Origin of the sequence: Streptomyces sp. NPDC005574 (assembly GCF_040605435.1) — a bacterium.
Lineage (GTDB): Bacteria > Actinomycetota > Actinomycetes > Streptomycetales > Streptomycetaceae > Streptomyces.
Genome location: NZ_JBEXCW010000032.1, coordinates 1 through 57,671, shown reverse-complemented (window position 1 = coordinate 57,671; position 57,671 = coordinate 1). Strand labels below are relative to the sequence as shown.

General features: G+C 72.5%; 49 protein-coding genes and 1 pseudogene (1 of these 50 running past the window's edge). 30 read left to right on the top strand and 20 right to left on the bottom strand.

Features of this window, described 5'->3' with window-relative positions; genetic code table 11:
* Positions 1–1,120, top strand: the 3' portion of a protein-coding gene (locus ABZT03_RS21630) for an MFS transporter (RefSeq protein WP_356041631.1). It extends 344 nt beyond the left edge of the window; the window shows 1,120 of its 1,464 coding nt (coding positions 345–1,464); its start codon lies beyond the left edge, outside the window; the stop codon is at positions 1,118–1,120.
* Between the two features lie 208 nt (positions 1,121–1,328).
* Here the strand turns inward: ABZT03_RS21630 and ABZT03_RS21625 are convergent.
* Both ABZT03_RS21625 and ABZT03_RS21620 read right to left on the bottom strand, forming a co-directional pair.
* A pseudogene (locus tag ABZT03_RS21625) lies at positions 1,329–1,716 on the bottom strand (VOC family protein).
* Positions 1,717–1,744: 28 nt separating this feature from the next.
* Positions 1,745–2,380: a TIGR03085 family metal-binding protein gene (locus ABZT03_RS21620; protein WP_356041629.1), complete on the bottom strand. Its 636-nt coding sequence runs from the start codon at positions 2,378–2,380 to the stop codon at positions 1,745–1,747.
* 139 nt (positions 2,381–2,519) lie between these two features.
* Here ABZT03_RS21620 and hisI point away from each other — a divergent pair, with 139 nt between their 5' ends.
* From hisI to lgt, 11 genes are all read left to right on the top strand, one after another.
* The gene (hisI, locus tag ABZT03_RS21615) at positions 2,520–2,912 is read left to right on the top strand and encodes a phosphoribosyl-AMP cyclohydrolase (protein ID WP_356041627.1); all 393 of its coding nucleotides are present in this window, start codon (positions 2,520–2,522) and stop codon (positions 2,910–2,912) included.
* Between the two features lie 11 nt (positions 2,913–2,923).
* Positions 2,924–4,402, top strand: coding sequence for an anthranilate synthase component I (locus tag ABZT03_RS21610; protein WP_356041625.1), 1,479 nt, complete (start codon positions 2,924–2,926; stop codon positions 4,400–4,402).
* Between the two features lie 75 nt (positions 4,403–4,477).
* Positions 4,478–5,116, top strand: a complete 639-nt coding sequence (locus tag ABZT03_RS21605) for a TIGR02234 family membrane protein (protein ID WP_356041623.1) — start codon at positions 4,478–4,480, stop codon at positions 5,114–5,116.
* Between the two features lie 103 nt (positions 5,117–5,219).
* A complete protein-coding gene (locus ABZT03_RS21600) occupies positions 5,220–5,471 on the top strand; it encodes an HGxxPAAW family protein (protein WP_356041622.1) in 252 nt (83 codons plus the stop codon).
* 197 nt (positions 5,472–5,668) lie between these two features.
* Complete coding sequence (locus tag ABZT03_RS21595) at positions 5,669–6,061, top strand: DUF2752 domain-containing protein (protein WP_356041682.1); 393 nt, start codon at positions 5,669–5,671, stop codon at positions 6,059–6,061.
* Positions 6,062–6,239: 178 nt separating this feature from the next.
* Entirely contained in the window at positions 6,240–7,049 is an 810-nt protein-coding gene (gene trpC, locus ABZT03_RS21590) for an indole-3-glycerol phosphate synthase TrpC (RefSeq protein ID WP_356041620.1), read from the top strand.
* A 3-nt stretch (positions 7,050–7,052) separates the two neighbouring features.
* On the top strand, positions 7,053–7,418 hold the full coding sequence (locus ABZT03_RS21585; RefSeq protein ID WP_356041618.1) for a tryptophan synthase subunit(beta): 366 nt from the start codon (positions 7,053–7,055) through the stop codon (positions 7,416–7,418).
* Positions 7,419–7,473: 55 nt separating this feature from the next.
* On the top strand, positions 7,474–8,760 hold the full coding sequence (trpB, locus tag ABZT03_RS21580) for a tryptophan synthase subunit beta (protein WP_356041616.1): 1,287 nt from the start codon (positions 7,474–7,476) through the stop codon (positions 8,758–8,760).
* Positions 8,757–9,575 (top strand): tryptophan synthase subunit alpha, encoded by an 819-nt coding sequence (gene trpA / locus ABZT03_RS21575; protein WP_356041615.1) that lies wholly within the window; start codon positions 8,757–8,759, stop codon positions 9,573–9,575. Before trpB ends, trpA begins: the two co-directional genes overlap by 4 nt.
* 95 nt (positions 9,576–9,670) lie before the next feature.
* Positions 9,671–10,447, top strand: a complete 777-nt coding sequence (locus ABZT03_RS21570) for a thioredoxin domain-containing protein (RefSeq protein ID WP_356041613.1) — start codon at positions 9,671–9,673, stop codon at positions 10,445–10,447.
* An 84-nt stretch (positions 10,448–10,531) separates the two neighbouring features.
* Positions 10,532–11,611 (top strand): prolipoprotein diacylglyceryl transferase, encoded by a 1,080-nt coding sequence (gene lgt / locus ABZT03_RS21565; RefSeq protein WP_356041611.1) that lies wholly within the window; start codon positions 10,532–10,534, stop codon positions 11,609–11,611.
* An 81-nt stretch (positions 11,612–11,692) separates the two neighbouring features.
* Here the strand turns inward: lgt and ABZT03_RS21560 are convergent, their stop codons facing one another.
* The 6 genes from ABZT03_RS21560 to ABZT03_RS21535 are packed head-to-tail and all read right to left on the bottom strand — an operon-like array spanning position 11,693 to position 18,702.
* Complete coding sequence (locus tag ABZT03_RS21560) at positions 11,693–12,523, bottom strand: CoA ester lyase (RefSeq protein WP_356041610.1); 831 nt, start codon at positions 12,521–12,523, stop codon at positions 11,693–11,695.
* A gap of 40 nt (positions 12,524–12,563) precedes the next feature.
* Positions 12,564–13,769, bottom strand: a complete 1,206-nt coding sequence (locus tag ABZT03_RS21555) for a CoA transferase (protein WP_356041609.1) — start codon at positions 13,767–13,769, stop codon at positions 12,564–12,566.
* Between the two features lie 58 nt (positions 13,770–13,827).
* On the bottom strand, positions 13,828–15,207 hold the full coding sequence (locus tag ABZT03_RS21550; RefSeq protein WP_356041607.1) for an ADP-ribosylglycohydrolase family protein: 1,380 nt from the start codon (positions 15,205–15,207) through the stop codon (positions 13,828–13,830).
* Positions 15,195–16,400: an ADP-ribosylglycohydrolase family protein gene (locus ABZT03_RS21545; protein WP_356041606.1), complete on the bottom strand. Its 1,206-nt coding sequence runs from the start codon at positions 16,398–16,400 to the stop codon at positions 15,195–15,197. The genes ABZT03_RS21550 and ABZT03_RS21545 overlap by 13 nt, the downstream gene beginning before the upstream one ends.
* A gap of 8 nt (positions 16,401–16,408) precedes the next feature.
* Positions 16,409–17,524, bottom strand: coding sequence for an ADP-ribosylglycohydrolase family protein (locus ABZT03_RS21540; RefSeq protein ID WP_356041604.1), 1,116 nt, complete (start codon positions 17,522–17,524; stop codon positions 16,409–16,411).
* Positions 17,521–18,702, bottom strand: a complete 1,182-nt coding sequence (locus tag ABZT03_RS21535; RefSeq protein ID WP_356041603.1) for an ADP-ribosylglycohydrolase family protein — start codon at positions 18,700–18,702, stop codon at positions 17,521–17,523. Before ABZT03_RS21535 ends, ABZT03_RS21540 begins: the two co-directional genes overlap by 4 nt.
* Positions 18,703–18,984: 282 nt before the next feature.
* Here ABZT03_RS21535 and ABZT03_RS21530 point away from each other — a divergent pair, with 282 nt between their 5' ends.
* The 3 genes from ABZT03_RS21530 to ABZT03_RS21520 all read left to right on the top strand — a co-directional run bounded on the left by ABZT03_RS21530 (position 18,985) and on the right by ABZT03_RS21520 (position 26,153).
* Positions 18,985–19,716 (top strand): VIT1/CCC1 transporter family protein, encoded by a 732-nt coding sequence (locus tag ABZT03_RS21530; RefSeq protein ID WP_356041602.1) that lies wholly within the window; start codon positions 18,985–18,987, stop codon positions 19,714–19,716.
* A gap of 367 nt (positions 19,717–20,083) precedes the next feature.
* Positions 20,084–24,697: a glutamate synthase large subunit gene (gene gltB, locus ABZT03_RS21525; RefSeq protein ID WP_356041600.1), complete on the top strand. Its 4,614-nt coding sequence runs from the start codon at positions 20,084–20,086 to the stop codon at positions 24,695–24,697.
* Positions 24,690–26,153: a glutamate synthase subunit beta gene (locus ABZT03_RS21520; RefSeq protein ID WP_356041598.1), complete on the top strand. Its 1,464-nt coding sequence runs from the start codon at positions 24,690–24,692 to the stop codon at positions 26,151–26,153. The genes gltB and ABZT03_RS21520 overlap by 8 nt, the downstream gene beginning before the upstream one ends.
* 111 nt (positions 26,154–26,264) lie before the next feature.
* On the opposite strand, the gene ABZT03_RS21515 is transcribed toward ABZT03_RS21520, so the two are convergent.
* From ABZT03_RS21515 to ABZT03_RS21505, 3 genes are all read right to left on the bottom strand, one after another.
* Positions 26,265–26,978 (bottom strand): calcium-binding protein, encoded by a 714-nt coding sequence (locus ABZT03_RS21515; protein ID WP_356041597.1) that lies wholly within the window; start codon positions 26,976–26,978, stop codon positions 26,265–26,267.
* Positions 26,975–28,141: a UDP-N-acetylglucosamine 2-epimerase (non-hydrolyzing) gene (wecB, locus tag ABZT03_RS21510; protein WP_356041595.1), complete on the bottom strand. Its 1,167-nt coding sequence runs from the start codon at positions 28,139–28,141 to the stop codon at positions 26,975–26,977. Before wecB ends, ABZT03_RS21515 begins: the two co-directional genes overlap by 4 nt.
* A gap of 211 nt (positions 28,142–28,352) precedes the next feature.
* Positions 28,353–29,597, bottom strand: a complete 1,245-nt coding sequence (locus ABZT03_RS21505; RefSeq protein WP_356041593.1) for a glycosyltransferase family 2 protein — start codon at positions 29,595–29,597, stop codon at positions 28,353–28,355.
* A 485-nt stretch (positions 29,598–30,082) separates the two neighbouring features.
* On the opposite strand from ABZT03_RS21505, the gene ABZT03_RS21500 reads away from it, so the two are divergent.
* Together ABZT03_RS21500 and ABZT03_RS21495 are read left to right on the top strand one after the other, a co-directional pair.
* Positions 30,083–31,951 (top strand): polysaccharide deacetylase family protein, encoded by a 1,869-nt coding sequence (locus ABZT03_RS21500; RefSeq protein WP_356041592.1) that lies wholly within the window; start codon positions 30,083–30,085, stop codon positions 31,949–31,951.
* Positions 31,952–31,983: 32 nt separating this feature from the next.
* Positions 31,984–33,018, top strand: coding sequence for a hypothetical protein (locus tag ABZT03_RS21495; protein WP_356041590.1), 1,035 nt, complete (start codon positions 31,984–31,986; stop codon positions 33,016–33,018).
* Between the two features lie 81 nt (positions 33,019–33,099).
* Here the strand turns inward: ABZT03_RS21495 and ABZT03_RS21490 are convergent, their stop codons facing one another.
* Positions 33,100–34,023 carry a rhomboid family intramembrane serine protease gene (locus tag ABZT03_RS21490; RefSeq protein ID WP_356041588.1) on the bottom strand — a complete coding sequence of 308 codons (924 nt, stop codon included), beginning with the start codon at positions 34,021–34,023 and terminating at the stop codon, positions 33,100–33,102.
* Positions 34,024–34,169: 146 nt separating this feature from the next.
* Between ABZT03_RS21490 and ABZT03_RS21485 the strand changes: the two genes are divergently transcribed.
* On the top strand, positions 34,170–34,895 hold the full coding sequence (locus tag ABZT03_RS21485; RefSeq protein WP_356041587.1) for a VWA domain-containing protein: 726 nt from the start codon (positions 34,170–34,172) through the stop codon (positions 34,893–34,895).
* 39 nt (positions 34,896–34,934) lie between these two features.
* On the opposite strand, the gene ABZT03_RS21480 is transcribed toward ABZT03_RS21485, so the two are convergent.
* A complete protein-coding gene (locus ABZT03_RS21480; protein ID WP_356041585.1) occupies positions 34,935–35,960 on the bottom strand; it encodes an acyl-CoA dehydrogenase family protein in 1,026 nt (341 codons plus the stop codon).
* Positions 35,960–37,099: an acyl-CoA dehydrogenase family protein gene (locus ABZT03_RS21475; RefSeq protein ID WP_356041583.1), complete on the bottom strand. Its 1,140-nt coding sequence runs from the start codon at positions 37,097–37,099 to the stop codon at positions 35,960–35,962. The genes ABZT03_RS21480 and ABZT03_RS21475 overlap by 1 nt, the downstream gene beginning before the upstream one ends.
* 60 nt (positions 37,100–37,159) lie before the next feature.
* Between ABZT03_RS21475 and ABZT03_RS21470 the strand changes: the two genes are divergently transcribed.
* The 3 genes from ABZT03_RS21470 to ABZT03_RS21460 are packed head-to-tail and all read left to right on the top strand — an operon-like array spanning position 37,160 to position 39,762.
* Positions 37,160–37,951 carry an SDR family oxidoreductase gene (locus tag ABZT03_RS21470; protein WP_356041582.1) on the top strand — a complete coding sequence of 264 codons (792 nt, stop codon included), beginning with the start codon at positions 37,160–37,162 and terminating at the stop codon, positions 37,949–37,951.
* A 15-nt stretch (positions 37,952–37,966) separates the two neighbouring features.
* Positions 37,967–38,581: a TetR/AcrR family transcriptional regulator gene (locus ABZT03_RS21465; RefSeq protein ID WP_356041581.1), complete on the top strand. Its 615-nt coding sequence runs from the start codon at positions 37,967–37,969 to the stop codon at positions 38,579–38,581.
* 23 nt (positions 38,582–38,604) lie between these two features.
* Positions 38,605–39,762: an acetyl-CoA C-acetyltransferase gene (locus ABZT03_RS21460; RefSeq protein ID WP_356041579.1), complete on the top strand. Its 1,158-nt coding sequence runs from the start codon at positions 38,605–38,607 to the stop codon at positions 39,760–39,762.
* A 173-nt stretch (positions 39,763–39,935) separates the two neighbouring features.
* On the opposite strand, the gene ABZT03_RS21455 is transcribed toward ABZT03_RS21460, so the two are convergent.
* From ABZT03_RS21455 to ABZT03_RS21440, 4 genes are read right to left on the bottom strand one after another with little or no spacing between them, the layout of a single operon-like run.
* Positions 39,936–41,000, bottom strand: coding sequence for a nitronate monooxygenase (locus ABZT03_RS21455; protein WP_356041577.1), 1,065 nt, complete (start codon positions 40,998–41,000; stop codon positions 39,936–39,938).
* Positions 41,000–41,761, bottom strand: a complete 762-nt coding sequence (locus ABZT03_RS21450) for a CoA-transferase (protein WP_356041575.1) — start codon at positions 41,759–41,761, stop codon at positions 41,000–41,002. The genes ABZT03_RS21455 and ABZT03_RS21450 overlap by 1 nt, the downstream gene beginning before the upstream one ends.
* Positions 41,758–42,606, bottom strand: coding sequence for a CoA-transferase (locus tag ABZT03_RS21445; protein ID WP_356041574.1), 849 nt, complete (start codon positions 42,604–42,606; stop codon positions 41,758–41,760). The genes ABZT03_RS21450 and ABZT03_RS21445 overlap by 4 nt, the downstream gene beginning before the upstream one ends.
* Positions 42,607–43,449 (bottom strand): enoyl-CoA hydratase family protein, encoded by an 843-nt coding sequence (locus tag ABZT03_RS21440; protein ID WP_356041572.1) that lies wholly within the window; start codon positions 43,447–43,449, stop codon positions 42,607–42,609.
* Positions 43,450–43,616: 167 nt separating this feature from the next.
* On the opposite strand from ABZT03_RS21440, the gene ABZT03_RS21435 reads away from it, so the two are divergent.
* Positions 43,617–44,333, top strand: a complete 717-nt coding sequence (locus ABZT03_RS21435; protein ID WP_356041680.1) for an SDR family oxidoreductase — start codon at positions 43,617–43,619, stop codon at positions 44,331–44,333.
* A gap of 13 nt (positions 44,334–44,346) precedes the next feature.
* Positions 44,347–45,252 carry an SDR family oxidoreductase gene (locus ABZT03_RS21430; protein ID WP_356041571.1) on the top strand — a complete coding sequence of 302 codons (906 nt, stop codon included), beginning with the start codon at positions 44,347–44,349 and terminating at the stop codon, positions 45,250–45,252.
* Positions 45,253–45,374: 122 nt separating this feature from the next.
* Here ABZT03_RS21430 and ABZT03_RS21425 read toward each other — a convergent pair whose 3' ends face one another.
* A complete protein-coding gene (locus ABZT03_RS21425) occupies positions 45,375–46,256 on the bottom strand; it encodes a hypothetical protein (protein WP_356041569.1) in 882 nt (293 codons plus the stop codon).
* Between the two features lie 132 nt (positions 46,257–46,388).
* Between ABZT03_RS21425 and ABZT03_RS21420 the strand changes: the two genes are divergently transcribed.
* The 5 genes from ABZT03_RS21420 to ABZT03_RS21400 all read left to right on the top strand — a co-directional run bounded on the left by ABZT03_RS21420 (position 46,389) and on the right by ABZT03_RS21400 (position 53,074).
* On the top strand, positions 46,389–46,739 hold the full coding sequence (locus ABZT03_RS21420) for a chorismate mutase (protein ID WP_356041567.1): 351 nt from the start codon (positions 46,389–46,391) through the stop codon (positions 46,737–46,739).
* Positions 46,740–46,878: 139 nt separating this feature from the next.
* The gene (locus tag ABZT03_RS21415; protein WP_356041565.1) at positions 46,879–47,391 is read left to right on the top strand and encodes a response regulator; all 513 of its coding nucleotides are present in this window, start codon (positions 46,879–46,881) and stop codon (positions 47,389–47,391) included.
* 129 nt (positions 47,392–47,520) lie between these two features.
* On the top strand, positions 47,521–50,037 hold the full coding sequence (gene pepN / locus ABZT03_RS21410; RefSeq protein WP_356041563.1) for an aminopeptidase N: 2,517 nt from the start codon (positions 47,521–47,523) through the stop codon (positions 50,035–50,037).
* Positions 50,038–50,282: 245 nt separating this feature from the next.
* Complete coding sequence (locus ABZT03_RS21405; protein WP_356041561.1) at positions 50,283–51,641, top strand: aminotransferase class V-fold PLP-dependent enzyme; 1,359 nt, start codon at positions 50,283–50,285, stop codon at positions 51,639–51,641.
* On the top strand, positions 51,638–53,074 hold the full coding sequence (locus ABZT03_RS21400) for a SidA/IucD/PvdA family monooxygenase (RefSeq protein ID WP_356041560.1): 1,437 nt from the start codon (positions 51,638–51,640) through the stop codon (positions 53,072–53,074). The genes ABZT03_RS21405 and ABZT03_RS21400 overlap by 4 nt, the downstream gene beginning before the upstream one ends.
* 64 nt (positions 53,075–53,138) lie before the next feature.
* Here ABZT03_RS21400 and ABZT03_RS21395 read toward each other — a convergent pair whose 3' ends face one another.
* Entirely contained in the window at positions 53,139–54,944 is a 1,806-nt protein-coding gene (locus tag ABZT03_RS21395) for a 5'-nucleotidase C-terminal domain-containing protein (RefSeq protein WP_356041558.1), read from the bottom strand.
* Between the two features lie 149 nt (positions 54,945–55,093).
* Between ABZT03_RS21395 and ABZT03_RS21390 the strand changes: the two genes are divergently transcribed.
* Both ABZT03_RS21390 and pyk read left to right on the top strand, forming a co-directional pair.
* Positions 55,094–55,807, top strand: coding sequence for an SIMPL domain-containing protein (locus ABZT03_RS21390; protein ID WP_356041556.1), 714 nt, complete (start codon positions 55,094–55,096; stop codon positions 55,805–55,807).
* 207 nt (positions 55,808–56,014) lie between these two features.
* Positions 56,015–57,451, top strand: a complete 1,437-nt coding sequence (gene pyk, locus ABZT03_RS21385) for a pyruvate kinase (RefSeq protein ID WP_356041554.1) — start codon at positions 56,015–56,017, stop codon at positions 57,449–57,451.
* Positions 57,452–57,671: the final 220 nt, after the last annotated feature.

Below are 57,671 nucleotides of genomic sequence, written 5' to 3'. Positions count from 1 at the left end.
GCCGCTGGCGCTGCTCGGCCTGGTCTTCGGGGCCGTCGACGCCGTGTTCATGCCCGCGATCGGCGCCCTCCCCGCACGCCTGACGGCCCGCGGCCAGCTCGCCCGGGTACAGGGCATGCGGGGCCTCGCCATCCGCTTCGCGAGCATCACGGGCGCCCCGCTTGGCGGCCTGGCGGTGGCGATCGGCGGAGCGGCGGCGGCCTTCGCGGCGGCGGGACTGCTGATCGCGGTCTCGGTACCGCTGTTGATCACCGTGCGGGTGCGGGAGCCGGGCGTCGACGGCCGTGCGGACCGGGTCGACCCGGCGGACCGCGCGGACCGCGCGGACCGGGCGGATCGGGCGAGCCTGGCTCAGCGGGTGGACTCGGCGGATCGGGTGGGCCCCGAGAGCCGGGCGGAATCCGCCGGCCCGGCGGACCGGGCGGCCCCCGCGGGCCTGGCCGACGCGGCAGACCGGGCGGCCCCGGCGGACAGGGCCGACGCGACAGACCCCTCGCCCGCCGACCGCGGCAGCGCCCGGCGTGATCTGACCGACGGGCTGCGGTACATCCGGCGGCACCGGGTCCTCGCTCCGCTGATGCTGGCCATCGCGCTCGGTGACCTGGGGTTCGTCGGTCCGCTCAACGTGGGGTTGACGCTGCTCGCCGACGAGCGCGGCTGGGGTGCCTCCGGGATGGGCTGGGTGCTCGCCGGGTTCGGCACCGGCGCGGGTGCCGTGTCGCTGCTGCTGACCCTGCGCGGCCGGCTGCCGCACGCCGGACGCGTCGCGGCGTACGCGATCCTCGCGGGCTCCGTCGCCATCGGCGCGCTCGCCTTCGCCCCCTCCGTGCTCGTGGCCGTCGGCACCGCCCTGCTCGTCGGACTGCTGGCCGGCCTCAGCGGCGCCCTGTGCGGCGCGCTGCTGCAGACCCAGACCGAGCCCGCCTGCCTGGGCCGTGTCACCGCCGTGTCCGGGCTGGTCAGCCTGGGCTTCGCGCCGCTCAGCATGCCGCTGTCGGCGGCGGCCATCGGCGCCTGGGGCACCGGCCCGGTGTTCGTCGTCAGCGCGGTGGTCTGCGGGCTGGGCGGGGTGGTCGCCCTGTGCGCGAAGGATCTGCGCCGCGCCGAACTACCACGCTGACCCGTCCCGGCGCCGACCCGGATGACCCGTCCCGGCGCTGCCCCGTCCCCGCGATTGACCCGTCTCCGCGCCAGAAACCCCCCGCCCTGCCCCTGCCCCTGCCCCTGCCCCGCCCGGGCCGGCCGCCGGGCGGACCGACCAGGTCCGGGCCAGCCCCTGCGGCCGGGTCACGCCCCGCGCCGGGGCCCCTCCTTGGGCCCCGCCCCCCTCACCCCTTCGGCTGAACCAGTTGGATCAGGTTGCCGACCGTGTCGTCCAGGACGGCGGCGACCACCGTGGGGTGGCGAGGTGAAGCGGACGCCCAGGCCCTGCAGCCGCTCGTGTTCGGCGGCGATGTCGTCGACGGAGAAGACGATGCAGGGCAGGCCCGCCTCGCGCAGCGCCGCGCGGTACGGCTCCGCGATGGGACCCTGACCGGGCTCCAGCAGCAGCTGGAGATCGGGCTGGGCCCCCTCGGCGGCGCCGACGGTCACCAGTGGCGGGCCGCCGCCGAGGTCCATGTGCAGGCGGGTCTCGAAGCCGAGGACGTCGGTGTAGAAGGCGTGGGCCTTCTCGATGTCGTCGACGTACACGCTGGTCATCGCGACCTTGATCACGGCCGTCACGGTCCTCTCGGATGCCGGGTCAGATACCGAGCTGCTTGGCCTCGTGCAGCCTCGTGATGGCGTCCTTCTCGCCGTCCAGCTCGACGTCGGCCGCGCTGTGCCGCCCGTGCACGAACAGCAGCAGCTCCGAGGGCTCGCCGGTGGCCGTCACCACCGGAGTGCCCCGGTGGGCGACCGCCGTCTCGCCGTTCGGGCGCCGCAGCACCAGGCCGGTCGGGACGCTGCGCCCCATCAGCCGCGCGGTGCGCTCCAGGCGGGACCACAGGGCGTCCTGGAAGACGGGGTCCAGTTCGCGCGGCGCCCAGTCGGGGCGGGCCCGGCGGACGTCCTCGGTGTGGACATAGAACTCGACGGTGTTCGACATCTCGTCGACCTGCTTGAGGGAGAACGGCGAGAAGCGCGGCGGGCCGGTACGGATCAGCTGGATCAGCTCCCCGTACGGCTTCTCCGCGAACTCCGCCATCACCCGTTCGAGGCGGCCGGCGAGTGGCTTGATCAGGATGCCGCCGGCGGCGTCGGGCCGGCGTTCGCGCACCACCACGTGCGCGGCGAGGTCGCGGGTGAGCCAGCCCTCGCAGAGGGTCGGGGCCTCCGGGCCCTCGGCCTCCAACAGGTCGGCGAGGAGAAGTCGTTCACGCTTGGCGAAAGTCGACATGACAGCCAGCGTACGGCCGCCTCCGCGCCGCGCCCACCCGCCGCGCGGCCGACGCGCCCCTCGAGGGTGGCCGCGCGGCCACTTCCAACGGGTGGACGGTCGGGCGGGAGTGCCGGTGACGCGCGGCACAATGGCACCCATGACCAGCACGCCCAAGCCCAGCAACCTCGACCCCGAGATCGCCGCGCGCCTCAGGCGCAGCGCCGACGGGCTCGTCCCCGCCATCGCCCAGCAGTACGACACCGGTGAGGTGCTCATGCTCGGCTGGATGGACGACGAGGCGCTGCACCGCACCCTCACCACCGGCCGCTGCACCTACTGGTCGCGCAGCCGTCAGGAGTACTGGGTGAAGGGCGACACCTCCGGCCACGTCCAGCACGTCAGGTCCGTCGCGCTCGACTGCGACGCCGACACCGTGCTCGTGCGCGTCGACCAGGTGGGCGCCGCCTGCCACACCGGGGACCGGACCTGCTTCGACGCCGACGTGCTGCTCAAGGACGCCGGTTCCGGCGCACCGGCCGTGGATCAGTAGGGTCAGCCGCCATGGACCTCGACACGTTCCGCAAGCTGGCCGGTGACCGGCGGGTCGTCCCCGTCACCCGCAAGCTCCTCGCCGACGGCGACACCCCGGTCGGGCTGTACCGCAAGCTCGCCGCCGAGCGCCCCGGCACCTTCCTGCTGGAGTCCGCGGAGAACGGCCGCACCTGGTCCCGGTACTCCTTCGTGGGCGTCCGCTCGGCGGCCACCCTCACCGCGCGCGACGGCTCGGCGCACTGGCTCGGCACCCCGCCCGTCGGCGTCCCGGTCGACGGTGACCCGCTCGCCGCCCTGCGCGCCACCATCGAGACCCTGCACACCCCCCACCAGGAGGGCCTGCCGCCCTTCACCGGCGGCATGGTCGGCTACCTCGGCTACGACATCGTGCGCCGCCTGGAGAAGATCGGCCCCGGCGAGCGCGACGACCTCGGGCTGCCCGAGCTGACCATGCTGCTGACCAGCGACCTCGCCGTCATGGACCACTGGGAGGGCTCGGTCCTGCTGATCGCCAACGCGATCAACCACAACGACCTCGACACGGGCGTCGACGAGGCGTACGCCGACGCGGTGGCCCGGCTCGACGCCATGGAGGCGGACCTGTCCCGCCCGGTCTCCCAGCCGCCCGCCGTGCTCCCGCCCTCCGAGCTGCCCGCGTACACGGCCCTGTGGGGCGGCCCCGACTTCCAGGCGGCCGTCGAGGACGTCAAGGAGCGCATCCGCGCGGGGGAGGCCTTCCAGGTCGTACCGTCGCAGCGGTTCGAGACGCCGTGCACGGCGAGCGCGCTGGACGTCTACCGCGTCCTCAGGGCGACCAACCCCTCGCCGTACATGTACCTGTTCCGCTTCGAGGGCTTCGACGTCGTCGGCTCGTCCCCGGAGGCCCTGGTCAAGGTCGAGGACGGGCGGGCGATGGTCCACCCCATCGCCGGCACCCGCCACCGCGGGGCGAGCCCGCAGGAGGACCAGGCCCTGGCCGACGAACTGCTCGCCGACCCCAAGGAGCGCGCCGAGCACCTGATGCTCGTCGACCTCGGCCGCAACGACCTCGGGCGGGTCTGCGAGCCCGGCTCGGTCGAGGTCGTCGACTTCATGTCCGTCGAGCGCTACTCCCACGTCATGCACATCGTGTCGACGGTGACGGGCCGGGTCGCGCACGGCCGCACCGCTTTCGACGTGCTCACCGCCTGCTTCCCGGCGGGCACCCTGTCCGGCGCCCCCAAGCCCCGCGCGATGCAGATCATCGACGAACTGGAGCCGTCCCGGCGGGGGTTGTACGGCGGCTGCGTCGGCTATCTCGACTTCGCGGGCGACTCCGACACCGCCATCGCCATCCGTACCGCCCTGCTCCGGGACGGCACCGCCTACGTCCAGGCGGGCGCCGGAATCGTCGCCGACTCCGACCCGGTCGCGGAGGACGCCGAGTGCCGCAACAAGGCGGCGGCGGTGCTGCGCGCGGTCCACACGGCCAACCGGCTGGGCGCGTAGGACGTCCCCCGTTCGAACAGTGGGGCGCTTATCACGTGAACCCCGGGTGCCGGTTCGCCCGGGGTTCAGGCGATAGTGGACTACGTGACTGCCGTACCGCACCCTCGTTCCGAAGCCGCGCCCGCCCAGGCCGGCCGTCGAAGTCTCGCCGTCGCCCTGCTGAGCGGAGCGCTCGGCGCGGCCGTGGCGCTGCTGGCCACCCGTCAGCAGTGGGCGCGGGGCACCGCCACGGTGGCCGGCGGCGACTTCCCGCTGACCGCCAGCGGCAGCGACGTCTCGGGCGTTCCCGCGGCCCTCGCCATAGTGGGCCTCGCCGCGCTCGTCGCCGTCTTCGCCGTCCGCAGGGCCGGCCGCTTCCTGGTCGCCGGTCTCCTCGCGCTCTCCGGCGCCGGCATCGTGGCCGCGGCCCTGCTCGGCGTCTCCGACAGCAGCGCCCTCGACGACAAGGCCGCGAAGGCGTCCGGGGACACCTCGGCCACCGTCGACGCGCTCACCCACACCGCCTGGCCCTACGTGGCGGTCGCCGGCGGTGTGCTGATCCTGCTCGCCGGGCTGCTCGCGCTGCGCTACGGCCGGCTGTGGCCCGCGATGTCCGGCCGCTACGAGCGTTCCGGCGCGCCCCGGCCGCGGCGCCGGGCGCCCGCCGTGAACCCCGACCGGCCCGAGGACATCTGGAAGGCGCTGGACCGCGGCGAGGACCCCACGGGCGCGTAGCCCGCGCGCAGGGGGTGACCCCCGGCCACCTCTCCCGCGCGCGTGCGGGACAATGAGGGTGAGCGTCCGGCTCAGACAGGTACACAGCAACGAGGAGCAAGTCATGGCGGGCAGCAGCCACGGTCACACCCCGGCCGCCTGGACCGGTGTCATCATCGCCTTCATCGGCTTCTGCGTCGCGGGCGCCTTCATGGTGATGGCGTCCCCGGCGGGTTTCTGGGCCGGCATGGCGATCGTGGTCCTCGGTGGTGTCGTCGGCGGCATCATGCGCGCGATGGGCATGGGCATGCCTAAGGAGACCCACCCGGTGCACCAGGGCGCGGGCCAGCGCGAGCCCGCGGGCGCCGAGGGCTGAGAGGCCGTACGGAACATGCGTCAGGGGCGGTTCGGCAGGGATGCCGGGCCGCCCCTTCGCGCGCGCGGGGCGGTCCTGCGGGGCACAATGCGGGCGTGAACGCCGACAGCGAGAGCGTGTGCGCCGACAGCCGGACAGTGCCGCAGTCCGGCGCGCGGGACGCCGTCCCCGGCGGGGCGCCGGCCGGCGCCCGGGAGGTGGCACGGCGGCTGGCCGTGCCCGCCGGCATCCTCGCGGCCGTCGCCGGGGCCTTCGCCTACGTGGGGGCCGTGGACCCCAACCAGCCCGGCCACTATCCGGCCTGCCCCCTGCTGCGCTTCACCGGGGTGTACTGCCCCGGCTGCGGCGGACTGCGCGGCGCGCACGCCCTGGTGCACGGCGATCTCGCGGGGGCGTTCACCGACAACGCCCTGGCCGTCGTGGGCTACGCCGTCTTCGCGGTGGTGTGGACCGTCTGGGTGGTGCGCTCGCTGCGCGGACGCCCGCCGCGGATCGAACTCGGCCCGGTGCACCTGTGGAGCCTCGGCGTGTTGCTGCTGGTCTTCACGGTTGTCCGGAACCTGCCGTTCGGTGGCCGGCTGCACCCTTGATCAATTCGCGAACGTCCAGGTAGTGGGACCGGCGTCAACCGGATGTGAGGCCTTCGCCTTCCTGCGGATACCATCGCAAGTGACCATCGGGTTTCGTCATCGGTTCGATCCGACGAGGTGGCCGGTGGCCGGAAGGCAACCGCTTTAACAGTCAACCGTCTGGAAGGGGGCCCCTCGCGTGAGTGTGCTCGACGAGATCATCGACGGCGTCCGTGCCGACCTCGCGGAACGGCAGGCGCGCGTCAGCCTCGACGAGCTCAAGGAGCGCGCGGCGAAGGCTCCCGCGGCCAAGGACGGGGTCGCCGCACTGCGCGGCGAGGGCGTCAAGGTCATCTGCGAGGTCAAGCGTTCCAGCCCGTCCAAGGGCGCGCTGGCCGCCATCGCCGACCCCGCCCGGCTCGCCGCGGACTACGAGGCGGGCGGCGCGGCCGTCATCTCCGTGCTGACCGAGGAGCGCCGCTTCGGCGGGTCCCTGGCGGACCTGGAGGCGGTCCGCGCCCGCGTGGACATCCCCGTGCTGCGCAAGGACTTCATCGTCACCTCGTACCAGCTGTGGGAGGCCAGGGCCTACGGCGCCGACCTCGCGCTCCTCATCGTCGCCGCCCTCGACCAGCCCGCGCTGGAGAGCCTGATCGAGCGCGCCGAGTCCATCGGGCTCACACCGCTCGTCGAGGTCCATGACGAGGACGAGGTCGACCGCGCGGTGGACGCCGGCGCGAAGATCATCGGCGTCAACGCGCGTAACCTCAAGACCCTCGAGGTCGACCGCACGACGTTCGAGCGGCTGGCCCCCGAGATCCCCGCCCACCTCGTCCGGATCGCCGAGTCCGGGGTCCGCGGGCCGCACGACCTCATCGCCTACGCCAACGCCGGCGCCGACGCCGTCCTGGTCGGCGAGTCCCTCGTCACCGGCCGCGACCCCAAGTCCGCGGTCGCCGACCTGGTGGCGGCGGGCGAGCACCCCGCGCTGCGGCACGGCCGGGGCTGACCGATGCCCCTCGCCGGCCGGGCCCTCCTCGCCGACCGCCCGGGCTCCGGCCCGCGCGGCGCGGCCGGATGCCCGTGGCCGGCCGCCGGCCGGGCCTCGGACGGCACCCCGCACGGCGACACGGGCGGCGCCACGCCGGTAGAGTCGCCCGCGATGTCCTCGATCACCACGACGGCCAGGGACCCCTACGCCCGTCTCGCCCGCGGCTGCCGTCCGCGCGGCTGCCGAGCGCCCGCGCGCCGGGTGCACGGGCGGCGCGTCCGGTACGTCATCGGTGACGAGCCGGGCCAGGTCAACGGCATGCGATGGCGTCCCGCGGGGGGCGCGGGGAACTGCGCGAGCAGCACCAGCCGGCCCGTGGCCGGCTGACGACCCCCGCCCCCACGGCGACTGTTCTTCCACACACTCACCGTGAGGTTTCCGCATGCCCAGCGAGTTCTTCCTTCCCGACCCCGAGGGCCGGGTGCCCAGCGCCGAGGGTTACTTCGGCGCGTTCGGCGGCAAGTTCATCCCGGAGGCGCTCGTCGCCGCCGTGGACGAGGTCGCCGTCGAGTACGACAAGGCCAAGTCGGACCCCGAGTTCGCCCGCGAGCTCGACGACCTGCTCGTCCACTACACCGGCCGTCCCAGCAGCCTCACCGAGGTGCCGAGGTTCGCCGAACACGCCGGTGGCGCCCGGGTGTTCCTCAAGCGCGAGGACCTCAACCACACCGGCTCCCACAAGATCAACAACGTGCTCGGCCAGGCCCTCCTCACCCGGCGGATGGGCAAGACGCGGGTCATCGCGGAGACCGGCGCCGGCCAGCACGGCGTCGCCACCGCCACCGCCTGCGCCCTGTTCGGCCTCGAGTGCACCATCTACATGGGCGAGATCGACACGCAGCGCCAGGCGCTCAACGTGGCCCGGATGCGCATGCTCGGCGCCGAGGTCGTCGCCGTGAAGTCCGGCAGCCGCACCCTCAAGGACGCGATCAACGAGGCGTTCCGCGACTGGGTCGCCAACGTCGACCGCACCCACTACCTGTTCGGCACGGTGGCAGGCCCGCACCCCTTCCCGGCCATGGTGCGCGACTTCCACCGCGTCATCGGCGTCGAGGCGCGCCGCCAGATCCTGGAGCGCGCCGGACGGCTGCCCGACGCGGCCGTCGCCTGTGTCGGCGGCGGCTCCAACGCCATCGGCCTCTTCCACGCGTTCATCCCGGACGCCGGCGTACGCCTGATCGGCTGCGAGCCCGCCGGACACGGCGTGGAGACCGGCGAGCACGCGGCCACCCTGACCGCGGGCGAGCCCGGCATCCTGCACGGCTCCCGGTCCTACGTCCTCCAGGACGACGAGGGCCAGATCACCGAGCCGTACTCCATCTCGGCCGGCCTGGACTACCCGGGCATCGGACCCGAGCACTCCTACCTCAAGGACACCGGCCGCGCCGAGTACCGCGCGGTCACCGACGACGCGGCCATGCAGGCCCTGCGTCTGCTGTCGCGCACCGAGGGCGTCATCCCGGCCATCGAGAGCGCCCACGCGCTGGCCGGCGCCCTGGAGGTCGGCAGGGAGCTGGGCGAGGACGGGCTGATCGTGATCAACCTGTCCGGCCGCGGCGACAAGGACATGGACACCGCCGCCCGCTACTTCGGGCTGTACGACACCGACGCCGAGGTCGCCGCCGACGCGGACGGCGACATCGCCGAGATCGAGGGAGACGCCAAGTGAGCGGGAACATCCGGCTGCTGAGCGACACCCTCGCCGCCGCCAGGGCGGAGGGCCGCTCGGCCCTCATCGCCTACCTCCCGGCCGGCTTCCCGACCGTGGACGGCGGCATCGAGGCGATCAAGGCCGTCTTCGACGGCGGCGCCGACGTCGTCGAGGTGGGGCTGCCGCACAGCGACCCCGTCCTGGACGGCCCGGTCATCCAGACCGCCGACGACATCGCCCTGCGCGGCGGGGTCAGGATCGCCGACGTGCTGCGCACGGTCCGCGAGGCGTTCGACGCCACCGGCAAGCCAGTGCTCGTGATGACGTACTGGAACCCGATCGACCGCTACGGCGTCGAGCGGTTCACCGCCGAACTGGCCGAGGCGGGCGGGGCCGGCTGCATCCTGCCCGACCTGCCCGTCCAGGAGTCGGCGCTGTGGCGCGAACACGCCGACAAGCACGGGCTCGCCACGGTCTTCGTGGTCGCGCCCAGCAGCAGGGACGAGCGGCTCGCCCGGATCACCGCGGCGGGCAGCGGCTTCGTCTACGCCGCCTCGCTGATGGGCGTCACCGGCACCCGCGCGTCGGTCGGCGCGCAGGCCCAGGACCTGGTGGAGCGCACCCGGGCCACGAACCCGGATCTGCCGGTCTGCGTCGGGCTCGGTGTCTCCGACGCGGCGCAGGCCGCCGAGGTCGCCGGCTTCGCCGACGGCGTGATCGTCGGCTCGGCCTTCGTGAAGCGGATGCTGGACGCCCCGGACCACGCGGCCGGGATCGACGCGGTCCGCGCCCTCGCCGGCGACCTCGCGAAGGGCGTCCGCGGACAGGCGTAGGACCGTCGCAGGACCGAGGTGAGGTACCGGTCACTCGAACGGGTGGACCTGGGGCCGGGGAGGCGCGCTGCGCCTCCCCGGTTCGTTCTGCGGGTGTGAGCGAGAAGAACCGTGACGGAAAGCGCACCGCCCGTGAGCGGCTGGCGGTCGAGCGTGAGAAGCAGAAGTCCGCGCAGAAGCGGCGGCGGGCCCTGATCGTCGGCGCGAGCGTCGTCGGAGTCCTGGGGCTGGCGGCGGTGATCGGCGTGATCGCCGCCAACTCCGGCAAGGACGACGGCAGCGACTCGGCGGGCCCCGCCGTGGCGCCGTCGGGAGCCAAGGGCAAGGATGCCCTGGCGATCCCGGTCGGCAAGGAGAGCGCCAGGTCGACGCTCACCGTCTGGGAGGACTTCCGCTGCCCGGCCTGCCAGGCCTTCGAGACGGCGTACCGCCCGGTGATCCGCGAGCTGACGGACGCCGGACAGCTGAAGGTCGAGTACCACCTGGTGACCCTCATCGACGGCAACATGGGCGGCACCGGCTCCCGCAACGCGGCCAACGCCGCGGCCTGCGCACAGGACGCGGGGAAGTTCCGCGCCTTCCACGACGTGCTGTACGAGAACCAGCCGAAGGAGACCGAAGACGCCTTCGCGCAGAACAGCAAGCTCCTGGACCTCGCGGGCAAGGTCGACGGCCTGGTCACCCCGGCGTTCCGCAACTGCGTCCAGGACGGCACGCACAACAGCTGGGTGGCCAAGTCCCACCAGGCCTTCCAGGCGGGCGGCTTCAGCGGCACCCCGACGGTCCTGCTCGACGGCAAGAACATCTACCAGGACCAGACCATGACCCCCGCGAAGCTGAAGCAGCAGGTGCAGGAGGCCGCCAAGGGGTGAGCGGTTTCGCCGTTCCCCCGTTATGGACCCGTAGCCGGGTGGCTTGCCGTGTGCCCCGCCCGGCAGGGTAGCGTCGACCCTGCCATGGACCTTTCCTTCATTCCCAGCCCTTCGCGCGGGGTGCTGCATCTCGGCCCCATTCCGCTGCGCGGCTACGCGTTCTGCATCATCATCGGTGTCTTCGTCGCGGTCTGGCTCGGCAACAAGCGCTGGATCGCCCGCGGCGGGCGGGCCGGCACGGTGGCCGACATCGCTGTCTGGGCCGTGCCCTTCGGCCTGGTCGGCGGCCGGCTCTACCACGTCATCACGGACTACGAGCTGTACTTCAGCGCGGGCCGCGACTGGGTGGACGCCTTCAAGGTGTGGCAGGGCGGTCTCGGCATCTGGGGCGCGATCGCCCTCGGCGGACTCGGCGCCTGGATCGGCTGCCGGCGCCGGGGCATCCCGCTGCCCGCGTGGGCCGACGCCCTCGCCCCCGGTATCGCGCTCGCACAGGCGATCGGCCGCTGGGGCAACTGGTTCAACCAGGAGCTGTACGGGAAGCCCACCGACCTGCCGTGGGCGCTGAAGATCACCTCCTCGACGGACGGCCGGGTGCCGGGCACCTACCACCCGACGTTCCTGTACGAGTCCCTGTGGTGCGTGGGTGTCGCGCTGCTCGTCATCTGGGCCGACCGCCGCTTCAGGATGGGCCACGGACGGGCGTTCGCGTTGTACGTCGCCGCCTACTGCGTGGGCCGCGCCTGGATCGAGTACCTGCGCGTCGACGACGCCCACCACATCCTGGGCCTGCGGCTCAACGACTGGACCGCGCTGATCGTGTTCGTCCTCGCGGTGACGTACATGGTGCTGTCCGCGAAGAAGCGCCCGGGCCGCGAAGCCGTCGTGGAGCCGGGTGCTCCGGACGGCGACACGGAGACCGGGGCCGCCGGGGACGAGGCCGAGGGCAGGCACGAGGACCAGGTCAAGGACACGGACGGGTCCGACGCCGATCCCGCCTCCGGTGCCGGGCCGGAGTCCGAGGCGGAGTCCGGGCCGCGGTCCGCAACGCCGGACCTGTCGAAGGACCCGCTGCCGGACACCGGCGCCGAGGCGCGTGCGGAGGAAGCGGAGCACTCCGGCGAAGAGGCCAAGGACGAGGCCGGCTCGGCGAAGAAGAGCTGACGGCACGTTCACACCGATGAGGGCGCCCGGGAATCTCTCCCGGGCGCCCTCATCGGTGTGGGCGACCCGTCGTCCCTGACGTCAGCGTCTGCGGGCCAGGGACAGGGTCCGCCGGGCCGCGGCGACCACCGCCGCGTCGACGAAGCGGCCGTCCGGCAGCGCCTGGGCGCCCTGGTCGCGCGTCGCCGCCTTCACGATCGCCTCCGCCTGCTCGATCTCCCGCTCCGTGGGCAGGTAGGACCGTTCGATGACGGGCAGTTGGCGTGGGTGGATGGCGGCCCGGCCGAGGAAGCCCAGGGCGCGGCCGTGTGCGCAGGACGCGGCCAGGCCCGCCAGGTCACGGATGTCGGGGTGGACGGACTGGGACGGCGGGGCCAGGCCGGCCGCCCTGGCCGCCACGACGATCCGGGAGCGGGACCAGTCGAGTCCCGTCTCCTCCCGTACGCCCAGGTCGGACCGCAGGTCGGCCTCGCCGAGCGCGATGCCCCGCAGGGCCGGGTGCGCGGCGGCGATCGCGTAGGCGTGTTCGACGCCCAGGGCCGATTCGACGAGGGCGTACAGCGGGGGTGTCCCGCCGTCGGCCCCGGCGGTGGCGCGCGCCACGCGGAGGATCTGCCCGGCCGCCGTCACCTTGGGCAGGCGGAGTCCGGACACCCCGGGGAGGCCGGCCGTCGCCTCCAGGTCGCCGGCTGCCAGGGGACCGTCCAGCGCGTTCACCCGGACGTGGACCGGGACGGGCTGCGGCTCGGCGAGGAGTTCGGCGGTGGCCGCGCGGGCGTACTGCTTCCGGTCGGGGGCGACCGCGTCCTCCAGGTCGATCACGACGACGTCGGCACCCGCGCCGAGCGCCTTGACGACGACGGCCGGCCGGTCGCCGGGTGCGTACAGCCAGGTGAGCGGGGCGGGGGTCATGGGGCTCCCGGTGCGGGGAGGGCGGCCACGCGCCCGCGGGTCACGTCGCTCCCTCGGTGCGGAGGGCGGCCAGGTCGGAGGCGGTCAGGCCGAGTTCGGTCAGGACCGCGTCGGTGTCCGCGCCGTGCGGGCGGCCCGCCCAGCGGATCGCGCCCGGGGTCGCGGAGAGCCGGAAGAGGACGTTCTGCATGCGCAGCGGGCCGAGTTCGGGGTCGTCGACGGTGGTGACGGTGTCGAGCGCCAGGTACTGAGGGTCCGTCATGACCTCCCGCACGTCCTGGATCGGGGCCACCGCGGCCTCCGCCTTCTCGAAGGCCGCGAGGACGTCCTCCCGGGTGCGCCGGGCGATCCAGGTGCCGACGGCCTCGTCCAGGACGTCGCTGTGGGCGGCCCGTTCGGCGCCCGACCCGAACCAGGGTTCGGCGACCAGTTCGGGGCGGCCCACCAGGTGCATTACCCGTTCCGCCACCGACTGGGCGGACGTGGACACCGCCACCCAGCCGCCGTCCGCGGTCCGGTAGGTGTTGCGCGGGGCGTTGTTCTGGGAGCGGTTGCCGGTGCGGGGCTGGACGTGGCCGAGCTGGTCGTACCAGGTGGGCTGCGGCCCGAGGACGGTCAGGATCGGCTCGATGATCGCCATGTCGACGACCTGGCCCTCACCGGTGTGTTCACGGGCGGCGAGGGCCGTCATGACGGCGTAGGCGGTGGCGATGCCCGCGATGGAGTCGGCCAGGCCGAACGGGGGGAGGGTGGGGGGCGCGTCCGGTTCCCCGGTGATCGCGGCGAAGCCGCTCATCGCCTCGGCCAGGGTGCCGAACCCGGGGCGGTGCGCGTACGGGCCGAACTGGCCGAAGCCGGTGACCCGGGCGAGGACCAGGCGCGGGTTGACGGCCGAGAGCTCCGGCCAGCCCAGGTCCCATTTCTCCAGTGTGCCCGGCCGGAAGTTCTCGACGATCACGTCGGCCGTCGCGGCGAGCCGCAGCAGGGTCGCCCGGCCACCCCGGGTCGACAGGTCGAGGGTGATGGTGCGCTTGTTGCGGCCCAGCAGTTTCCACCACAGGCCCACCCCGTCCTTCGAGGGGCCGTGGCCGCGGGAGGGGTCCGGCTGCCTGGGGTGCTCGACCTTGATGACCTCCGCGCCGAAGTCGCCGAGCAGGGTGGCGGAGAGCGGGCCGGCGAAGAGGGTGGCGAGGTCGAGGACGCGGAGGCCGGTCAGGGGCGGCCGGCCGGGGGGTCGGCGGGTCACGCGGGGTACCGCGCGGTGACCAGGGGCGGGTGGGTGCTGCCGGGCACGGCGAAGTGCGTCATGAGCGGGGTGCCTCCAGCGGGACGAGGGCGTGGGTGAGGTGGGCCAGCGTGTCGAAGCCGACGCCGTCGAAGTCGCCGACGCCGGTGGACAGGCGGTTCTTGAGGGGGGCCGTCCACCGGTCGGGCAGGGCGGCGGGGGCGCCGGCGAGGAGACCGGCGACGCTTCCGGCGGTGGCGCCGTTGGAGTCGGTGTCCCAGCCGCCGGACACGGCACGGCAGATTGAGCCGGTGAAGTCGCCGTCCGCGTGGGTGAGGGCGGCGGCGATCAGCGCGGTGTTGGGGACGGCGTGGACCCAGTGGTGGGTGGCCGCGTGGGTGGCGTGCAGTGCGTCGACCACGGCGTCGAAGTCCTCGTGGGCCGCGGCGGTCCGGACGGCGTGGCGGACGGCGCGGGCGAGCCGGGAGGCGGGCGGGACGACCGTCAGGCCGGTGCGCAGGCACGCGTGGACGTCGTGTTCTCCGGTGGTGGCGGCGGCGATCACGGCCGCCGTGAACATCGCCGCGTGCACACCGCTGCCGGTGTGCGTGAGGGTGGCGTCGCGGTGGGCCTGTTCCGCGGCGGCCGCCGGGTCACCGGGGTTGGTCCAGCCGTGGATGTCGGCGCGGATCAGGGCGCCGATCCACTCCCGGAACGGGTTGCGGTGGCGGGCCGTGTGCGGCGGCTCCAGGCCGCACAGCAGGTTGCGGTAGGCGACGCGTTCGGCGGTGAACGTGCGGCCGGCGGGGAGTTCACCGAGCCAGACGTCCGCCACGTCCGCGGTGCGGAAGCCGCGGCCGTGGCGTTGCAGCAGGAGCAGGTTCACCAGCGGGTAGTTGAGGTCGTCGTCCTCCGGCATGCCGTCGATGTTCTCGGCGAGGGAGGTGGACGCGGAACGGCGGTTCCACGGGTAGTCGCCCAGCAGCCGGGGCGGCACTCCGCGGGCCGTGAAGTACGTGGTCAGGGGCCAGTTGCCGGTGGCCGCGGCAAGTCGGCGGATGCCTTCCAGAGGGAGCTTCTCGACGGGTTTGCCCAGCAGGCAGCCGACCGCGCGGCCCAGCCAGGCGGCCTCCAGGCGCGGCGGGGAGGGAGGAGCGGACGGCCCGGCGGGCGGCGCCGGCCAGTCGGGGCACAGGGCCTTGATCGCCGGCAGGTCCGTCGGCTCACTGTCCGTCAACCCGCTCGGCAGATCGCCGAGTTCGTCGAGCAGATCCTCCGCGAGCAGCCGCAGGTACCGGGACACCGGATGCGGTGACGCGCCCGCCCGCAGCGGGGCCTCGCCGCCGCCGGCCGCCCGCCAGCGCGCCGCGATCGCCGAGGGTTCACGGCCGTCCAGTGCCGCCTGACGCAGTTCGTGGCCCAGCAGGTCCTCCGGCTGGACCCAGGTCAGTCGGAGCATCGCGTGCCTCCCGTCCCGTGGTCGGCCCGCCGCTTGCCGCCGAGCGCGGCGAACGCCGCCTCGTGGGCGCGGCGGCGGCCCGTGTCGCGGTCGAAGATCTCCCGGGTGACCTCGGTGAGTGTCCTGGCCGGCTGCCACAGGTCCAGCCGGCTGGCGTCCGCGACCGTCGTGGCCCACTCCTTGGGGACCGGTGAGCCCAGGGCGCCGGCGAGCGCGCCCGCCATCGTGGCGATCGAGTCGCAGTCGCGACCGTAGTTGACGGCGCCCAGGACCGCGTGCCGGTAGTCGCCGCGCGCGACCAGCAACATGCCCAGCGCCACCGGGAGTTCCTCGATGGTGTGCAGACGGGAGGGGCGGCGGGCGGCCAGGGAGGGCGCGCGGTAGTCGGGGCCCACCGTGTCGTAGGGGGCCACCGCGCGGCGCAGCGGTGCGAGCGCGGACTCGAAGTCGGTGTACCGGCCAGCCACTTCGCAGACCTTCTCGATCGCCGTCCGGGTGCCGTCCTTCGCCAGCTCCAGACACGCGGTCACCACCGAGTCGGGGCCGGCGCCGGGCGTGCTCGCCGCGGCCACCGCCGCCGCGAACACGGCCGCCGCCTCACGGCCGTACGACGACTGGTGCGCACCGGCGACGTCCAGTGCCTCGGCGTACGCACCCGCCGGATGGGCCGCGTTGACCAGTCCGACCGGTGCCATGTACATCGCCGCACCGCAGTTGACGATGTTGCCGGCGCCGGCCTCTCGGGGGTCGGCGTGCCCGTAGTGGAGCCGGGCCACCAGCCACTTCTCCGCCAGGAAGATCCGGTGCAGCGGGAGCGCCTCCGCCTCCAGTTCGGGGATCCAGCGGGGTGTGGTCATCAGGTCGGGCACCAGGTGGTCGGCGATCGCGTACGCGTCCAGGTGGTCGCGGACGCGGGCGTAGACCCGCACCAGCGCGTGGGTCATCAGGGTGTCGTCGGTGACGTGGCCGTCGCCCTTGTGATACGGCGCGACGGGCCGGGCCGTGCGCCAGGCGTCGCCGTTCCAGGGGCCGACCACGCCGTGGACGCGGCCGCCGTGCCGTTCCAGGATCTGCTCGGGGGAGTAGCCCTCGACGGGACCGCCCAGCGCGTCGCCGACGGCGGCTCCGACGAGTGCTCCGGTGATCCGCTCCTCCAGGCTGTCCGCCCGGGTTTCTTCGCTTTTGAGCGTCATGGCCGGAATCATCCTCCTGGTGTGGCCGGTTGCGTGGCTTCCAGGAGTCCGGCGAGTTCCACCAGGTCCGTTCCGGTGAGCCGGGGGAGGGCGCACCCCGAGAGGGTGCGGCAGGTGTCCCGCCAGGACGCCGGGAGCGACTCGCCGCCGCCGAGCGCGCCGGTCAGGGCGCCCGCCAGCGCCGGGGCGGAGTCCGCGACCCGGGACAGACAGGCGGCCGCGGGGACCGCCTCCGCGATCCGGCCGCCGGCCGCGACGGCCAGGGCCAGGGCGACCGGGACGGTCTCGGCGGCGGCGATGCCGTAGCTGTAGACGTGGTCGACGATGGTGTGCTCCAGCAGGGGCACCGCGGCGAAGGCGCTGTCCGCGCCGAGTGCCAGCTTCAGGGCCTCGCGGGCGTTGCGTCCGATCTCCGTCCCCTCGGGCAGCTCGCTGAGGGCCGCCGCCACGCACTCCTCCACCTCCGCCCCGGCGAGGGCGCGGGCGAGGGCGGCGGCCATCGCCCGCGCGCCGTGCACCCCGTCGCCGTCCTGGGTGTAGCGGGCGTCGAACTCGGCGAGTTCGGCGGCGAGTCGGGGATCGCCCGGGTGGGCGACGGCGAGGACGCAGGCGCGTACGCAGGCCGCGTCGTCGAAGTAGTGCGGGTTGTCGTGGCCGGTGGCGGGCGGGCGCAGACCGGTGGCGAGGTTGCCGAGGCCGGCCCGCACGGAGATGCGGGCGCGCATCGGCAGGACCGCCGACTCGATCTCGGGGGCGCGTTCGGCCGCCGCGGCGACCTCGCTGGCCAGGGCGTTCCAGGTCAGGTCGATCGCGGCGCGGGTCCTGCGCTCGCGGCTCAGGTCCGCGAGGACGCAGTCGTTGCCGGCCAGCAGCAGGGCCTCGGCGGCGAACACCGCCCACTCGGCGTCGTCGGAGGGGCCGAGGCGCAGCGGCTCCGGCGGCTGGTTCAGCGCGATGGGCACGGGCAGTGTGGTCGTCGCGTTCTGCTCCGCGAAGGTGTCGAGTTCCCGGGTGAGGCGGCGGGTCCACTCGGGCATCCGCGCGGCCCGGTGCCGTGCGGCGGGCCAGCCGGCCGCGTCGCCCGCCGCGAGCCCCAGCAGGAGCCCTTCGACGCGCCGCGTCACGACTGCGCCTCGGCGTCGTCCGCGGTCAGCACGTAGGCGGCCGGGTCGGGCGGCGGCCACGCGTCCCGCCGCACGAGTTCCTCCTGCCGTACGCGCTCCCCGGGCCTGGCCGGACGCTCACGGCCTGCGGCCTCGGGGGTGGCCGCGCTCGTGTTCGCGCCCCACTTGGCGCTCTCGTCGGGGGTGAGGAGTTCGGCGACGTCCAGGATGTGGTGGCCGGTCATGGAGGGCAGGCAGCTGCCGCGGGTCGGGCCGATGGCGGCGGCCCAGTCCGCGGGGATCGCCGCGAAGCCCTGGGTCGCGCCGGCCAGGGCGCCCGCCACCGCCGCCGTGGTGTCGGCGTCGCGCCCCATGTTCACCGCGGTCAGGACGGCCTCCCGGAAGTCCCCGTCGGCGGCGGCGTACGCGCCGAAGGCGAGGGCGACGGCCTCCGGGGCCAGGTCGGTCCAGGGGTAGCCGCCGATCACCACGGCGGAGCGGACCGCGCGTTCGCCGAGGTGGGCTACCGCCACGGCCCGGCGCAGTGAGCGGGCCGTCCACGAGTCGTCGGGGACGACCGCGAGGGCCGAGGCCACCACCGCCACGGTCGGTGCGCCCGCCATGGCCGCCGCGACGCCCGCGGCGACCGCCTGCCCGCCGTAGATGCCCTCGCCCTCGTGGCTCACCGATCCGTCGATGGCCACCAGCCGGGCGGCCTCGGCGGGGCGGCCGGCCGCGAACACGCCGAAGGGCGCGGCCCGCATGGCCAGGCCGTCGCTCCAGGCGTGCCGGTGCTGGGCCGAGATGGGGGCGGCGAGGCCGCGGCGCAGGTTCTCCAGCGTGCCGCGCTCGCTGAAGCCCGCGCCCCTGAAGCGGCCCTCGTCGCGGTCGGCGATCCACTGGTGCCAGGCCGACTCGACGTGGGCGGTGGTCAGCGCGGAGCCGTGCCGGGCCAGCAGGAGGCCGGAGAAGATCGCGTACTCGGTGTCGTCGGTGCCCGCCGGGTGCTCGGCGACGTACCCGGTGATACGGCCCCAGCGGGCGCGGATCTCGGAGGGCTTCAGGTTCTCCGCCGGTGCTCCGAGGGCGTCCCCGACGGCGAGGCCGAGCAGCGCGCCGCGGGCCCGCTCGCGGAGGCCGGCGGCGTTCCCGGGGGGCCCGAGCGGGGAACCGGAGGGAATGCAGGCGATCGATGCCATACGCGGCGTCTCCTCTCAAGGGCGCCTGTGCAGGCGTCTCAAGAATGTGGACCCCCTTGCGGAACTGTCCCCGGTGCGGTGTTCGCCGCAGCCTCGCGCGCCCCGGTTCACCCGGTCGACATCTGTGCGGGCTCTCCATCGGATGAGCGCAGCCGGGTAAAGCCGCAGGTTAGCCGAGCCTTTCCTTGCTGGCGGGAAGGAATGGCGAGGCGTAGGTTGAGTGTTGTAAAAATGTAGAACTCGTCCAAACTTAGCTTTGCCTAAGCTTTTCTGGGGGACCGGATGGCCATCATCGAGACCGAAGCCGCGCTGCACGAGGCGCACCGCGACAACCACACCCACCGCGACGTGACCGGCGGCTGGCTGCGCCCCGCCGTCTTCGGCGCGATGGACGGCCTGGTCTCCAACCTCGCTCTGATGACGGGTGTCGCGGGCGGCTCGGTCGGCCACCAGACCCTGGTCATCACCGGGCTCGCGGGCCTGGCCGCCGGCGCCTTCTCGATGGCCGCCGGCGAGTACACCTCCGTGGCCTCCCAGCGTGAACTGGTCGAGGCCGAACTGGACGTGGAGCGGCGGGAGCTGAAGAGGCACCCCAAGGACGAGGAGGCCGAACTCGCCGCGCTCTACGCGGCGCGCGGTGTGGAGCCGGCGCTCGCCCGCGAAGTGGCCCGGCAGCTGTCGCAGGACCCGGAGCAGGCCCTGGAGATCCACGCGCGCGAGGAGCTCGGCATCGACCCGGGCGACCTGCCCTCTCCGCTGGTCGCCGCCGTGTCCTCGTTCGGTGCCTTCGCGCTGGGCGCGCTGCTCCCGGTGCTGCCGTACCTGCTGGGCGCGACCGCGCTGTGGCCCGCCGTGCTGCTGGCGCTGTTCGGACTGTTCGCCTGCGGTGCCGTGGTGGCCAGGGTGACCGCGCGCAGCTGGTGGTTCAGCGGGCTGCGGCAGCTCGCCCTCGGCGGTGCGGCGGCCGGTGTGACGTACGCCCTCGGTGGCCTGTTCGGAACCGCCGTAGGATAGCTCGGCCGGGACTTATGCGTTGGGCCGCATAAGTAGCCGTTACTCGCGGGTTTCGAACGGTTAACCACCGGGCATGAGCCGTAAGCACTGTGGGCAATGAGGCCTGCCGCGCATCCGCGGGACGGGCGACGACGTCTTTCCTGCCCACGGTCCGAAGGACATCGATCTGTCCCTGTCGGTCCCCATAGCTTCCACCGCCGGGCGCGGTACCCCCGCCACGCACCCGCGGTGTCCGCATGTTGGAACGGAGTATCCGGTTCCCGAGAACCGCTCCATCATGTAACCTGCACGAAATTTTGCACTCACGCAGAGGGCCAACGTCGTCCCTCGGCACATGCATATGCCAGAGACGACGACGGGAGAGCCGATGCGTACGCCGCGCCAGCCGTCCCAGCACTCCGAGAATGGCCAGAAGTGGTCCTTCATGGATGCTCGCCCTGCCGCGCAGGGTATGTACGACCCCCGCAACGAGCACGACGCCTGCGGCGTCGGCTTCGTGGCCACCCTCACCGGCGAGGCGAGCCACGCGCTGGTCGAGCAGGCGCTCACGGTGCTGCGCAACCTGGAGCACCGCGGTGCCACCGGTTCCGAGCCCGACTCGGGTGACGGCGCGGGGATCCTGTCCCAGGTGCCCGACGCGTTCTTCCGCGAGGTGGCCGGATTCGAGCTGCCCGCGCCCGGCGGCTATGCCGTCGGCATAGCCTTCCTGCCCGAGGACGGCCTCGACGCGTCCGTCTCACGCATCGAGACGATCGCCGCCGACGAGGGCCTCACCGTCCTCGGCTGGCGCGACGTCCCGGTCGCGCCCGGACTGCTCGGCGCCACCGCCCGCTCGACGATGCCCGCCTTCCGCCAGGTCTTCGTCGCCGACGCGGCCGCGTCGCCCGCCACGGGCATCGCCCTCGACCGCAAGGCGTTCGTGCTGCGCAAGCGCGCCGAGCGCGAGGCCGGCGTCTACTTCCCGTCGCTGTCCGCGCGGACCATCGTCTACAAGGGCATGCTGACCACCGGTCAGCTCGAACCCTTCTTCCCGGACCTGTCCGACCGCCGCTTCGCCTCCGCCATCGCGCTCGTCCACTCGCGTTTCTCGACGAACACCTTCCCGTCCTGGCCGCTCGCACACCCGTACCGTTTCGTCGCGCACAACGGCGAGATCAACACGGTCAAGGGCAACCGCAACTGGATGGCGGCCCGCGAGTCCCAGATCGTCTCCGACCTGTTCGGCGACCAGGAGAAGATCGAGCGGATCTTCCCGATCTGTACGCCCGACGCCTCCGACTCGGCGTCCTTCGACGAGGTGCTCGAACTCCTGCACCTGGGCGGCCGTTCGCTGCCGCACTCCGTGCTGATGATGATCCCGGAGGCGTGGGAGAACCACGCGTCCATGGAGTCGGCCCGCCGCGCCTTCTACCAGTTCCACTCCACGATGATGGAGCCCTGGGACGGCCCGGCCTGCGTCACCTTCACCGACGGCACCCAGGTCGGCGCCGTGCTCGACCGCAACGGCCTGCGCCCCGGCCGCTACTGGGTCACCGACGAGGGCCTGGTCGTCCTCGGCTCCGAGGTCGGCGTCCTCGACATCGACCCCGCGAAGGTCGTCCGCAAGGGCCGCCTGCAGCCCGGCCGGATGTTCCTGGTCGACACCGCCGAGCACCGCATCATCGAGGACGACGAGATCAAGGCCGGCCTCGCCGACGACAAGCCCTACGCGGAGTGGCTGGAGGCCGGCGAGATCGAGCTCTCCGACCTGCCCGAGCGTGAGCACATCGTCCACACCCACGCCTCGGTCACCCGCCGTCAGCAGACCTTCGGCTACACCGAGGAAGAGCTGCGCATCCTCGTCGCCCCGATGGCGAAGACCGCCGCCGAGCCGATCGGCTCCATGGGCACCGACTCGCCCATCGCCGCGCTGTCCGAGCGCCCCCGGCTCCTCTTCGACTACTTCACCCAGCTGTTCGCGCAGGTCACCAACCCGCCGCTGGACGCCATCCGCGAGGAACTCGTCACCTCGCTGCGCTCCTCGCTCGGCCCGCAGGGCAACCTGCTCGACCCGACCGCCGCGTCCTGCCGCACCGTCGTGCTGCCCTTCCCGGTCATCGACAACGACGAGCTGGCCAAGCTCATCCATGTCAACGCCGACGGCGACATGCCGGGCTTCAAGGCCGCGACCCTCTCGGGCCTCTACCGCGTCTCGGGCGGCGGCGAGACCCTCGCCGCCCGCATCGACGAGATCTGCGCCGAGGCCGACGCCGCCATCGACAACGGCGCCCGGCTGATCGTCCTCTCCGACCGCCACTCCGACGCCGAGCACGCGCCGATCCCCTCGCTGCTGCTCACCGCGGCCGTCCACCACCACCTCATCCGCACCAAGCAGCGCACCCAGGTGGGCCTGCTGGTCGAGGCCGGTGACGTGCGCGAGGTCCACCACGTGGCCCTGCTGATCGGCTTCGGCGCCGCCGCGGTCAACCCCTACCTGGCGATGGAGTCGGTCGAGGACCTGGTCCGCGCCGGCACCTTCCTGCCCGGGATCGAGCCCGAACAGGCCATCCGCAACCTGATCTACGCGCTCGGCAAGGGCGTCCTGAAGGTCATGTCCAAGATGGGCATCTCGACGGTCGCCTCCTACCGCGGCGCCCAGGTCTTCGAGGCCGTCGGCCTGGACGACGCGTTCGTCGCCCGCTACTTCAGCGGCACGGCCACCAAGATCGGCGGCGTCGGCATCGACGTCATCGCCAAGGAGGTCGCCGCCCGCCACGCGAAGGCGTACCCGGTCAGCGGCATCGCGCCCGCGCACCGCGCCCTCGACATAGGCGGCGAGTACCAGTGGCGCCGCGAGGGCGAGCCGCACCTGTTCGACCCGGAGACGGTCTTCCGCCTCCAGCACTCGACCCGCGCCAACCGCTACGACATCTTCAAGAAGTACACGGACCGGGTGAACGAGCAGTCCGAGCGCCTGATGACGCTGCGCGGCCTGTTCGGCTTCAAGTCCGGCGTCGAGGGCCGACAGCCGATCTCCGTGGACGAGGTCGAGCCGGTCAGCGAGATCGTCAAGCGCTTCTCCACCGGCGCCATGTCGTACGGCTCCATCTCCAAGGAGGCGCACGAAACCCTCGCCATCGCCATGAACCAGCTGGGCGGCAAGTCCAACACCGGTGAGGGCGGCGAGGACCCGGACCGCCTGTACGACCCGGCGCGCCGCTCCAGCATCAAGCAGGTCGCCTCCGGCCGCTTCGGTGTGACCTCCGAGTACCTGGTCAACGCGGACGACATCCAGATCAAGATGGCCCAGGGCGCCAAGCCCGGCGAGGGCGGCCAGCTGCCCGGCCACAAGGTCTACCCGTGGGTCGCCAGGACCCGGCACAGCACCCCCGGTGTCGGCCTGATCTCCCCGCCGCCGCACCACGACATCTACTCCATCGAGGATCTCGCCCAGCTGATCCACGACCTCAAGAACGCGAACCCGCAGGCGCGCATCCACGTCAAGCTGGTCTCCGAGGTCGGTGTCGGCACGGTCGCCGCGGGTGTCTCCAAGGCGCACGCGGACGTCGTCCTCATCTCCGGCCACGACGGCGGCACGGGCGCCTCCCCGCTGACCTCGCTGAAGCACGCGGGCGGCCCCTGGGAGCTCGGTCTCGCCGAGACCCAGCAGACGCTGCTGCTCAACGGCCTGCGCGACCGGATCGTCGTCCAGACCGACGGACAGCTCAAGACCGGCCGGGACGTGGTCATCGCCGCGCTGCTGGGCGCCGAGGAGTTCGGTTTCGCGACCGCGCCGCTCGTCGTCTCCGGCTGCGTCATGATGCGCGTCTGCCACCTGGACACCTGCCCGGTCGGCATCGCCACCCAGAACCCGGTCCTGCGCGACCGGTTCGCGGGCAAGGCCGAGTACATCGTGAACTTCTTCCGCTTCATCGCCGAAGAGGTCCGCGAGATCCTCGCCGAGCTGGGCTTCCGCACCATCGAGGAGGCCGTCGGCCACGCCGAGGCGCTCGATGTGACCCGCGCCGTCAACCACTGGAAGGCGCAGGGCCTGAACCTGGCCCCCCTCTTCCACGTGCCCGACCTGCCCGAGGGCGCTGCCCTGCACCGGGTCGTCTCGCAGGACCACGGCCTGGAGAAGGCGCTCGACAACGAGCTGATCAAGCTCGCCGCCGACGCCCTCGCCGCGGACTCGCAGGCTGACGCCCAGCCGGTGCGCGCCCAGGTCGCGATCCGCAACATCAACCGCACGGTCGGCACCATGCTCGGCCACGAGGTGACGAAGAAGTTCGGCGGTGCGGGCCTGCCCGAGGACACCATCGACATCACCTTCACCGGCAGCGCGGGCCAGTCCTTCGGCGCCTTCCTGCCGCGCGGTGTCACCCTGCGCCTGGAGGGCGACGCCAACGACTACGTCGGCAAGGGCCTCTCCGGCGGCCGGGTGATCGTCCGTCCCGACCGGGGCGCCGACCACCTCGCCGAGTACTCGACGATCGCCGGCAACACCATCGCCTACGGCGCCACCGGCGGCGAGCTGTTCCTGCGCGGCCGTACCGGCGAACGCTTCTGCGTCCGCAACTCCGGTGCGACGGTCGTCTCCGAGGGCGTGGGCGACCACGGCTGCGAGTACATGACCGGCGGTCACGCGGTCGTCCTCGGCGAGACGGGCCGCAACTTCGCGGCCGGCATGTCCGGTGGCGTCGCCTACGTCATCGACCTGAACCGCGACCACGTCAACGTCGGCAACGCCGACGCCGTCGAGGAGCTGGACGACACCGACAAGCAGTGGCTGCACGACGTGGTGCGCCGGCACGCCGAGGACACCGGTTCGACGGTCGCCGAGAAGCTGCTCGCCGAGTGGACCGTGTCCGTGGAGCGATTCAGCAAGATCATCCCCCGCACGTACAAGGCAGTGCTCGCCGCCAAGGACGCCGCCGAGCGAGCCGGTCTCTCCGAGACCGAGATCACCGAGAAGATGATGGAGGCGGCGACCAATGGCTGATCCCAAGGGCTTTCTCAACCACGGGCGCGAGGTCGCCAGGTCCCGCCCGGTGGACGTGCGTCTCAAGGACTGGAACGAGGTCTACGTCCCCGGCTCGCTGCTGCCGATCATCAGCAAGCAGGCCAGCCGCTGCATGGACTGCGGCATCCCGTTCTGCCACAACGGCTGTCCGCTCGGGAACCTGATCCCCGAGTGGAACGACTACGCCTACCGCGAGGACTGGGCGGCCGCCTCGGAGCGCCTGCACGCCACGAACAACTTCCCGGAGTTCACGGGCCGGCTGTGCCCCGCTCCCTGCGAGTCGGCGTGTGTGCTCGGCATCAACCAGCCGCCGGTCACCATCAAGAACGTCGAGGTCTCGATCATCGACAAGGCGTGGGAGACCGGTGACGTCGCCGCGCAGGCCCCCGAGCGCCTGTCCGGCAAGACCGTCGCCGTGATCGGCTCGGGCCCGGCGGGTCTCGCCGCCGCCCAGCAGCTCACGCGGGCCGGTCACACCGTCGCCGTCTACGAGCGCGCGGACCGCATCGGGGGTCTGCTCCGGTACGGCATCCCCGAGTTCAAGATGGAGAAGCGGCACATCAACCGCCGCATCGAGCAGATGCGCGCGGAGGGCACCCGCTTCCGCACGGGCATCGAGATCGGCCGCGACCTCAAGGCGACCGACCTGAAGAAGCGCTACGACGCGATCGTCATCGCCGCCGGCGCGACGACCGCCCGTGACCTCCCGGTCCCCGGCCGCGAACTCAAGGGCATCCACCAGGCCATGGAGTACCTGCCGCTGGCCAACAAGGTGCAGGAGGGCGACTTCGTGGCGCCCCCGATCTCGGCCGAGGGCAAGCACGTCGTGGTCATCGGCGGCGGCGACACCGGCGCCGACTGCGTGGGCACCGCCCACCGCCAGGGCGCCGCCTCCGTCACGCAGCTGGAGATCATGCCCCGCCCGGGCGAGGAGCGGAACCCGGTCGCCCAGCCCTGGCCGACCTTCCCGATGCTCTACAAGGTGACCAGCGCCCACGAGGAGGGCGGCGAGCGGGTGTACTCCGTCTCGACCACCCACTTCGAGGGCGACGAGGACGGCAACGTCCAGTGGCTGCACCTCAGCGAGGTCGAGTTCGTCGAGGGCCGGCTGACCCCGAAGCCGGGCACGGAGCGCAAGATCCCCGCCCAGCTGGTCACCCTCGCCATGGGCTTCACCGGCACCGACCGCGACAACGGCCTGGTGGACCAGTTCGGCCTGGAGCTCGACGAGCGCGGCAACATCGCGCGCGACGCCGACTTCCGAACCAGCGTGCCGGGCGTGTACGTCGCCGGTGACGCCGGCCGCGGCCAGTCGCTCATCGTCTGGGCGATCGCCGAGGGCCGTTCGGCGGCGCGCGGCGTGGACCGCTTCCTGACCGGCGCCAGCGAACTGCCGGCCCCCATCCGTCCGACGGACCGTTCACTGATGGTCTGACGGTTTCCGAGGCACCGCCTCGGTGGACGTCCCGTACAACGGCGTACGGAACATCTAGACGGCGCCCGCCCCTGTCCCCGACCGGACAACGGGGCGGGCGCCGCCGCGCGTTCACCCTTCCTGCTCCGCCCTCAGACCCTCGAACCGTACGGCGGCGTCCTCGCTGTAGGCCCCCACCCGGCCCCCCGTGTACGGCCGTTCGGCGTCGTCGTAGGTCACCAGCCGCTCACCGCCCACCCGTACGACCAGTCGCGCGCCGCGCTGTTCCACCCGCACGTCGTACCAGTCGCCCACCGGGTAGGTCCGCCGTCCCGTCGCCAGAAAGCGCTGGCCGCCCGGATAGGCGGGGTCGCGTTTGCCGAGTTCCCAGCCGTTGGGCTTCAGTGTGACGTAGTAGAAGTGCGCGGGGTCGGTGTACGCCCACACCAGCCACGGCACCTCCCACGGGTTCGGGTCCGGGTCGCGCAGCTGCCGGACGGTCCGCATCCGCGCCTCGAAGCGCATGTCCCCGTAGGCTGCGGTGCTCACCACCAGGCCCGCGTGCGTGGTGCCGGGGTCCTCGGCGGGCTTCGGCGACAGGGACAGGCTGTCGTCGTCGCCGACGTTGGTGCCGTGCCCGTTGAACACCGACAGCCAGCGGCCGTGCGTGGAGCCGTCCGCCCAGGGGGCGGGCGGCGGCGCGTCGTCCGCCTGGCACCGGCTCAGCGTGACGGCCAGGACGGCGCCCAGCGCGAGAACGAGTGCCGCGGCGGCCAGGGCCCGGCCCCCGCGCCCCGGCGGACCCGCGGGGGCGCGCCGCGGCGGGCGCAGGGGCGGCGGTGTCATGCGGCCGAGTACGGCCCGGGAGAGGTCAGGGGGACCGGCACTTCGGCCGCGAAGTCCTCGGTCAGCCGGGCCAGTACCCGTGCGGCGGCCCGCCCGTCGCCGAACGGGTTGCCCGCGCACGCCATCCGCCGGTACGCGACGGGGTCGTCGAGCAGTTCCTCGGCGGCGCCGAGGATGACCTCGGGATCGGTGCCGACCAGCCGGGCCGCGCCGGCCTCGACGGCCTCCGGCCGTTCGGTGGTGGTGCGCAGCACCAGCGCCGGCTTGCTCAGGCTCGGCGCCTCCTCCTGGATGCCCCCGGAGTCGGTGAGGACGAGGTCGCACTCGGCCAGCGTGGCGGCGAAGTCCAGGTAGCCGAGCGGCTCGACCAGCGAGATGCCGTTCTGCCCCGCCAGTTCGGGCAGCAGGACGTCACGGACGGCTGGGCTCTTGTGCAGCGGCAGCACGATCTCCACGTCCCCGCGTCCGGCGAGTCCGCGCAGCGCCCGGCCCATGCCGCGCATCCGCTCGCCCTGGTTCTCCCGCCGGTGCAGGGTCACCAGGATCCGCCGGGCGCCGCTCGCGCGGAACGCCGAGGTGCCGGCGCCCTCGGCCAGCACCCACAGCAGGTTGTCGATCACCGTGTTTCCGGTGGTGAAGACCTGCTCGGGGCTGACGCCCTCGTCCGTCAGATGCCGGGCCGCGCGGGCGGTCGGGGCGAAGTGCCAGCGGGCGATGCGCGCGATCAGGCTGCGGTTGAGCTCCTCCGGGAAGGGGTTGTCGGGCACGCCGGTGCGCAGTCCGGCCTCGACGTGGGCGACCGGGATCCTCTCGTAGAACGCGGCCAGCGCGCCGGCCAGCGCGGTGGTGGTGTCGCCCTGCACCACGACGAGGTCCGGCCGCTGGTCGCGCATCACGTCGCCGAGGCTGCCCATGAGACGGGCGGTCAGGTCGGACAGCTGCTGTCGGTTGCGCATCACGTCGAGGGAGATCCGGACGTCGACACAGAGCAGCCCGAGCATCTGTTCGAGCATCTCGCGGTGCTGGCCGGTGGTGACGACGATCGGCTCGAACCGGTCCCCGCCGGCCATGGTCCGCGCCACCGGCGCCAGTTTGATCGCTTCCGGCCGGGTACCGAGCACCAGCATGGCACGTACGGGCACGGCTGACGGGTCTGCGGACATGGGTGTCCCCCTAGAACATGCGCGGTCGGGCGACCGCGCGAGGATGAAAGAGATACGAAGAGGAAGAAGAGAAAGGAGAGAAAGAAGAGAAGAGCGGGAGGAGGAGAACGGGATCGGCGAAAAGGAAAAGCGAAGCGGGTAAGGGGAGGCGACGGCGGAAAGGGACACCCCCGAGCCAGGGGTGAAAGGAGTTCCGGGCGGGCCCGTGTTCTCAGGTGCGCGCGGTCTTCAGCCAGGTCCGCTTTCCGGTGAGCGTCCGCCAGAACCCCCACCAGCCGGCGGCGAACCAGATGTAGCCGTAGAGGACGAAGACGTGTGCGAGCAGCACCGAGCGCAGGAGTCCCAGGTCCCGCTCCCGCTTGGCGTAGACGAAGCCGTAGGCGTAGGCGGTGGTGAACGACAGCAGGTACGGGCCCAGCAGCCACATGGGCGAGACCAGCGGGTGGCCCAGTCGCACGGAGGCCACGACGGTGGCGCCCAGGGCGACGAGGAACGACAGCGGCAGCAGCGAGGTGAGCAGGATGAGCACCGGGCTGGACAGGTGGTAGAGCAGGTCGAGTGCCGCCCGGGTGGGTACCTCCCGCAGGATGAGCGGCACGAGTCCGGCGGACTGCAGGTGGCCCTGGAACCAGCGGGAGCGCTGGCGGATCAGGCGCCGCAGGCTGAGCACGGCCTGCTGGGAGACCGCCGCGGTGGTGCAGTGCTGGTTGGTCCAGCCCTTGGCGATCAGCCGGACCCCGAGGTCGAGGTCCTCGGTGAGGCTGTCGCTCCACGGGCCGTCGCCGTCCAGTGTCTCGAGCGCCGACAGTCGCATGAACTGGCCGTTGCCGCCCATGCCCACGCTGCCGATGAAGCGGCGCGCGCTCTGGAAGACGTCGCCGTAGACCACGAACTCCATGTCCTGCATCCGGGCGAGCAACCCGAGACGGCGGTTGTACATGCGCACGCACACCTGGACGGCGCCCGTCCGCGGGTCGTCGAAGCAGGGGTCCACCGACTGCACGACGTGCGGGTCGAGGCGGCCGTCGGCGTCCACCACGCACAGGACCACGTCGGCGGGGTCACGGCCGTCGAGGAGACCCGACTCCCTGAGGTGGCGCACCCCGTCGTTGAGGGCGGCGCCCTTGCCCCGGCGGGCGTTCGGCGGGGAGCGCCGGTGCAGCCGGACCAGGTGCGGGTCGGCGGCCAGGGCTATCCGGGAGGTCCCGTCGTCCGAACCGTCGTCGATGACCAGTGCCATGAAATTCCCGGCGGGCAGCGAGGTGATCCGCGCGAGGCTTTCGGAAAGCACCTGTTCCTCGTTGAGGCAGGCCAGCAGGAATACGTAGAACCGTTCTCTCCGCTCCGTTCGGGAACGCCGGATTCTGCGCCGGGAGAGCATGAAAAGGCTCGTGTTGTAACAGCCGGCCATGACGATCAGCATGATGCTCGACCAGAGGAGCAGCTCAGCGATCATGACCGCTCCCGGTGCTGACCTGCATGTTCGCCCGGTCGTGGAGCGGGCGTCGGCGTAACCGCGCCCGGGCCAGCAGGATCAGGCACGCGGTCAGGCAGTAGAGCAGGAATCCGGCGCCTGCCGTTTCCTGTAAGACTTTGGCCAAAGGCAGTCCTGGTACTGCTTCCGGCGCGGCCATCGCCCCTGCCAGGGGCAGAAGTGCCCCCAGGGCGGGTCGTCCGTACATTGTCCCCCCACACTTTTCCTACGCGTCCCCAACGCGCGACAGTGAAGGTAGCAGACCTCCGGACCAACTCAGCAGAGCATCTGGAAAAAGGACAAGTGTGATCATCGGTCGGCTCATCATGGACCTTTCCCGGAGCCTGGTGAACCTTCCGGAATTCATCGGTCGTGCCGTTGACACGCTTCTTGATCGGCAAGAAGAATCAAGGGCTTCTTGCCAGAAAATGACTTTGCCGGCGCACGGCAAAGTGGGGGGAACACCTGTGAGACCAGCCAACCGTCCTCGGCGACGGAAATTCCCGAGATTCTCCATTCTGCTGCTGCTCGTCGCCGCCCTGCTGAGCGGTACCTTCCTGGCCACCGGCGCCCAGGCCGCGGGGCGCGGACACCGGCACACGGGGGAGGCCGCCGGCACCGCATCCGGAATGAACCGGATCGACCTCAGGGGCTGGGCGAGCGCGCAGCTGAAGGCCGACAGGACACGCCACGACCGGCCACGCACCCGGGCGGCCTCACCCACCACCCTGCTGAGCGCGGCCACGTCCCCGCTCGCCTCCGCGTCCGCGGTCGGCCGGCAGGCCGCCCTCCTGGCCCCGGCCGCCGTGGCCGCCGACGCCACCCCGAGCGCGCTGGTGCTCTACGACACGGCGGGCCCCTACGGGCAGCTGGGTGAGCTGTACGCGATGGCCACGGCCAACCTGGCGGGCCACTTCGGCACGGTGACCGCAAGGCCCGTGTCGCAGTACACCGCGGGCATGCTCGACCCGTACTCGGCCGTCATCTACATCGGCTCGACCTACTACTGCTGCGACGTCCCGGACGCGGTACCGGCCGCCTTCTACCAGGACGCGCTGACCACCACCAAGCCGGTGACCTGGATGGGCGCCAACATCTGGAACATGGCGAACGCCGTCGGAACGACCCGGTTCAGCCAGCAGTACGGCTGGGACCCGACGACGTCGTACTACCAGGACGGCGCGTCCGTCGGCACCGTCACACAGGTGTCGTACAAGGGCCAGACCCTCAGCCGGAAGATCCCGGCGGGACAGGACGGCGGCGTGCTGCGCCCCAACGTCCTGACCGGGCCCGGCTATCCGGCGGTCACCCGGCTCGCCGAGGGGCTGGACTCCTCCAGTGGACACACCTTCGGCTGGGCGGTGCGCTCCTCCAACCTCACCTACATCGGTGAGATCCCCTTCACCTACGTCTCCGAGAGCGACCGCGTCATCGCCCTGGAGGACCTCCTCTTCGACGCCCTCGCGCCGGCCACCGCCGAACGGCACCGCGCGGTCGTGCGGCTGGAGGACATCAGCCCCCACTCCGACCCCACCGAGCTGCGCACCATCGCCGACTACCTCTACGCGCAGCAGATCCCGTACGGCATCAACGTCATCCCGGTCTACACCGACCCCAAGGGCATCTACGACAACGGGGTTCCGCAGACGTCCACCCTCGCGCAGAAACCGCAGGTGGTGAGCGCGCTGAAGTACATGCTGGCCAAGGGCGCGGTCCTGATGGACCACGGCTACACCCACCAGTACGGCAGCACGGCCAACCCCTACAACGGCGTCACCGGGGACGACTTCGAGTTCTACCGCGCCCACCTGGACGCGTCGGACAACGTGGTCCACGACGGCCCGGTCGCCGGCGACTCCACCCTGTCGGCGCAGACCCGGGTCACCGCCGCGCTGACCGCGTTCACGGCCGCCGGCCTGCCCAGGCCCGCGCTGTGGACCACCCCGCACTACGCCGGATCGGCCGCCGACTACAAGGTGTTCAGCTCCAACTTCACCGCCCGCCTGGAGCGTTCGCTGTACTTCGCCGGAACGCTGAGCGGCACCGCCTCGGACCCCAACCGGTTCATCGGCCAGTTCTTCCCGTACGTGGTGCGTGATGTGTACGGGACCAAGGTGCTGCCCGAGAACATCGGCAACTACGAGCCGGAGGCGTACAACAACCATCCGCCGAGGCTGCCCGCCGACCTCGTCGCCTCCGCCAGGGCCAACCTCGCCGTCCGGGACGGCGTCGCCAGCTTCTTCTACCACCCGTACTTCCCCGTCCAGCCGCTGAAGGACACCATCGACGGCATCAAGGCACTCGGCTACACCTTCGTCAGCCCGACGGCCCTGTGAGGCCCGAAGCGACCCGAAGGGGGACCGTCGCCGTGCTGGCGGCGGTCCTCCTCGCCGTGTCCGCCTGCGCTGCCGGCGGCCCGGGGGCGGGACACGGGGACGGCACGCGCGCCCCGCGGTCCGGCCCCGGCCCGGGCACGGCCGCGATGCGCGGGATCACCCTGCCCTCCTGGTACCGCACCGACTACGACAGCCCGGCCGCCGACCGCTATCTGCGGGACATCCGGGCGACCGGGGCCCGCTGGGTCACCCTCACCCCGACCTGGTACCAGCGGGGGCGCGCGGACACCGCGATGCGCCCCACCGAGGAGACCGCGAGTGACGCGAGCCTGACGCGGATCGTGGGCCGCGCACACACAGCCGGCCTCAAGGTCATGGTCAAGCCACACGTGGACCTGCCGGGAGACATCGACCGCGCCGAGATCCACCCCCGCGACCGGGCCGCCTGGTTCACCGCGTACCGGCGGTTCATCACGCACTACGCGGGCCTCGCGGCCGACACCGGCGTCGAGCAGTTCGCCGTGGGCACCGAACTCGCCGGTGTCTCCGGCGACAGCGCCGCCTGGAGCGGGGTCGTCGCCGCGGTCCGCGACCGCTACCCCGGGCCACTGACCTACGCGGCCAACTACGACGAGTACCAGAGGATCCGCTTCTGGAGGAAGCTCGACCTCATCGGCATCGACGCCTACTGGCCGCTGACCGGTGGGCCCACGACCGACACCGCCCGGCTGCGCCGCGCCTGGACGCCGATCCGCGAGCGGCTCGCCGCGTACGCCCGGCGCCAGGGCCGGCCCATCCTGTTCACCGAGGCGGGATACGTCAGCCAGCGCGGCGCGACGGCCGCCCCCTACTCCTGGGAGGTCAGCCGCCACCCCGGCGACGCCGAACAGGCCGCCGCCTACCGGGCGTTGCTGGGCTCCTTCACCGGCCGCCGCTGGTGGGCCGGAGTGTGCTGGTGGATGTGGGACGACTGGCCGCACAGCGGCGAGACGCCGGCACGGCTGGCGTACACCCCGCACGGGAAGCCGGCGGAGGACGTGCTGCGGGAGAGCTGGAACGGCGGCTGACGGAGCGGCGAGCGGCCCGGGGTGCGAACTCCGGGCCCCGTCCGCCGCCGTGGTGCACGGCCCTTCAGCCAGTCGGGCTGTTCAGCCGGTCAGGGACGTCACCTTCCCGGCCGTCAGGACCGTCAGCAGTACCAGCACCCCCACGCACACGCCCGCGTGCACCAGGGTGCGCCACCGGCCGCGGGGCGCGTACGCGTAGGCCAGCGACACCGTCCCGCCCGCCAGCAGTCCGCCGAGGTGGCCCTGCCAGGAGGTGAGACCGGCGGAGATCAGCAGCCACAGCAGCAGGCCCGCCATGAAACGGTTGACCGCGCTCATGTCGGCGCCGAGCCGGCGGGCCATGACGTAGTACGCGGCGCCCAGACCGAAGATCGCGCCGGACGCGCCGATCGTGGGTGTCTGCGGTGCGAGCAGCAGCACCAGGACCGAGCCGCCCAGCGCCGACAGCAGATACAGGGCGAGGAAGCGGACGCGGCCGAGCTGGGCCTCCACCACCCGGCCCAGGTTCCACAGCGACACCATGTTCATCACGATGTGCAGGAACCCGAAGGTCCCGCCGGTGGGCGGCAGATGCAGGAACGCGCCCGTCACCAACCGGTACCACTCGCCGTCCACGACCCCCTCGGGACGGAAGTCCGCCGGATGGGCCGGCTGCCACACGTAGTGACCGCCGTCCGGGCCGGTGAGCCCGGCGCCCAGCATCCCGAACCGGTCCACGATCGCCGGCCGCAGCAACTCGCCGACGTACGCGAGCACGTTGAGGCCGATCAGCACGTACGTCACCAGGGGCGCCGCCGTGATCCGGCCGCCGAACGCCGTCCGCGGCCGGCGCACCGACCGCGCCCCCTCCTTCACGCACTCCACGCACTGGTGGCCCACGGACGCCTCGCGCATGCAGGCGGGGCAGATGTACCGGTCGCAGCGGACACAGCGGACGTGGGACTCCACCCCGTGGTGGCGGTAGCAGGTGGTGACGGTGGCTTCGGACTCGGCTTCGGACTCCACGACCGGCTCCTCACGTGGACGGGACGGATGATGAGCCGGTGGGGACGGCGGCGAACAAAATAGCGAACCCCGAGGCGGCGGCCGGGAAGCGGGGCCGGGCGTGACGTAATCTCGGCGGCAGTTTCGGTGATCCAGGGGGAGTCCGTATGGCCGCCATCAGTCTCAGCAAGGTGCAGGAGACCGCGCCCGCGCTGGTCGGCCTGTACAAGAGCGCCGGTGTCTCGCTCGTGAAGCACGGCCTCGACGGACAGCGGGCGGCCGTCTACCTCGTCGTCGACCACTCCGGTTCCATGAAGCCGTACTACGAGGACGGCAGCGTCCAGACGCTCGCCGACCGGGTGCTCGGACTGTCCGCCCACCTGGACGACGACGGGCGCGTCCCGGCCGTGTTCTTCTCCACGGACGTCGACGCCGTGACCGAGATCGCGCTCGCCGACCACGCGGGCCGCGTCGAGCGGATCGTGGCCGGCCTCGGGCACATGGGCCGGACCAGCTACCACCTGGCGATGGACGCCGTCATCGACCACTACCTCGACAGCGGGTCACGGGAGCCCGCCCTGGTCGTGTTCCAGACCGACGGCGGCCCCATCAACAAGCTCGCCGCGGAACGCTACCTCTGCAAGGCCGCGAAGCTGCCGATGTTCTGGCAGTTCGTCGGCTTCGGCGACCCGGACAGCAAACAGTTCGACTTCCTGCGCAGACTCGACGACCTCGCCGTACCGGACCGGCGGGCCGTCGACAACGCCGGGTTCTTCCACGCCGGCGCCGACCCGCGGAAGCTGTCCGACACCGAGTTGTACGACCGCCTGGTGGGCGAGTTCCCGAAGTGGCTGGTGGCCGCCCGGGCGCAGGGGATCCTACGACCGTCCTGAACCGGCCCGCCGGCCCGGCACCGTGACCTGCCGTCGAGGTCAGCGGCGGCGGCCGGCATCGCCGAGGACGACCGCCCGGCAGGTGCGGGGATCGCCCCACGCGGTGCGCAGGGCACGGGCCTTGCCCAGCCACAGCGAGAGGTCGTACTCCGCGGTGTAGCCGATCGCGCCGTGCAGCTGAAGGGCCGTGCGCGCGGTGGTGTACGCCGCCTCGCAGGCCGCGAGGTGGGCGGCGGCCACGTCGGCGGGGGTCATCGTCACGGCGGCGCCGAAGACCAGGGGGCGGGCGAACTCCAGCGCGGTCTTCGCGTCGGCGAGCTGGTGCTTGACGGCCTGGAACGAGCCGACGGGGACACCGAACTGGGTGCGCTGCCCGACGTAGGCGACCGTCCTGTCGAGCAGCGCGACACCGACACCGAGCGCCTGGGCGGCCGTGGCGAGGCGGGCCCAGCGCCGGGCGAGGGCGCCGGCCGAGGCGACCCGCGGGCCGGAGGCGAGGAGTTCGCCCCCGGGCGGAAGGACGAAGAGTCTGCGGGCCGGGTCGAGCGAGGGGCACGGGTCGCCGGGCGGACCGGCCAGCCGCAGCTCGGCCCGCCCGGCCGCCTCGCCCGTGCCCGCGGGCCGGGTCCGGCCGACCGGCTCCGACAGCGACAGCCGTACGTCCGCCGCGTCCGCGTCCAGGGCGTACGGCCCCGCCGCCAGGGTCGCCGTCGACGCGCCCGAGGCCAGTGCGGGCAGCAGTCGCCCGGCCGGCCCCGGGGCGTCCAGCCCCGCCAGCAGCGCCGCCGCCGCGACCGTCTCCACCAGCGGCCCCGGCACCGCATGCCGGCCCAGCTCCACGAAGGCGACGGCGAGCTCCACGGGCCGGGGGCCCAGCCCCTCGTACGCCTCCGGCACCGCCAGCGCGAACACCCCCGCCGCGGCCAGCCGGGACCACAGCGCGCGCCCGCCCGCCCGCTCTCCGCGGCTCCAGTCCCGGACGACCCGCGGGGTGCCGGCCGCCGTCAGCATCGCGTCGAGCGAGCCGGCGAACGCCCGCTGCTCGGGGTCGAGGAGGAAACGCATCACCGGCGTCCCTTCGGCAGACCGAGCAGGCGCTCGGCGATGATGTCGCGCTGGATCTCGTTCGTGCCCGCGTAGATGGGGCCGGCGAGCGCGAAGACATAGCCCTCGGCCCAGTCGGTGCCCGCCCACTCCGCCTGCTCGCCCAGCAGGTCCAGGGCCGTCTCGTGCAGCGCGATGTCGTACTCGGACCAGAACACCTTGTTCAGGCTGGACTCCGGGCCGAGCGACTCGCCCTCCAGGAAGCGGGAGGCGGACGCGTAGGTGAAGAGCTGGTGGGCGCGGGCGCCGACCAGCGCGTCGGCGACACGCTCGCGCGCCCACTCCGGACAGCCCGCCGTCCGCCACAGCCGGTGCAGCCGCTCCGCCGCGGCCAGGAAACGGCCGGGGGAGCGCAGGGTCAGCCCGCGCTCGTTGCCCGCCGTCGACATGGCCACCCGCCAGCCCTGCCCCGGCTCGCCGATCACGTCCTCGTCCGGCACGAACACCTCCTCCAGGGTCAGTTCGGCGAAGGCGGGCTTCCCGTCGAGACGGGCGATGGGCCGCACCGTGACACCGGGCGCGCGCAGGTCGAACATCAGGTAGGTCAGGCCCCGGTGCGGTTTCCCCGCGGCCGGATCCGTGCGGAACAGGCCGAACGCGCGGTCGGCGAACGCGGCCCGTGACGACCACGTCTTGCGCCCGCTCAGCAGCCAGCCCCCGGCCGCGCGGACGGCCCTGGACCGCAGCGCGGCCAGATCCGACCCCGCCTCCGGTTCCGACCACGCCTGCGCCCAGACCACCTCGCCGCGGCCCATCGGCGGCAGCACCCGGGCCCGCTGCTCCTCGGTGCCGTGCTCGAACAGGGTCGGCGCGAGCAGACTGATCCCGTTCTGCCCGACGCGGCCCGGCGCGCCCGCCGCGTAGTACTCCTCCTCGAACACCAGCCAGCGCAGCAGTCCCGCGTCCCGCCCGCCGTACGCCGCCGGCCAGGACACCACCGACCAGCGGTCCGCGGCCAGTTCGGCCTCCCACGCGCGATGCGCGGCGAACCCCTCCCCGGTCTCCAGGGAGGGCAGCGGACCGGCCGGCACATGCGCGGTGAGCCAGGCGCGGACCTCGGACCGGAAGTCCTCGTCGGCCGGGGAGTGCGTGAGGTCCACGGGAACCGTCCTTCGCGCTCGTCCTTCCCTAACAAGTGTTTGGTAGGTTAGCTTGAGCGTATGACAGACGTCGAGAGTCCGGCGTCCGTACCCGGGCACGGACTGCTCAGCGGGCGCACCGCGGTCATCACCGCGGCGGCCGGCGCCGGGATCGGCGGCGCCACCGCCCGCCGGTTCCTCGAAGAGGGCGCACGCGTCGTCATCGGCGACGCCCACGCGCGACGGCTGAAGGAGCACGCGGCCGATCTGGCCGCGGATTTCGGCGCCGACGCCGTCGGCGCGGTGCCGTGCGACGTCACCGACGAGACCCAGGTGCGCGACCTCTTCGCGACCGCGGTGCGCGAGCACGGCCGGCTCGACATCGTCGTCAACAACGCGGGACTCGGCGGGACCGCCGCCCTCGTCGACATGACCGACGAGCAGTGGTCGAAGGTCCTCGACGTCACACTGAACGGCACGTTCCGGTGCACGCGGGCGGCGCTGCGACTGCTCAGGGAGGCCGGGAGCGGCGGAGTGATCGTCAACAACGCCTCGGTCGTCGGCTGGCGCGCCCAGGCCGGCCAGGCCCACTACGCCGCCGCCAAGGCCGGCGTGATGGCGCTGACCCGGTGCGCCGCCGTCGAGGCGGCGGAGTACGGCGTGCGGGTCAACGCCGTCTCACCCAGCCTCGCGATGCACCCCCACCTGGCGAAGGTGACCACTCCCGAACTGCTGGCCGAGCTGACCGGCCGCGAGGCCTTCGGCCGCCACGCCGAACCCTGGGAAGTGGCCAACGTGATCGTCTTCCTGGCCTCCGGCTACTCCTCCTACATGACGGGCGAGGTCGTCTCCGTCAGCTCCCAGCATCCCTAGGACCACAATGGGCCCGTGCCTCCTACCAAGAAGAAGCCCCAGGTGACCGCCGCGCCCGCGCGCCGCCGCGAACTCCTCCGCACCGCCGCCGAGGTCTTCGCCGAGCAGGGCTACAACGCCACCACCGTCCGCACGATCGCGGACCAGGCGGGCATGCTCGCAGGCAGCCTCTACTACCACTTCGACTCCAAGGAGTCGATGCTGGAGGAGATCCTGCGGACCTTCCTCGACGAGCTCTGGGACGGCTACGACACCGTCCTGGACGCCGGGTCGGGGCCCCGCGAGACGCTGGAGGCGCTGGTCACCGAGTCGTTCCGGGAGATCGACCGGCACCGGGCCGCCGTCGCGATCTACCAGAAGGAGTCCAAGCAGCTGGTGGCGCAGGAACGGTTCGCGTTCCTCGCCGAGTCCCAGCGCAGGTTCGAGAAGGCGTGGCTGTCCACCCTGGAGCGCGGGGTCGCGGCCCGGGTCTTCCGTGCCGACCTCGACGTCCGGCTCACCTACCGGTTCGTCCGCGACACGGTGTGGGTCGCCGCGTCCTGGTACCGGCCCGGCGGACAGCACAGCCCCGAGGAGATCGCCCGGCAGTACCTGTCGATGGTGCTGGACGGGATCGCCGTACGTGCATAGCCCTTATCTGTGAGGGAGTTGACATGGCCGAGGCCTACATCGTCGAAGCGGTCCGTACGCCCGTCGGACGGCGCGGGGGAGGACTGAGCGGGGTCCACCCGGCCGACCTGGGCGCACATGTGCTCAGGGAACTGGTCACCCGGGCGGGCGTGGACCCGGCCGCCGTGGAGGACGTCGTGTTCGGCTGCCTGGACGCCGTGGGGCCGCAGGCCGGCGACATCGCCCGCACCTGCTGGCTGGCCGCCGGACTGCCCGAGGAGGTGCCGGGCGTGACCGTGGACCGGCAGTGCGGCTCCTCGCAGCAGGCCGTGCACTTCGCCGCCCAGGGCGTGCTGTCGGGCACGCAGGACCTGGTGGTCGCGGGCGGGGTGCAGAACATGTCGCAGATCCCCATCGCCTACGCGACCCGGCAGGCCGCCGAGCCCCTCGGCTTCACCCAGGGCCCCTTCGCAGGCAGCGAGGGCTGGCGGGCACGGTACGGGGACCGGCCGGTGAACCAGTTCGCCGGGGCCGAGATGATCGCCGCGAAGTGGGGGATCAGCCGGTCCGACCAGGAGGAGTTCGCCCTGCGCTCGCACCGGCGGGCCCTGCGGGCGATCGACGAGGGCCGCTTCGAGCGCGAGACGGTGGCCCTCGGACCCGTCGCCGTCGACGAGGGCCCCCGCCGGGACACCTCCCTGGAGAAGATGGCCGGCCTCAAACCGGTCCTCGACGGCGGCACCGTCACCGCGGCCTGCTCCTCCCAGGTCTCCGACGGGGCCGCGGCCATGCTGCTCGCCTCGGAGCGGGCGGTGCGCGAGCACGGGCTGACGCCCCGGGCACGCGTCCACCACCTCTCGGTGCGCGGCGAGGACCCCATCCGCATGCTGACCGCACCCATCCCGGCCACCGCGCACGCCCTGAAGAAGGCCGGCATGACCATCGACGACATCGACCTCGTCGAGATCAACGAGGCGTTCGCGCCGGTCGTCCTGGCCTGGCTGAAGGAGACCGGCGCCGACCCGGACCGGGTGAACGTCAACGGCGGCGCCATCGCCCTCGGCCACCCCCTGGGAGCGACCGGCGTGAAGCTGATGACGACCCTGCTCCACGAACTGGAACGCACCGGTGGCCGCTTCGGCCTCCAGACGATGTGCGAGGGCGGCGGCCAGGCCAACGTGACGATCATCGAACGACTCTGAGGGGACGGGGGACGGGGGCGGGGGATCGGGGGGCGGCAGGGTGGTACGGCGCGCTGGGCGGCGGGATGGCGCTGTGGGCGGCGGCCCGGCGGCCCGCAGCCCGGAGCGACCCGGGTGTGCGGCGGTCCAGGCGGTGCCGGCCGCTGCTCCCGGGGTTTCTCGGCTGCTCGCGGTCAGGCCCGCATGGACGCGCCGCCCTCCGTGAGCGCGCCGACGATCTCCCCGGCCTCCGCCATCACCCGCGCCACGAGTTCCGCGCAGGACGGCAGGTCCTCGATGACTCCCGCCACCTGGCCCGCCGCCATCACCCCCAGGTCCGTGCGCCCCTCCACCATCGAAGCCCGCAGCAGCATCGGGGTGTTCGCGGCGAGCAGGACCTGACTCCACGACAGGTCCTTGCCGCGTCTCAGGGCGCGTCCGTCCTCGATCATCCGGCGCCAGGTCGTACCGGACAGCCTGCGGTAGCCGGCCGCCCGGCGCAGGGCCCGCACCAGGGATCGGGCGCGGCCGGACCGCTCCAGGGCGTCGACCAGGTCCGTCCGCAGCATGCGGTGCGGCAGACCGTCGACGGCGGTGGTGACGGTGACGTCCCTGACCGTGGCGGCCAGGTAGCGCGCCTTCACCGCGTCGGGGACGGTGGAGTCGGAGGTGAGCAGGAACCGCGTCCCCATGGCGACACCGGCCGCCCCGTACGCCAGGGCCGCCACCAGCCCCCGCCCGTCGAAGAAGCCGCCCGCCGCGACGACCGGTATCCGGACCGCGTCGACCACCTGCGGCAGCAGGACCGTCGTCGCGACCTCACCGGTGTGGCCGCCGCCCTCGCCGCCCTGCACGATCACCGCGTCGGCACCCCAGGCGGCGACCTTCTCCGCGTGCCGGCGCGCACCGACCGAGGGTATGACGACGACTCCCGCCTCCTTCAGCTCGCTGATCAGTTCGCGGGTCGGCGCCAGGGCGAAGGACGCCACCCGCACGCCCTCCTCGATGATGATGCGCACCCGGTCCCCGGCGTCCGCCGCGTCCGCCCGCAGGTTCACCCCGAACGGCTCCCGCGTGCGGGACCTGACCTCGCGGACCGCCTCGCGCAGCCGGTCCGGCGTCATCGTCGCGGAGGCCAGGATGCCGAGCGCCCCCGCTTCGGCCGTCGCCGACACCAGACGCGGACCGGCCACCCATCCCATCCCGGTCTGCACCAGCGGATGCCGCACCCCGGTCAGCCGGGTCAGCGCGGTCTGCATCAGGCCCCCGCCACCAGGTCCGGGACCTCCTGGGTCCGGGCGCCGCCGGGGTCCAAAACCTCGCGGATCAGCCGCAGTTCGGCCTCGGTGGGCTCACGCGTGTACGGCACCTCGCCCTCGAAGGTCAGCTCGAAGCCGGTGGCCTCCCGCACCCGCTCCGGCGTGACCCCCGGGTGCAGCGAGGCCGGCCGCATCGAGTGGTCGGGGGTGGCGAAGTCGAAGACTCCGAGGTCGGAGACGACCCGCGCGAGGTGGTGGTGACGGGCGCCGCCGGCATGGTCGTACCCCACCCCGCACACCATGTCGACCCGCTCGACGAAGACCCGCGGGGAGTGCTTCGGGACCCAGTAACTCGTCGCGTGGTTCAGCGTGTTGAGGGTGGCTCCGCGCACCCCGAGCAGTTGCCGGACGGGCCTGTTCCAGTCGCCGACGCAGGAGATGTTCTGGTTGCCGTACCGGTCGATCTGACTGGCGCCCATCATCACGTGCCGCCGGCCGCCGGCTGCCAGGGTCAGGTGCCGCCGGTAGGGCAGCCAGCCCTCGACCGTGCCGTCCGGGCCGACGAGCAGCGCCTCACCGTCGGTGAGCAGCAGGTCCGGCGCGAAGGTGAGCCGGGCGAGCCGCGCCCCGAGGGACGGGATCACGCCCATGGGGCTCGCCAGGATCTCGCCCGCGTCGCGCCACGCCTCCGCGCAGGCGATCACGCAGTACTCGGCGCGGGTGGCCGCGGGGACGACGGACGCGCGGACCGCTTCGCTCATGACCGCTCCTCGTGCCAGACACGGACGGCATCCCGGTAGTCCTGCTCGTCCCCGCCGAGGAACCGGCCGGAGAACTCCGCCCAGGGGGTGCGGGCGTAGTGCTTCTGGAAGGCCTCGTCCCTCGTGTGGTCGGGCGCGCAGGACGTGAAGTGCGCGCCGCCGGGCGCCTCCACGACACCCGTGACGTCGAGCCGGCTGATCAGGAGGCTCTGCGGCGGCGCCTCCTTCGTCAGCTCGGCGGTGTCCACGATCCGCTCGCAGGAGACGTACGCCGTCTCGGCCGCCTGGCAGAACAGGTCGTCGAAGTACGGGTCGGGGCCCAGGTACTGGCCGTTGCCCTGCCGGTCCGCGCGGTTGACGTGCACCAGGGCCGCGTCGAGCCGCAGGGCGGGCGCCGCCACGAAGGTCTCCCCGTCCTCGTAGGGCGAGGTCACCGTGCGCAGACCGGGGTTGACCCGCATGACGTCCGAACCGAGGGCTGCCCGGACGGGGAGGAACGGCAGCCGGTTCGCGGCGGCTTTCAGTCCCCACAGGAACATCGCCTCGTCGATCTCCATCAGCTCGAAGGCTCCGCGCTCGCGGGCCGCGCGGTAGTGCGGTTCGAGGGGGATCGAGTCCAGCGTGGCGAAGGCGGCGACCAGCTTCCTGATGCGCCCGGCGGCGGCCAGCATGCCGACGTCCGGACCGCCGTACGACACGAGGGTGAGATCGCTGATCCCCGACCTGAGCAGCGCTCTGACCAGGGCCATCGGTTTGCGGCGCGAGCCCCAGCCGCCGATGCCGAGGGTCATGCCGCTGTCCAGACGGGAGACGACCTCCTCGACGGTCATCGTCTTGTCACTCACCTATCCACCCTCCTGTCCCGGTCGCCCTGTCGTTGCTGCCGTGCCTGCCGTCCCTGCCGTGCCCACTGATCCCGCTGTCCCCGCTGTCCCCGCTGTCCCCGCTGTTCCGGGCTGCCCGAATCCGGCGCGGACCCGGTCGGCCACCCCGCTGACGCCCGCCTCGTAGGTGAAGCCCTGCTCGAAGCGGTAACTGCGGCGCACGTCCACGGGATCGATGCCGTTGATGGCGGCCTTCGCCAGCCGGATCAGCTCCCCGTCCTTCGCGGCGATCTCCCGCGCCGGCTCCAGGGCCGCCGCGCGCAGCGCGGCCCGCGGCACGACCCGCCACACCGAGCCGTGCGCCCGCAGCTCGGCGGCCGTCACCGTGCGCGCGGTGTAGTACAGGGCGCGCATCAGGTGCTGGGGGACCAGCCGGGCCAGATGCGTGGCCGCGCCCAGTGCCCCCCGGTCCAGCTCGGGCAGCCCGAAGGTGGCGTCCTCGCTCGCCACGATCACGTCCGCGTTGCCCACCAGGCCGACGCCGCCGCCCAGGCAGAAGCCCTGCACGGCCGCCACCACGGGCACCTCGCACTCGTACACCGCGGCGAAGGCCTCGAAGCAGCCCCGGTTCGCGCCGACCAGCGCGCCCTGCCCCTGCGCCTGTATCTCCTTGATGTCCACGCCCGCGTTGAACCCCCGGCCCTCGGCGGCCAGCACCACGCAGCGGACGCCGGGATCGCGGCCGGCCGCGCGCACCGCGTCGGCCAGCGCGAACCAGCCCCGCACCGGCAGCGCGTTCACCGGAGGGAAGTCGACCGTGACGACGGAAATCCCCTTTTCCGGGGACGAGGTGGAGACACCCATCGGCGCATCAGCTACCTTCCACTCAACTGCCTTTCCACCAAACATTTGTTAGGTGTGCCGGATTCGAAGCTAGCAGTCACCGCAACCGAGCGGGAGGCCCTGTGGAAAACTCCGACGCCCCGCCGCCCGGCGGGCCCGACACCCCGCCGCAGGGCCGCCGGACCGTCCTGGTCACCGGCGGCACCCGAGGCGTCGGCGCCGGTATCGCCCGGGCCTTCGCCGAGGCCGGCGCCGACGTCGTGACCTGCGCCCGCCGCCCTCCCGACGTCCGCGTCCCCGGCACCCGGTTCCTGCCCGCCGACCTGCGCGACCCGGCGGCCGTACGCGCCCTCCTCGCCGCCCTGCCCCGCCTCGACGTCCTCGTCAACAACGCCGGCGGCGCCCCCTACCGGCGCCTGATCGACGCGGACGCCGAGCGGCACGCCCGAGTCGTCGAGCTGAACCTCCTCACGCCGCTGACCGTCTCCCTCGCCGCCTACGAGCACCTCAGGCGCGCCCGCGGCTGCGTCGTCATGATCGGCAGCGTCAGCGGCAGCCGCCCCTCACCCGGCTCGGCGGCCTACGGTGCGGCCAAGGCCGGACTGGAGCACCTGGCACGCTCCATGGCCGTCGAATGGGCGCCCGAGATCCGCGTCAACACCCTGGTCGTCGGCATGGTCCGCACCGAACTGGCGCACCTCCACTACGGCGGCGAGGACGGCGTCGCGGCCGTCTCCCGCACCGTCCCGCTGGGCCGTCTCGCCGCACCCGCCGACGTCGGCGCCGCGGCGGTGTTCCTCGCCTCCGACGCCGCCGCCTACCTCACCGGGGCGAGCCTGCTCGTGCACGGCGGCGGCGAACGCCCCGCCTTCCTGGACGCCGCGACCGTCAACAAGAACCCGTGAAGGAGAAACCCCGATGAACGGACTGTGTGAGGGCCGGGTCGTCGTCGTCACCGGCGCGGGCCGCGGCCTCGGGCGGGCCCACGCCCTCGCCTTCGCCGCCGAGGGCGCCCGCGTCGTCGTCAACGACCTCGGCGTCGGCCTCGACGGCACCCCGGACCCCGACAGCCCCGCCGGCCGCGTCGCCGACGAGATCCGCGCGGCCGGCGGCGAGGCGGTGGCCCACGCCGGCGACATCGCCACCGACACCGGGGCCGCGTCCCTGGTGGCGACCGCCCTGCGGACGTACGGCCGGCTCGACACCCTCGTCAACAACGCGGGCTTCCTGCGTGACCGGATGCTCGTCAACCTCGACGAGGACGACTGGGACGCCGTCGTACGCGTCCACCTCAAGGGTCACTTCCTGCCCCTGAAGCACGCCGCCGCGCACTGGCGCGCCGAGACCAGGGCGGGCCGCACCCCGGCCGCCCGGATCGTCAACACCAGCAGCGGAGCGGGCCTGCTCGGCTCGGTCGGACAGGGCAACTACAGCGCGGCGAAGGCCGGCATCGTCGCCCTGACCCTGGTCGCGGCGACCGAACTGGGCCGCTACGGCGTCCACGTCAACGCGATCGCCCCCGCCGCCCGGACCCGGATGACGGAACGCGCGTTCGCCGACACCATGGCGGCACCGGCCACCGGCTTCGACGCGATGGCCCCGCAGAACGTCTCACCCCTGGTCGTCTGGCTCGGCTCGGCCGCCAGCACCGGCGTCACCGGCCGCGTCTTCGAGACGGAGGGCGGCCGTATCACCGTCATGGAGGGCTGGCGGCCCGGCCCGACCGCCGACCGGCCGTCCCGCTGGACCCCCACCGAAGCAGGTGAGGCCACCCGCAAGCTCCTGTCCCAGGCCCGGACACCGCATCCGGTCTACGGCGGGTGACCACCCGGCCCGTCCGGCGAGCGACCAGCCCGTCCGGCGGGTGAGGGCGCGGCCGTCCAGTGGAAGCGGGGGCATGGGGGCGGCAGCCCCACCAAGTCCCACCCGCGAAAGGCCGACACGCCCTACGTGTCACACTCCAGCACCGTCCGGCACAGCCCGCACCGCGCCCGCACCCGCCCCCGCACCGGCACCCTGATCCGCTGCCGGCAGGTCGGGCAGGGAAACGAGACCCGCAGCCGCCCGCCGTCGTCGGGACTGAAGGAGTAGGGGGCCCCGGCCTGCGGCTCCTGCGCGTGGCGGCGATCGCGCGCGTAGCGGCGGCGGCCCGCCCAGCCCGCCGCGGTCAACGGCGGCTGCTGCTCGTCCTGACGGGCCCGCACCATGCCCCTGCCGTACGCCGTGTACGCCTGCGGACTGGTGAACCACACCGACGGATCCTCGCCGAAGACCAGCGACCGCTTCGCGAGGACGTAACCGAACTCCTCTGGCGTCAGATAGCCCAGCTTCTGCGACGACACCGCGTCCTCCCGGAACGCGTCCAGCAGCAGCCAGCCCGCGCCCAGATACGTCGCCGCGGTGTCCGTGAGGATCTCGTTGTCGCGGGTGCCGGGAAAGGACAGGTCCAGACGGTGCAGGTAGACGTGCGTCACCTCGTGCGCCAGAGCCGCCCCGATGTCCCGGCGGTGGGTACGGAACCGGTCGTTCAGCTCGACGAAGTACTCCGGCCCCGCCGCGAGTTCGACGTTCGCCGCGTACCGCATGTCACGGAAACCGACGATCATCCGCGCGTCCGGCAGCCGGTAGTGGCGCACCAGCTCACGCGCCACCCGCTGCACACCCGGATACAGGTCGTCGGTGTCGCAGAACGCCACGTCGGCGGGCGCCACACTGCCCGCGAAGGTGTGGACGGTGTCGTAGGACAGGCGCCGGTACAGCGCCGTGATGGCGGCCCGCACCGTCTCCAGATGCGGGAACCCGTGCTCGACCGGTCCGTCACCCGCCACGCCCGTACCCCCAAGACGCCGTGAACCCCCGTCCCACTGTACGAGGACGCACCCCGGAGCGTCCCGGGCCCGGACGCCGCGAGCACCCCGGCGGCGAGGCGCCGCAGGGCACGCCCCGTAGGGTGGTCGCCCATGACCACCAGCAACACCGCGAACGGCGACGCCGACCCCGCCGTCGGCGAGGAACTCGCGCGGCTCCGCGACAGCATCGACAACATCGACGCGGCCGTCGTCCACATGCTCGCCGAGCGGTTCAAGTGCACCCAGCAGGTCGGCCACCTCAAGGCCCGCCACCAGCTGCCGCCCGCCGACCCCGGCCGCGAGGCCCGCCAGATCGCCCGGCTGCGCGCACTCGCCGAGAGCGCCAAACTCGATCCGGCGTTCGCCGAGAAGTTCCTGAACTTCATCATCGCCGAGGTGATCCACCACCACGAGCGCATCGCCGAGGACACCGGCAACGGCACCGCGCCCCTGGCGAACTGACCCCACCCGGCGTCCCCGGGACGTGACAGGCGGCCCCCCGGGGGGCATATTGCGCTGTGCACTCCTTGTCCGCCGGCGGGCACGCCCCGCCGGCTCCTCGGACCCACGCTTGCTGTCCACGGGGAAAGGACGTCGGGCCATGCCGTCGGATGCCAACATCCTCATCGTCGACGACCACGAGGACACGCTGTACGCCCTGGAGAGCGCCCTCGCGCCACTGGGCTACCGGCTGGGCCGCGCCACCAGCGGGGACGAGGCACTCAAGCAGGTACTGCGCGGCCACGTCGGCCTCCTCCTGCTCGACGTGCGGATGCCCGGCGTCAGCGGCCTCGACGTCGTCCGCTACCTGCGGCGCCTGGAACAGACCCAGCACATCCCCGTCATCCTGCTCACCGGCTTCGGCGCCGACCACGGACTGACCTCCACCGCCTTCGGTCTAGGCGTCGCCGACCTCGTCATGAAACCCGTCGACCCCTGGGCCCTGCGCACCAAGGTCCGCTACCTCTTCGACGCCCACCAGCGCCACCTCGCCCTCGAGGCGGAGGTCCGCGAACTGCGCGCCCTCGTCAGGGACCACGCCGAGGCCCCCGAACACCCCCCGCGCCCCGCCCTCCCCCACCCCGACGCCCGGCTGCCACCGCAGCGCGCCTGAGACCACGGCCGTACCGGAGACGAAACCACCGCAGGGGGCGCACACCGGGGAGCCCGGACAGCACGGACATAGACCGCGAACCCGATCCGCCCCTGTGCGCCGACACCGCCATCAGGCAGCATGTCCTGCATGTCCGTACTGACGCGCGACGAAGCGCAGAGCCGAGCCCGGCTCCTCGATGTCCACCGCTACACGATCGACCTCGACCTGACCACCGGCGACGAGACCTTCGACTCCCGCACGGTCATCCGGTTCAGCGTCCGCGGGGACCACGACGCCACGGACACCTTCGTCGAGCTCAAGCCCGCCCGGCTGCGCTCCGTCACCCTCGACGGACACCCCCTCGACCCGGACACCCTGGACGAGAACCGGCTGACCCTGAAGAACCTCACCCCCGGCGAGCACGAACTGCGCGTCGACGCGGCCATGCGCTACTCCCGCACCGGCGAGGGCATGCACCGCTTCACCGACCCCTCCGACGGCGAGACCTACCTCTACACCCAGCTGTTCATGGACGACGTGCAGCGCGTCTTCGCCGCGTTCGACCAGCCCGACCTCAAGGCCGTCTTCGACCTGAGCGTCACCGCCCCCGAAGGCTGGAGCGTCCTCGCCAACGGCATCACCGAACACCTCGGCGAGGGCCGCTGGCGGGCCGCCGCCACCCCGCGGATCTCCACCTACCTCGTCGCCGTCGCCGCCGGCCCCTGGCACTCCGTGCGCACCGAGCACCGCGGCCTGCCGTTCGGCCTCCACTGCCGCCGCTCCCTCGCCCCCCACCTGGACGCGGACGTCGAGGAGATCCTCGACATCACCCGGCAGTGCTACGACCGCTACCACGAGAAGTTCGAGGAGCCCTACCCCTTCGACTCCTACGACCAGGCTTTCGTCCCCGAGTTCAACGCCGGCGCCATGGAGAACCCGGGCCTGGTCACCTTCCGCGACGACTTCGTCTACCGCTCCGCCGTCACCGACACCGAGCGGCAGACCCGCGCCATGGTCATCGCCCACGAGATGGCCCACATGTGGTTCGGCGACCTCGTCACCCTCCAGTGGTGGGACGACATCTGGCTCAACGAGTCCTTCGCCGAGTACATGGGCTACCAGACCCTCACCGAAGCCACCCGGTTCACCGACACCTGGACCGACTTCGGCGTGGTCCGCAAACCCTGGGGCTACGACGCCGACCAGCGGCCCTCCACCCACCCCGTCGCCCCCGAGAACGTCGACGACACCGCGTCCGCCCTCCTCAACTTCGACGGCATCTCCTACGCCAAGGGCGCCTCCGCCCTGCGCCAACTCGTCGCCTGGCTCGGCGAGAAGGACTTCCTGGCCGGCATCAACACCCACTTCGCCCGCCACAGGTTCGCCAACGCCACCCTCGCCGACTTCATCGACTCCCTCGCCGGCGCCACCGAACGCGACGTCCACGCCTGGGCCGACGCCTGGCTGCGCACCACCGGCGTCGACACCCTCACCCCGCACGTCGCGCCCACCGCCGACGGCACCTGCACCCTCACCGTCGACCACGCCGGCAGCCGCCCCCACCGCGTCACCGCCGGCCTCTACGACCTCGACGTCGCCGACGAGGGCCGCAAGCTCGTCCTGCGCGAACGCCTCGACCTCGACATCCCGCAGACCGCCCCCCAGCCCATCGGCAAACGCCCTGCCCTGCTCCTCCTCAACGACGGCGACCTCACCTACGCCAAGGTCCGCTTCGACGCCGCCTCCTTCGACAGCGTCCGCGAGGCGCTCTCCGGCCTGCCCGCACCGCTCACCCGCGCGGTCGTCTGGAACGCCCTGCGGGACGCGGTCCGCGACAGCGGCGGCACCTCCCGCGAGGGCTCACTCACCGCCGCCACCTACCTGGAGACCGCCCGCACCCACCTGCCGCGCGAGAGGGACCTCGCCCTCGTCCAGGGCGTCCTCGCGTTCGCCACCACCCACGTCGCCGACCGCTACCTCGCCCCCGAGCAGCGCCCGGCCGCCCTCGCCACCCTCACCGCCCTGTGCCGCGACCTCATCCGCCGCACCGAGGACGGCGACAACCCCGGCCTGCGCCTCATCGCCGTACGCCACTTCATCGACGTCGCCGCCCACCCCGACACCATCGCCGCCTGGCTCGCCGACGGCACCGTGCCCGGCGGACCCGAACTCGACCCCGAGCTGCGCTGGCGCGTCCTGGCCCGCCTCGCCGTCCTCGGCGCCACCGACGAGGCCGCCATCGCCGCCGAACTGGACCGCGACCCGAGCGCCACCGGCCAGGAGGGCGCCGCCCGCTGCCGCGCCGCCCTGCCCGACCCCGAGGCCAAACGCCGGGCGTGGGAGGCCATGTTCGTCCACGACGACCTGTCCAACTACCTGTTCACCGCCACCGCCCAGGGCTTCTGGCAGCCCGAACAGGCCAACCTCGTACGCGAGTACGTGCAGCGCTACTACGAGGACGCGGTCGCCGTCGCAGCCCGCCGCGGCCCCGCCATCGCCGACGCCGCCGGCCGGTGGGCCTTCCCCGCCCACGCCGTCGACGCCGACACCCTGCGCCTGGGCGAACAGTGCCTGTCCGACGCCGGCCCGACCCCGGCCCTGCGCCGCAAACTCGTCGACCAACTCGACGACCTGGCACGAGCGTTGCGAGTACGCGAGGCGTGACCCGCGGCGGGGGAGCGGTCCGGGTACGGTCCGCTCCCCGGTGACGGTGACGGTGCGGGTGCGGGCGCGCTGATCGCCCGCACCTCCCCCCGGGTTCAGGGGGCCAGGTCACCGTTCCCGCGCACGCGTCCCCGCGGATTCCCCGCCCCCGTACCCCCTTCGAGTGCCGATCGTCTGACTGGCGGGCGCGACACCGCTTCCACGTACAAGCTGGAACTCCCTCGGTCCGCGCCCCGGAGGACACCATGAGCACGCCGCCCCTCGCCTCCGGCCCCCAAGGCCCCCACGCGCTGCGGCCGTTGCTCGACACCGTGCTCGACGCCCTCGCCGACGGCACCCGTGCCCGCGGAGGGCCCCTGCCCGCCGGCGGACCGGACGCCGTATCCGCACGCCTGCGGGACGCCGTAGGAGACGTCCTGCCCGAGGACGGCCGGCCCGACGCCCTGTACACCCTGGTCCGCGCGCTCACCGAAGGCGCCGCCGACCCCGCGGACCCCCTGTGCGCCGCACACCTGCACTGCCCGCCCCTCGCCGTCGCCACCGCCGCCGACCTCGCGGCCTCCGTCCTCAACCAGTCCCTCGACTCCTGGGACCAGGCCCCGGCCGCCTCCGCCCTGGAAGCCCTCGTCACCCGAGCCCTCGCCCGGCAGACCGGCGCCGCGGACGCCCTGGTCACCACCGGCGGCACCGAATCCAACCAACTCGCCCTGCTGCTCGCCCGCGAGAAACACGGAGCCGGCCTGCGCCTGGTCCACGGCGCGGGCGCCCACCACTCACTGCCCCGCGCCGCCTGGACACTCGGCCTGCCCGACCCCGTCGTCGTCCCCGCCCCCGCCGGCACCCTCGACCCCGCCGCCCTGGACGCGGCCCTCACCGCTCTCCCCGGCCCCCACCTGGTCGCCGCCACCGCGGGCACCACCGACGCCGGCCTCATCGACCCACTCCCCGAGATCGCCGCCCGCTGCGCGGCCCACGGCGCCCGCCTGCACGTCGACGCCGCCTACGGCGGTGGCCTCCTCTTCAGCGACCGCCGCCGCACCGCGCTCACCGGCATCGAAGCCGCCGACACCGTCACCCTCGACCTGCACAAACTCGGCTGGCAGCCGATCGCCGCCGGACTTCTCACCGTCCGCGACCCCCGCGACCTCGCCGCCCTCACCCAGCGCGCCGACTACCTCAACGCCGACGACGACACCGACGCCGGCCTCCCCGACCTCCTCGGCCGCTCCCCACGCACCAGCCGCCGCCCCGACATCCTCAAGATCGCCGTCACCCTGCGCACCCTCGGCCGCAGCGGCCTCGGACGCCTCGTCGACCAGGTCTGCGACCAGGCCCGCACCCTCGCCACCCTCATCGACGAACACCCCGGCTTCGAACTCCACGCGCGACCCGCCATCAGCACGGTCCTCTTCCGGCCCGCCCACGCCGACGACGACACCGTCGCCACCGTCCGCCGCACCCTGCTCACCGGCGGCCACGCCGTCCTCGGCCGCGCCCACCTCGAAGGCCGGCTCTGGCTCAAAGCCACCCTCCTCAACCCCCACACCCGGCCCGACGACCTGGCCGCCCTCCTGAACCTGGTGGAAGGACACACCCCCCGATGAGCCACCCCCCGCCCCCCCACCCCCCACACCGCCGACCCGACGCACCCCGCGACCTGGTCGGCATCGGCATCGGACCCTTCAACCTCTCCCTCGCCGCCCTCGCCCACCCCGTCACCGGACTCGACACCGTCTTCTACGACCAGCGCCCCGCCTTCGACTGGCACCCGGGACTCCTCATCGACGGCGCCACCGTCCAAGTCCCCTTCCTCGCCGACCTGGTGACCCTCGTCGACCCCGCCAGCCCCTGGACCTACCTCAACCACCTCAGAGCCCGCGACCGGCTCTTCCCGTTCTACTTCGCCGAGCGCTTCCACATCCGCCGCACCGAGTACGACGCCTACTGCCGCTGGGTGTCCGAACAACTCCCCGGACTGCACTTCTCCCACCAGGTCGACGCCGTCCGCTGGAACCCCGAACGCAACCTGTTCGAGGTCGACTTCACCCAACTCGACGCCGGCGGCGAAGCCGAAGCCCTCGGCCGCACCCACACCAGGAACGTCGTCCTCGGCATCGGCACCGAACCCCACGTGCCCGAACCCCTCAGACCCCTCGTCGAAGCACCCGGCGTACCCGTCATCCACGCCTCGGACTACCTCGCCCACCGCGACGCGCTCCTCACCGCCGGGCACGTCACCGTCATCGGCGCGGGACAGTCGGGCGCCGAAGTCTTCCTCGACCTGCTGCGCGCCCGCCCCGCCGGCCGCGAACAACTCCACTGGCTCGGCCGCACCGAGGCGTTCGCCCCCATGGAGTACTCCAAACTCGGCCTGGAACACTTCACCCCCGACTACACCCGCTACTTCCACGCCCTCGCCGAACCTGTCCGCGACCGCCTCGTCCCCGCCCAGTGGCAACTCCACAAAGGCATCGACGCCGGCACCCTCGCCGCCATCCACGACGAGCTCTACCACCGCACCCTCGACGGCGGCTGGCCCGACGCCGTCCTCACCCCCGGCGTCCACGTCCGCACCGCCGGCCGCATCGCCACCAGCAAGGTCGAACTCCACCTGGAGCACCTCCAGCAGAGCACCCGCTCCCGCCTCACCACCGACGCCGTCGTCCTCGCCACCGGCTACCGCGAACGCCCCCTGGACCACGTCCTCGCCGGCCTCGACCCCTACCTGCGCCGCGACGACCACCAACGCCCCCGCGTCGACGAACAGTTCCGCCTCGTCCTCGACCCGTCCGTCTCCGCCACCGGCTGCCACGTCCACGTCCAGAACGCCGAATCACACACCCACGGCGTCGGCACCCCCGACCTCGGCCTCGCCGCCTGGCGCAGCGCCACCATCCTCAACTCCGTGACCGGCCAGGACACCTACCCGCTGCCGGCACGCACCGCCTTCACCGCCTTCGGCCTCCGGCAGCAACCGCACATCCCCTCCGCCCGGCGCCCCGCCGCCGTCCTCACCCCCCTGGCCGAAGGCCACTGAACCGCGCCACGAAAACACCGGGGGCCGGCAGCGCAACGCCGCCGGCCCCCGCACCACGCACGCCCTAGAACACCGGCGTACCGTCCCGCGTCAGCTTCCAGTCCACCGACGCGAAGTCCGCCGGATCCAGCACACCCTTCGCCGTCACCCACTCCGCGATCCGCGTCCGGATCTCCGTCGACTCCGACCACACCTCCGTCGCCGAAGCGACGAACGGGAACGCCCCACCGCCGTTCGCCCGGTAGTTGTTCACCGCCAGCACGAACTTCTGCGCGTCGTCCAGCGCCGCACCCTGATACGTCAGATTCCTGATCCGCGAACCCGCCGCCCGCGCGATGTCGATGTCGTACGACAACCCCGACACGTAGTCGTAGTTGTAGTCCGGACGACCACCCGCGTTCGTCAGCTTCTCCACGTCGACCACCGCACCCGCGGCCGTCTGCACGAAGTACTCCGCCGAGTACTCCAGGTACGCCCGCACCTGAGCACCCGTCATCAACTTGGCGACCAGCGTGTTGTCGTACACGTACAGACCCGACAGATCCCGGATCGACACATCCCCCGCCGGAATCTCCGACGTCCGCGAGAACGGCGACGCCTGCGCGATCACCGGCACCGACGCGTACTCCGTACCCGCCAACGCCGCCCTGACCACGTCCTCCTGCACCCGCGTGATCAGGTCGATGATCGGCGCGTCCTTGTACCGCGCCTCCACCGTCGTCAACGTCTCCGTCGCCGAACCGACCACCTGGTTGACGTACTCGACGACCTTGGCGTGCTCGTCACCGAGCAGCTTCACGATCTTCGGATCGTCCGCGACCGAGTTCGAGTTCAGCACCTTCGAGGACACGGACGCGACCGTCCACCTGCCCTTCTCGAACACCAACTCCACGTCGAACACCGACAGCCGCTCCGCGAACGCCAGCGGTTCCGACAGCACCACCGTCTTCCCGGTCTTCGCGTTGACGACCTTCAGCTCCGGGATCTCCAGATGCGCGTGCCCCACCAGAACGGCGTCGATGTCCGGCACCTGCTGCGCCACCAGCGCCGCCGAGTTCTCCACATACGGCAACTGATCGCCGTACGAAGACGTCCCCGACGAACCCGAGTGCGCCGACACGATCACCACGTCCGCACCGAGCGACTTCAGCTTCGGCACCCACTTCGCCGCCTGCTCCTCCAGCCCCGGGAACGCCAACTTGCCCTGCACGTACGCCTTGTCCCAGATCGCGATACCCGGGTTGGTGAGCCCCAGCACCGCCACCTTCACGGGCGGCGCCCCCTTCACACAGAACGTCTTCATGACGTACGGCTGGAACGCCGGCCGCAGCGTCTTCGCGTCCACCGCGTTCGCGCCCAGCAACGGGAAGCGCAGCTGCGACTCGAACTTCCGCAGCGTCTCGATCCCGTAGTTGAACTCGTGGTTGCCCAGGGCCGCCGCGTCGTACCCGATCGCGTTCATCGCCTGCGCCATCGGATGCACCGGACCACCCTTCGCGGTGATCGGGTCCACCTTCGCGTAGTAGTACGTCAGCGGCGTGCCCTGGATCGTGTCACCCGCGTCCACCAACAGCGTGTTCTCGCGGCCCTTCTCGGCACGGATCCGGTTCACCAGCGTGGAGATGCGCGCCAGACCCTGCGCGTTGCCCGCCGCGTCCTTGTACTCCGCGTCCTTGAAGTAGTCCCAGTTGAAGACATGGCCGTGCAGGTCGGTCGTCCCCATCACCGTGAGCGAGTACCGCTTCGCGGGCCTGCCCGGCCGCTTCCCCTCCGCGGCCTCAGCCGCCGGAGCCCCCGCGGCCCCGGCCAGCGCGACCCCCGCCCCGGTCACGGCGGACTTCTTCAGGAACTTCCGGCGATTCAACGGCATGTCTGCTACTCCTCGGGACAAGGTCAACGACGCGCGTAGATTCTGACCCGGACACCGCGGACGGCAACAGGTCCGCGAGGTTGCGATCTGATGACCTAACCCCACATCAGCACCGCTGCAACCAGGTAAGACATGACAGAGTGGGACGTATGACCACCCCCTCCACCCCCACCCCCCACCCCGCCGTCCCCTACGGCACCCCCGACGCGCCCCGCATCGCCGTGCGCGGCGAAGCGCACCTCGAAGTCGACCCCGAAATAGCCCGCATCGGCATCACCATCGCCTCCCGAGGCAAGGACCGCCGCACCGCACTCGACGACCTCACCCGGCGCAACACCACAGCCCTCGACCTCGTCAAAACCTATGGCGACGCCGTCGAACGCCTCGAAACCGGCGCCTTCTCCCTCACCCCCCAACTCCGGGAACACGGCCGCGGTGAACGCGTCCACGCCCACCACGGCCACGTCCGCATCACCGCCGAACTCACCGACTTCACCGCACTCGGCGAACTCACCACCCGCCTCGCCGACCTCGAACTCACCCGCGTCGACGGACCCTGGTGGGCCCTGCGCCCCGACTCGCCCGCCCACCGCCGAGCCCGCCGCCAAGCCGTTCACGAAGCCGTTCAACGCGCCCGCGAATACGCCGACGCACTCGGCACCACCCTCGCCGCCCTCGTCGAACTCGCCGACATCGACGCCGAAGCCCCCCGCCCCCACCCGGCCGCCCCCGCCACCCGTATGCGCTCCATGACCCACACCGCCACCGAGGACACCGTCGCCGCCCTCGACCTCGAACCCCAGCGCCAGCACGTCCACGCCCAGGTCAACGCCCGCTTCACGATGGCACCACCCCAGTTGTGACGGAACGTGACGGCGCCCGGGTTGAACAGAGACCGCATTGTCGAATGGAAGATCGAATGCGCCGGAATTCCCCTGTCCCGCATTCATCTGCTCATCGGAGCATCCCGCCGCACAATTCGACACTTGTCAAGAGCGCTTCACTCAGAGGTTGTTGAGTGGTCATACGCAGCCAATTCTCTACCCGCCGGTAAGTCTTACGCTCGAAACATGCGCCGAGCAAAGATCGTCTGCACCCTGGGGCCCGCCACCGACCCCTACGACCAGATCAAAGCCCTGGTCGAGGCCGGAATGGACGTCGCCCGCCTCAACCTCAGCCACGGCACCCACGCCGAACACGAGGAGCGCTACCAGCGCGTGCGCAAAGCCTCCGACGAAACCGGCCGCAGCGTGGGAATCCTCGCCGACCTCCAAGGCCCGAAGATCCGCCTCGGACACTTCACCGAAGGCCCCGTACTCCTTGAACGCGGAGACACCTTCACCATCACCGTCGAAGAAGGCGCCGAAGGCGACCGCAACAGCTGCGGCACCACCTACCCCGGCCTCGCCGCCGACGTCACCCCCGGTGAACACATCCTCGTCGACGACGGCAAGGTCACCCTCGAAGTCACCGCCGTCGAGGGCCCCCGCGTCCGCACCAAGGTCGTCGAAGGCGGCATCGTCTCCGACCACAAGGGCCTCAACCTCCCCGGCGTCTCCGTCTCCGTGCCCGCCCTCTCCGGCAAGGACGAAGCAGACCTCCGCTGGGCCCTGCGCGCCGGCTGCGACGTCATCGCCCTCTCCTTCGTCCGCAGCGGCCAGGACATCGAGGACGTCCACCGCATCATGGACGAGGAAGGTCACCGCCTCCCCGTCATCGCCAAGATCGAGAAGCCGCAGGCCGTCGACAACATCGACGGCATCGTCGCCGCCTTCGACGGCATCATGGTCGCCCGCGGAGACCTCGGCGTCGAAATGCCCCTCGAACAGGTCCCGCTCGTCCAGAAGCGCGCCATCAAGCTCGCCAGACGCAACGCCAAGCCGGTCATCGTCGCCACCCAGATGCTCGACTCCATGATCGAGAACTCCCGCCCCACCCGGGCCGAGGCCAGCGACGTCGCCAACGCCGTCATCGACGGCACCGACGCCGTCATGCTCTCCGGCGAGACCAGCGTCGGCAAATACCCCGCCGAGACGGTCCTCACCATGGCCAGGATCGTCGAAGCCGCCGAAGAGGACATCCTCGCCAAGGGCCTCCCCCCACTCACCGAACGCAACAAACCCCGCACCCAGGGCGGAGCCGTCGCCCGCGCCGCAGCCGAGATGGGCGACTTCCTCGGCGCCAGGTTCCTCGTCGCCTTCACCCAGTCGGGCGACACCGTCCGCCGCCTCTCCCGCTACCGGTCGCCGATCCCCCTCCTCGCCTTCACCCCGGTCCAGGCCACCCGCTCCCAGCTCAGCCTCACCTGGGGCGTCGAGACCTTCCTCGGCCCGCAGGTCGACACCACCGACGCGATGGTCGACCAGGTCGACGAACTCCTCCTCAAGTACGGCCGCTGCGAGCAGGGCGACATCGTCGTCATCACGGCCGGCTCCCCGCCCGGAGTCTCCGGATCGACCAATCTCGTCCGGGTGCACCACATCGGCGAGGACGACAGCCCCAAGTAGTCAGTATTTGGGACCGACGTGGAGCGTGTCTGAAAGATCGTGTAAGTCCGTGATGTGGAAGTCTGGCCCGGGGCTCGGCCTCGGGCTCTCGGGCCGGGCGGATCGGACGAGTCATGGCAGACAAAGGCGAGACGGCCTCGGCGGTGGCCGGGGACAAGACGGTCGACGAGGTGGTCGAGCAACTGCTCGACAAAGCCGACGCTTCAGGGGCGGCCCTGCT

Bases quoted from the DNA above. Each gene is read 5' to 3' on its own strand.
- ABZT03_RS21480 (WP_356041585.1), bottom strand. From the start codon at position 35,960: ATGCGTTTCCTCCTCGACCCCGAGCAGCGGGCGTTCGCCGGCTCGCTC.
- ABZT03_RS21460 (WP_356041579.1), top strand. From the start codon at position 38,605: ATGGCCGAGGCCTACATCGTCGAAGCGGTCCGTACGCCCGTCGGACGG.
- ABZT03_RS21455 (WP_356041577.1), bottom strand. From the start codon at position 41,000: ATGCAGACCGCGCTGACCCGGCTGACCGGGGTGCGGCATCCGCTGGTG.
- lgt (WP_356041611.1), top strand. From the start codon at position 10,532: ATGGACCTTTCCTTCATTCCCAGCCCTTCGCGCGGGGTGCTGCATCTC.
- pepN (WP_356041563.1), top strand. From the start codon at position 47,521: ATGTCCGTACTGACGCGCGACGAAGCGCAGAGCCGAGCCCGGCTCCTC.
- ABZT03_RS21400 (WP_356041560.1), top strand. From the start codon at position 51,638: ATGAGCCACCCCCCGCCCCCCCACCCCCCACACCGCCGACCCGACGCA.
- wecB (WP_356041595.1), bottom strand. From the start codon at position 28,141: ATGTCCGCAGACCCGTCAGCCGTGCCCGTACGTGCCATGCTGGTGCTC.
- ABZT03_RS21505 (WP_356041593.1), bottom strand. From the start codon at position 29,597: ATGATCGCTGAGCTGCTCCTCTGGTCGAGCATCATGCTGATCGTCATG.
- ABZT03_RS21535 (WP_356041603.1), bottom strand. From the start codon at position 18,702: ATGGCATCGATCGCCTGCATTCCCTCCGGTTCCCCGCTCGGGCCCCCC.
- ABZT03_RS21405 (WP_356041561.1), top strand. From the start codon at position 50,283: ATGAGCACGCCGCCCCTCGCCTCCGGCCCCCAAGGCCCCCACGCGCTG.
- ABZT03_RS21470 (WP_356041582.1), top strand. From the start codon at position 37,160: ATGACAGACGTCGAGAGTCCGGCGTCCGTACCCGGGCACGGACTGCTC.
- ABZT03_RS21585 (WP_356041618.1), top strand. From the start codon at position 7,053: ATGCCCCTCGCCGGCCGGGCCCTCCTCGCCGACCGCCCGGGCTCCGGC.
- hisI (WP_356041627.1), top strand. From the start codon at position 2,520: ATGACCAGCACGCCCAAGCCCAGCAACCTCGACCCCGAGATCGCCGCG.
- ABZT03_RS21395 (WP_356041558.1), bottom strand. From the start codon at position 54,944: ATGCCGTTGAATCGCCGGAAGTTCCTGAAGAAGTCCGCCGTGACCGGG.
- ABZT03_RS21430 (WP_356041571.1), top strand. From the start codon at position 44,347: ATGAACGGACTGTGTGAGGGCCGGGTCGTCGTCGTCACCGGCGCGGGC.
- ABZT03_RS21560 (WP_356041610.1), bottom strand. From the start codon at position 12,523: ATGACCCCCGCCCCGCTCACCTGGCTGTACGCACCCGGCGACCGGCCG.
- ABZT03_RS21390 (WP_356041556.1), top strand. From the start codon at position 55,094: ATGACCACCCCCTCCACCCCCACCCCCCACCCCGCCGTCCCCTACGGC.
- ABZT03_RS21415 (WP_356041565.1), top strand. From the start codon at position 46,879: ATGCCGTCGGATGCCAACATCCTCATCGTCGACGACCACGAGGACACG.
- ABZT03_RS21530 (WP_356041602.1), top strand. From the start codon at position 18,985: ATGGCCATCATCGAGACCGAAGCCGCGCTGCACGAGGCGCACCGCGAC.
- gltB (WP_356041600.1), top strand. From the start codon at position 20,084: ATGCGTACGCCGCGCCAGCCGTCCCAGCACTCCGAGAATGGCCAGAAG.
- ABZT03_RS21620 (WP_356041629.1), bottom strand. From the start codon at position 2,380: ATGTCGACTTTCGCCAAGCGTGAACGACTTCTCCTCGCCGACCTGTTG.
- ABZT03_RS21450 (WP_356041575.1), bottom strand. From the start codon at position 41,761: ATGAGCGAAGCGGTCCGCGCGTCCGTCGTCCCCGCGGCCACCCGCGCC.
- ABZT03_RS21520 (WP_356041598.1), top strand. From the start codon at position 24,690: ATGGCTGATCCCAAGGGCTTTCTCAACCACGGGCGCGAGGTCGCCAGG.
- ABZT03_RS21545 (WP_356041606.1), bottom strand. From the start codon at position 16,400: ATGACGCTCAAAAGCGAAGAAACCCGGGCGGACAGCCTGGAGGAGCGG.
- ABZT03_RS21610 (WP_356041625.1), top strand. From the start codon at position 2,924: ATGGACCTCGACACGTTCCGCAAGCTGGCCGGTGACCGGCGGGTCGTC.
- trpB (WP_356041616.1), top strand. From the start codon at position 7,474: ATGCCCAGCGAGTTCTTCCTTCCCGACCCCGAGGGCCGGGTGCCCAGC.
- ABZT03_RS21550 (WP_356041607.1), bottom strand. From the start codon at position 15,207: ATGCTCCGACTGACCTGGGTCCAGCCGGAGGACCTGCTGGGCCACGAA.
- ABZT03_RS21515 (WP_356041597.1), bottom strand. From the start codon at position 26,978: ATGACACCGCCGCCCCTGCGCCCGCCGCGGCGCGCCCCCGCGGGTCCG.
- ABZT03_RS21600 (WP_356041622.1), top strand. From the start codon at position 5,220: ATGGCGGGCAGCAGCCACGGTCACACCCCGGCCGCCTGGACCGGTGTC.
- ABZT03_RS21420 (WP_356041567.1), top strand. From the start codon at position 46,389: ATGACCACCAGCAACACCGCGAACGGCGACGCCGACCCCGCCGTCGGC.
- ABZT03_RS21485 (WP_356041587.1), top strand. From the start codon at position 34,170: ATGGCCGCCATCAGTCTCAGCAAGGTGCAGGAGACCGCGCCCGCGCTG.
- pyk (WP_356041554.1), top strand. From the start codon at position 56,015: ATGCGCCGAGCAAAGATCGTCTGCACCCTGGGGCCCGCCACCGACCCC.
- ABZT03_RS21440 (WP_356041572.1), bottom strand. From the start codon at position 43,449: ATGGGTGTCTCCACCTCGTCCCCGGAAAAGGGGATTTCCGTCGTCACG.